The 55,807-nt window shown below is 71.2% G+C and carries 57 protein-coding genes and 1 tRNA gene (1 of these 58 running past the window's edge); 10 read left to right on the top strand and 48 right to left on the bottom strand.

All coding sequences use genetic code 11. The features are described 5' to 3' along the window. Positions 1-166 precede the first annotated feature (166 nt). Complete coding sequence (locus ACH4VO_RS02110; RefSeq protein WP_360983864.1) at positions 167-1,015, bottom strand: 3-hydroxyacyl-CoA dehydrogenase family protein; 849 nt, start codon at positions 1,013-1,015, stop codon at positions 167-169. Between the two features lie 391 nt (positions 1,016-1,406). On the opposite strand from ACH4VO_RS02110, the gene ACH4VO_RS02105 reads away from it, so the two are divergent. Further along, a complete protein-coding gene (locus tag ACH4VO_RS02105; RefSeq protein WP_360983861.1) occupies positions 1,407-1,979 on the top strand; it encodes a cob(I)yrinic acid a,c-diamide adenosyltransferase in 573 nt (190 codons plus the stop codon). Here the strand turns inward: ACH4VO_RS02105 and ACH4VO_RS02100 are convergent, their stop codons facing one another. Next, complete coding sequence (locus ACH4VO_RS02100; protein WP_360983858.1) at positions 1,980-2,609, bottom strand: hypothetical protein; 630 nt, start codon at positions 2,607-2,609, stop codon at positions 1,980-1,982. Between the two features lie 151 nt (positions 2,610-2,760). On the opposite strand from ACH4VO_RS02100, the gene ACH4VO_RS02095 reads away from it, so the two are divergent. The 4 genes from ACH4VO_RS02095 to ACH4VO_RS02080 all read left to right on the top strand — a co-directional run bounded on the left by ACH4VO_RS02095 (position 2,761) and on the right by ACH4VO_RS02080 (position 7,849). Further along, complete coding sequence (locus ACH4VO_RS02095) at positions 2,761-3,957, top strand: histidine kinase (protein ID WP_360984339.1); 1,197 nt, start codon at positions 2,761-2,763, stop codon at positions 3,955-3,957. Then, the gene (locus ACH4VO_RS02090; RefSeq protein WP_360983855.1) at positions 3,954-4,604 is read left to right on the top strand and encodes a response regulator transcription factor; all 651 of its coding nucleotides are present in this window, start codon (positions 3,954-3,956) and stop codon (positions 4,602-4,604) included. Before ACH4VO_RS02095 ends, ACH4VO_RS02090 begins: the two co-directional genes overlap by 4 nt. A 171-nt stretch (positions 4,605-4,775) precedes the next feature. Continuing rightward, a complete protein-coding gene (locus ACH4VO_RS02085; protein ID WP_360983852.1) occupies positions 4,776-6,653 on the top strand; it encodes a glycoside hydrolase family 18 chitinase in 1,878 nt (625 codons plus the stop codon). A gap of 362 nt (positions 6,654-7,015) precedes the next feature. Beyond that, entirely contained in the window at positions 7,016-7,849 is an 834-nt protein-coding gene (locus tag ACH4VO_RS02080) for a MarR family transcriptional regulator (protein ID WP_360983850.1), read from the top strand. A gap of 416 nt (positions 7,850-8,265) precedes the next feature. On the opposite strand, the gene ACH4VO_RS02075 is transcribed toward ACH4VO_RS02080, so the two are convergent. From ACH4VO_RS02075 to ACH4VO_RS01955, 25 genes are all read right to left on the bottom strand, one after another. Beyond that, entirely contained in the window at positions 8,266-8,712 is a 447-nt protein-coding gene (locus tag ACH4VO_RS02075; protein ID WP_069172010.1) for a DUF2550 domain-containing protein, read from the bottom strand. A gap of 141 nt (positions 8,713-8,853) precedes the next feature. Further along, the gene (locus ACH4VO_RS02070) at positions 8,854-9,228 is read right to left on the bottom strand and encodes a F0F1 ATP synthase subunit epsilon (RefSeq protein ID WP_069170672.1); all 375 of its coding nucleotides are present in this window, start codon (positions 9,226-9,228) and stop codon (positions 8,854-8,856) included. Between the two features lie 109 nt (positions 9,229-9,337). Further along, on the bottom strand, positions 9,338-10,780 hold the full coding sequence (gene atpD, locus ACH4VO_RS02065) for a F0F1 ATP synthase subunit beta (protein WP_360983846.1): 1,443 nt from the start codon (positions 10,778-10,780) through the stop codon (positions 9,338-9,340). Further along, a complete protein-coding gene (locus tag ACH4VO_RS02060; protein ID WP_360983843.1) occupies positions 10,780-11,697 on the bottom strand; it encodes a F0F1 ATP synthase subunit gamma in 918 nt (305 codons plus the stop codon). Before ACH4VO_RS02060 ends, atpD begins: the two co-directional genes overlap by 1 nt. 3 nt (positions 11,698-11,700) lie before the next feature. Next, the gene (atpA, locus tag ACH4VO_RS02055; protein ID WP_069170675.1) at positions 11,701-13,272 is read right to left on the bottom strand and encodes a F0F1 ATP synthase subunit alpha; all 1,572 of its coding nucleotides are present in this window, start codon (positions 13,270-13,272) and stop codon (positions 11,701-11,703) included. A gap of 145 nt (positions 13,273-13,417) precedes the next feature. Continuing rightward, positions 13,418-14,233: a F0F1 ATP synthase subunit delta gene (locus ACH4VO_RS02050; protein ID WP_360983840.1), complete on the bottom strand. Its 816-nt coding sequence runs from the start codon at positions 14,231-14,233 to the stop codon at positions 13,418-13,420. Continuing rightward, a complete protein-coding gene (locus ACH4VO_RS02045) occupies positions 14,230-14,775 on the bottom strand; it encodes a F0F1 ATP synthase subunit B (protein ID WP_069170677.1) in 546 nt (181 codons plus the stop codon). Before ACH4VO_RS02045 ends, ACH4VO_RS02050 begins: the two co-directional genes overlap by 4 nt. 42 nt (positions 14,776-14,817) lie before the next feature. Beyond that, the gene (gene atpE / locus ACH4VO_RS02040) at positions 14,818-15,063 is read right to left on the bottom strand and encodes an ATP synthase F0 subunit C (RefSeq protein ID WP_069170678.1); all 246 of its coding nucleotides are present in this window, start codon (positions 15,061-15,063) and stop codon (positions 14,818-14,820) included. A 75-nt stretch (positions 15,064-15,138) separates the two neighbouring features. Then, positions 15,139-15,954, bottom strand: coding sequence for a F0F1 ATP synthase subunit A (atpB, locus tag ACH4VO_RS02035; protein WP_360983836.1), 816 nt, complete (start codon positions 15,952-15,954; stop codon positions 15,139-15,141). Positions 15,955-16,181: 227 nt separating this feature from the next. Next, positions 16,182-16,619, bottom strand: coding sequence for a hypothetical protein (locus ACH4VO_RS02030; protein WP_360983833.1), 438 nt, complete (start codon positions 16,617-16,619; stop codon positions 16,182-16,184). A gap of 262 nt (positions 16,620-16,881) precedes the next feature. Beyond that, positions 16,882-18,267: an MraY family glycosyltransferase gene (locus tag ACH4VO_RS02025; RefSeq protein WP_360983830.1), complete on the bottom strand. Its 1,386-nt coding sequence runs from the start codon at positions 18,265-18,267 to the stop codon at positions 16,882-16,884. Positions 18,268-18,351: 84 nt separating this feature from the next. After that, positions 18,352-19,650 (bottom strand): serine hydroxymethyltransferase, encoded by a 1,299-nt coding sequence (gene glyA / locus ACH4VO_RS02020; RefSeq protein WP_360983827.1) that lies wholly within the window; start codon positions 19,648-19,650, stop codon positions 18,352-18,354. Positions 19,651-19,809: 159 nt separating this feature from the next. Continuing rightward, positions 19,810-20,451, bottom strand: a complete 642-nt coding sequence (locus tag ACH4VO_RS02015; protein ID WP_307124950.1) for a protein-tyrosine-phosphatase — start codon at positions 20,449-20,451, stop codon at positions 19,810-19,812. Continuing rightward, positions 20,448-21,095, bottom strand: a complete 648-nt coding sequence (locus ACH4VO_RS02010) for an L-threonylcarbamoyladenylate synthase (RefSeq protein ID WP_356088299.1) — start codon at positions 21,093-21,095, stop codon at positions 20,448-20,450. The genes ACH4VO_RS02015 and ACH4VO_RS02010 overlap by 4 nt, the downstream gene beginning before the upstream one ends. A gap of 70 nt (positions 21,096-21,165) precedes the next feature. Continuing rightward, positions 21,166-22,011 (bottom strand): peptide chain release factor N(5)-glutamine methyltransferase, encoded by an 846-nt coding sequence (prmC, locus tag ACH4VO_RS02005; protein WP_360983822.1) that lies wholly within the window; start codon positions 22,009-22,011, stop codon positions 21,166-21,168. 66 nt (positions 22,012-22,077) lie between these two features. Continuing rightward, complete coding sequence (gene prfA, locus ACH4VO_RS02000; protein ID WP_360983819.1) at positions 22,078-23,154, bottom strand: peptide chain release factor 1; 1,077 nt, start codon at positions 23,152-23,154, stop codon at positions 22,078-22,080. Positions 23,155-23,287: 133 nt separating this feature from the next. Beyond that, positions 23,288-23,512, bottom strand: a complete 225-nt coding sequence (rpmE, locus tag ACH4VO_RS01995; RefSeq protein ID WP_069170687.1) for a 50S ribosomal protein L31 — start codon at positions 23,510-23,512, stop codon at positions 23,288-23,290. Positions 23,513-23,691: 179 nt separating this feature from the next. Then, the gene (locus ACH4VO_RS01990) at positions 23,692-24,798 is read right to left on the bottom strand and encodes an LCP family protein (protein WP_360983816.1); all 1,107 of its coding nucleotides are present in this window, start codon (positions 24,796-24,798) and stop codon (positions 23,692-23,694) included. A 375-nt stretch (positions 24,799-25,173) separates the two neighbouring features. Continuing rightward, a complete protein-coding gene (rho, locus tag ACH4VO_RS01985; protein WP_360983813.1) occupies positions 25,174-27,237 on the bottom strand; it encodes a transcription termination factor Rho in 2,064 nt (687 codons plus the stop codon). 401 nt (positions 27,238-27,638) lie between these two features. Beyond that, positions 27,639-28,556, bottom strand: coding sequence for a homoserine kinase (thrB, locus tag ACH4VO_RS01980; RefSeq protein ID WP_360983810.1), 918 nt, complete (start codon positions 28,554-28,556; stop codon positions 27,639-27,641). A gap of 485 nt (positions 28,557-29,041) precedes the next feature. After that, entirely contained in the window at positions 29,042-30,112 is a 1,071-nt protein-coding gene (gene thrC / locus ACH4VO_RS01975) for a threonine synthase (RefSeq protein ID WP_360983807.1), read from the bottom strand. Positions 30,113-30,118: 6 nt separating this feature from the next. Beyond that, on the bottom strand, positions 30,119-31,420 hold the full coding sequence (locus ACH4VO_RS01970; protein ID WP_360983804.1) for a homoserine dehydrogenase: 1,302 nt from the start codon (positions 31,418-31,420) through the stop codon (positions 30,119-30,121). Positions 31,421-31,515: 95 nt separating this feature from the next. Then, the gene (gene lysA / locus ACH4VO_RS01965; protein WP_360983801.1) at positions 31,516-32,907 is read right to left on the bottom strand and encodes a diaminopimelate decarboxylase; all 1,392 of its coding nucleotides are present in this window, start codon (positions 32,905-32,907) and stop codon (positions 31,516-31,518) included. 24 nt (positions 32,908-32,931) lie between these two features. Further along, positions 32,932-34,188, bottom strand: coding sequence for an ArgS-related anticodon-binding protein NrtL (gene nrtL, locus ACH4VO_RS01960; RefSeq protein ID WP_360983798.1), 1,257 nt, complete (start codon positions 34,186-34,188; stop codon positions 32,932-32,934). Between the two features lie 376 nt (positions 34,189-34,564). Continuing rightward, positions 34,565-34,999, bottom strand: a complete 435-nt coding sequence (locus ACH4VO_RS01955; RefSeq protein WP_360983795.1) for a response regulator — start codon at positions 34,997-34,999, stop codon at positions 34,565-34,567. Between the two features lie 184 nt (positions 35,000-35,183). On the opposite strand from ACH4VO_RS01955, the gene ACH4VO_RS01950 reads away from it, so the two are divergent. Further along, positions 35,184-35,255, top strand: a tRNA-Arg gene (locus ACH4VO_RS01950). Between the two features lie 361 nt (positions 35,256-35,616). Here the strand turns inward: ACH4VO_RS01950 and ACH4VO_RS01945 are convergent. The 3 genes from ACH4VO_RS01945 to ACH4VO_RS01935 all read right to left on the bottom strand — a co-directional run bounded on the left by ACH4VO_RS01945 (position 35,617) and on the right by ACH4VO_RS01935 (position 36,913). Next, positions 35,617-35,991 (bottom strand): type II toxin-antitoxin system VapC family toxin, encoded by a 375-nt coding sequence (locus tag ACH4VO_RS01945; protein ID WP_360983792.1) that lies wholly within the window; start codon positions 35,989-35,991, stop codon positions 35,617-35,619. Then, positions 35,991-36,167: a hypothetical protein gene (locus ACH4VO_RS01940; RefSeq protein ID WP_360983789.1), complete on the bottom strand. Its 177-nt coding sequence runs from the start codon at positions 36,165-36,167 to the stop codon at positions 35,991-35,993. Before ACH4VO_RS01940 ends, ACH4VO_RS01945 begins: the two co-directional genes overlap by 1 nt. Positions 36,168-36,247: 80 nt before the next feature. Then, on the bottom strand, positions 36,248-36,913 hold the full coding sequence (locus ACH4VO_RS01935) for an ATP-binding protein (protein ID WP_360984336.1): 666 nt from the start codon (positions 36,911-36,913) through the stop codon (positions 36,248-36,250). A 218-nt stretch (positions 36,914-37,131) separates the two neighbouring features. Here ACH4VO_RS01935 and ACH4VO_RS01930 point away from each other — a divergent pair, with 218 nt between their 5' ends. The 3 genes from ACH4VO_RS01930 to ACH4VO_RS01920 all read left to right on the top strand — a co-directional run bounded on the left by ACH4VO_RS01930 (position 37,132) and on the right by ACH4VO_RS01920 (position 38,991). Continuing rightward, the gene (locus ACH4VO_RS01930) at positions 37,132-38,016 is read left to right on the top strand and encodes a helix-turn-helix transcriptional regulator (RefSeq protein ID WP_360983786.1); all 885 of its coding nucleotides are present in this window, start codon (positions 37,132-37,134) and stop codon (positions 38,014-38,016) included. Continuing rightward, the gene (locus tag ACH4VO_RS01925; protein ID WP_360983783.1) at positions 38,013-38,216 is read left to right on the top strand and encodes a DUF397 domain-containing protein; all 204 of its coding nucleotides are present in this window, start codon (positions 38,013-38,015) and stop codon (positions 38,214-38,216) included. The genes ACH4VO_RS01930 and ACH4VO_RS01925 overlap by 4 nt, the downstream gene beginning before the upstream one ends. 310 nt (positions 38,217-38,526) lie before the next feature. Beyond that, positions 38,527-38,991 carry a hypothetical protein gene (locus tag ACH4VO_RS01920; protein ID WP_360983780.1) on the top strand — a complete coding sequence of 155 codons (465 nt, stop codon included), beginning with the start codon at positions 38,527-38,529 and terminating at the stop codon, positions 38,989-38,991. A gap of 274 nt (positions 38,992-39,265) precedes the next feature. Here ACH4VO_RS01920 and ACH4VO_RS01915 read toward each other — a convergent pair whose 3' ends face one another. Next, a complete protein-coding gene (locus ACH4VO_RS01915) occupies positions 39,266-39,583 on the bottom strand; it encodes a helix-turn-helix transcriptional regulator (protein ID WP_360983777.1) in 318 nt (105 codons plus the stop codon). Beyond that, on the bottom strand, positions 39,580-39,942 hold the full coding sequence (locus ACH4VO_RS01910; protein ID WP_360983774.1) for a type II toxin-antitoxin system RelE/ParE family toxin: 363 nt from the start codon (positions 39,940-39,942) through the stop codon (positions 39,580-39,582). The genes ACH4VO_RS01915 and ACH4VO_RS01910 overlap by 4 nt, the downstream gene beginning before the upstream one ends. 326 nt (positions 39,943-40,268) lie before the next feature. Between ACH4VO_RS01910 and ACH4VO_RS01905 the strand changes: the two genes are divergently transcribed. Further along, positions 40,269-40,580 (top strand): hypothetical protein, encoded by a 312-nt coding sequence (locus ACH4VO_RS01905; RefSeq protein WP_360983771.1) that lies wholly within the window; start codon positions 40,269-40,271, stop codon positions 40,578-40,580. 89 nt (positions 40,581-40,669) lie between these two features. On the opposite strand, the gene ACH4VO_RS01900 is transcribed toward ACH4VO_RS01905, so the two are convergent. The 16 genes from ACH4VO_RS01900 to ACH4VO_RS01825 all read right to left on the bottom strand — a co-directional run. Next, entirely contained in the window at positions 40,670-41,740 is a 1,071-nt protein-coding gene (locus ACH4VO_RS01900) for a fatty acid desaturase (protein ID WP_360983768.1), read from the bottom strand. 81 nt (positions 41,741-41,821) lie between these two features. Then, positions 41,822-42,832 (bottom strand): diaminopimelate epimerase, encoded by a 1,011-nt coding sequence (gene dapF / locus ACH4VO_RS01895; RefSeq protein WP_360983765.1) that lies wholly within the window; start codon positions 42,830-42,832, stop codon positions 41,822-41,824. 115 nt (positions 42,833-42,947) lie between these two features. Beyond that, a complete protein-coding gene (locus ACH4VO_RS01890; protein ID WP_360983762.1) occupies positions 42,948-43,856 on the bottom strand; it encodes a hypothetical protein in 909 nt (302 codons plus the stop codon). Between the two features lie 650 nt (positions 43,857-44,506). Continuing rightward, positions 44,507-45,238, bottom strand: coding sequence for a hypothetical protein (locus ACH4VO_RS01885; protein WP_360983759.1), 732 nt, complete (start codon positions 45,236-45,238; stop codon positions 44,507-44,509). A 76-nt stretch (positions 45,239-45,314) separates the two neighbouring features. Continuing rightward, positions 45,315-45,851 (bottom strand): DUF488 domain-containing protein, encoded by a 537-nt coding sequence (locus ACH4VO_RS01880; RefSeq protein ID WP_360983756.1) that lies wholly within the window; start codon positions 45,849-45,851, stop codon positions 45,315-45,317. Positions 45,852-46,337: 486 nt separating this feature from the next. Then, on the bottom strand, positions 46,338-47,003 hold the full coding sequence (locus ACH4VO_RS01875; RefSeq protein ID WP_360983753.1) for a DUF1772 domain-containing protein: 666 nt from the start codon (positions 47,001-47,003) through the stop codon (positions 46,338-46,340). Between the two features lie 74 nt (positions 47,004-47,077). Further along, positions 47,078-47,980 (bottom strand): alpha/beta hydrolase, encoded by a 903-nt coding sequence (locus tag ACH4VO_RS01870; protein WP_360983750.1) that lies wholly within the window; start codon positions 47,978-47,980, stop codon positions 47,078-47,080. Continuing rightward, positions 47,977-48,825: an indole-3-glycerol-phosphate synthase gene (locus ACH4VO_RS01865; RefSeq protein ID WP_360983747.1), complete on the bottom strand. Its 849-nt coding sequence runs from the start codon at positions 48,823-48,825 to the stop codon at positions 47,977-47,979. The genes ACH4VO_RS01870 and ACH4VO_RS01865 overlap by 4 nt, the downstream gene beginning before the upstream one ends. Continuing rightward, entirely contained in the window at positions 48,822-49,655 is an 834-nt protein-coding gene (locus tag ACH4VO_RS01860) for an N-(5'-phosphoribosyl)anthranilate isomerase (RefSeq protein ID WP_360983744.1), read from the bottom strand. Before ACH4VO_RS01860 ends, ACH4VO_RS01865 begins: the two co-directional genes overlap by 4 nt. Continuing rightward, positions 49,652-50,797: an acyl-CoA dehydrogenase family protein gene (locus ACH4VO_RS01855; protein ID WP_360983741.1), complete on the bottom strand. Its 1,146-nt coding sequence runs from the start codon at positions 50,795-50,797 to the stop codon at positions 49,652-49,654. Before ACH4VO_RS01855 ends, ACH4VO_RS01860 begins: the two co-directional genes overlap by 4 nt. Positions 50,798-50,929: 132 nt before the next feature. Beyond that, on the bottom strand, positions 50,930-51,304 hold the full coding sequence (locus ACH4VO_RS01850; protein ID WP_069170706.1) for an ectoine synthase: 375 nt from the start codon (positions 51,302-51,304) through the stop codon (positions 50,930-50,932). Then, entirely contained in the window at positions 51,285-52,130 is an 846-nt protein-coding gene (trpA, locus tag ACH4VO_RS01845; protein ID WP_360983737.1) for a tryptophan synthase subunit alpha, read from the bottom strand. Before trpA ends, ACH4VO_RS01850 begins: the two co-directional genes overlap by 20 nt. Next, positions 52,120-53,151, bottom strand: coding sequence for a hypothetical protein (locus ACH4VO_RS01840; protein ID WP_360983734.1), 1,032 nt, complete (start codon positions 53,149-53,151; stop codon positions 52,120-52,122). Before ACH4VO_RS01840 ends, trpA begins: the two co-directional genes overlap by 11 nt. A 3-nt stretch (positions 53,152-53,154) precedes the next feature. After that, complete coding sequence (locus tag ACH4VO_RS01835; protein WP_360983731.1) at positions 53,155-53,418, bottom strand: phosphopantetheine-binding protein; 264 nt, start codon at positions 53,416-53,418, stop codon at positions 53,155-53,157. 131 nt (positions 53,419-53,549) lie between these two features. Further along, complete coding sequence (locus ACH4VO_RS01830) at positions 53,550-55,070, bottom strand: AMP-binding protein (protein WP_360983728.1); 1,521 nt, start codon at positions 55,068-55,070, stop codon at positions 53,550-53,552. Next, a protein-coding gene (locus ACH4VO_RS01825) for a MaoC/PaaZ C-terminal domain-containing protein (RefSeq protein WP_360983725.1) crosses the window boundary here: on the bottom strand, positions 55,067-55,807 show its 3' portion. Its footprint extends 114 nt past the window's final position; 741 of the gene's 855 nt are visible here — the last part of the coding sequence; its start codon lies beyond the right edge, outside the window; it ends in the stop codon at positions 55,067-55,069. Before ACH4VO_RS01825 ends, ACH4VO_RS01830 begins: the two co-directional genes overlap by 4 nt.

Raw genomic sequence — 55,807 nt, 5'->3', positions numbered from 1 at the left:
ACTGACTGCCGCAGCGACGGGGAAGTTGCCGTCTGTAGGCGAACCGATACCGAATTCACCCCGAGGGGTGAACGCGGGTTCACCGGAACAGTGGGATCCGGCACCGCATCCCACAGGATCCCCGGCTGCCTGACGGCACATCGGACAGCCGGGGACCCGGAAACGATCAGTAGGTGTAGAAGCCCTGCCCGCTCTTGCGGCCGATGTCACCTGCGTCGACCATCCGGCGCATCAGCTCCGGGGCGGCGAACTTCTCGTCCTGCGACTCGGTGTAGATGTTGCCCGTGGCGTGCAGCAGGATGTCGACGCCGGTCAGGTCCGCCGTCGCGAGCGGGCCCATGGCGTGGCCGAAGCCGAGCTTGCAGGCGGTGTCGATGTCCTCGGCGGAGGCGACGCCCGACTCGTACAGCTTGGCGGCCTCGACGACGAGCGCCGAGATCAGCCGGGTGGTGACGAAACCGGCGACGTCACGGTTGACGACGATGCAGGTCTTGCCGACGGACTCCGCGAACTCCCGTGCGGTGGCGAGGGCTTCGTCACTGGTCTTGTAGCCGCGCACCAGCTCGCAGAGCTGCATCATGGGGACGGGCGAGAAGAAGTGCACCCCCACGACGCGCTCGGGACGTTCCGTCACGGCCGCGATCTTGGTGATCGGGATGGCGGAGGTGTTGGAGGCGAGGACGGTGTCCTCCCGTACGACCTTGTCGAGCGCCCGGAAGATCTCGTGCTTGACCTCGAGCTTCTCGAAGACGGCCTCGACGACGACGTCGGCGTCGGCCACGGCGTCGAGGTCGGTGGTCGTCGTGATCCGGGCGAGCGCGGCCTCGGCGTCGGCCGCCTCCAGCTTGCCCTTGGAGACGAACCTGCCGTAGCTCGCCTCGATGCCGTCGCGTCCGCGGGTCAGGGCCTCGTCGGTGACGTCGCGCAGGACGACGTCCCAGCCCGCCTGGGCGGAGACCTGCGCGATGCCGGACCCCATGAGTCCGGCGCCGATGACGGCGAGCTTCCTGGCCACGTTCGCACCCCTATGCACTGTCGACGGTTCACATGTTCTCCGGCGGAGGTTAGTACCCGTGAGGGGCCGTGGGGCCGCTAAGAGATGCGCGTCACGTCTCACATGACGGACATCACACCGGCCCGCGTCACCCGGCGGCGCGCCGCGCGCAGTTGGGCCCCTGCGCCGGGCCGGCCCTCGATGCCGTCCGGCAGGGCCGGGGCCTGCCCGGACGCCTCCCCCCTGCCCTGGGTGCCCCCGGGACCGGGCCCGTGCGCCCCGGACCGCGTCCGTCCGTGCCGTCGCCGGTCGCGCCCACGCCCGGACGTCAGGGGAGAGGGAGAAGGCCCCCACCGGTCCCACTCCCCCGACCGGCCCGACCGGTCCGGACGGGAGACCCTAGGCTGATCCCATGGTCAATCTGACGCGCATCTACACCCGCACCGGCGACCAGGGCACCACCGCCCTCGGGGACATGAGCCGGACCGCGAAGACCGATCTGCGGATCTCCGCGTACGCCGACGCCAACGAGGCCAACGCCGTCATCGGTACGGCGATCGCGCTCGGGAACCTTTCCGAGGACGTGGTGAAGGTCCTCGTCCGCGTCCAGAACGACCTGTTCGACGTGGGCGCGGACCTGAGCACGCCGGTGGTGCAGGACCCGAAGTACCCGCCGCTCAGGGTCGAGCAGTCCTACATCGACAAGCTGGAGGCCGACTGCGACGCCTTCCTGGAGGAACTGGAGAAGCTCCGGAGCTTCATCCTGCCGGGCGGTACGCCGGGGGCTGCCCTGCTGCACCAGGCGTGCACGGTGGTCCGGCGGGCCGAGCGGTCGACCTGGGCGGCGCTGGAGGTGCACGGGGGCACGATGAACGCGCTGACGGCGACCTACCTCAACCGCCTCTCGGACCTGCTGTTCATCCTCGCCAGGTCGGCGAACAAGGAGCTCGGGGACGTCCTGTGGGTGCCGGGAGGGGAACGCTGATCAGCGGTCCATGCGCGACCGGCCGGTGTGCTGCCGGTCGGTGCCCGGCCGGTCAGTGTGCTGCCGGTCGGTACCCGGCCGATCGGTGTGCGGCCGGTCCGGCTCCCGCTTGGGGAACAGGGTGTAGGACAGGGCGATGACCAGGTTGACGCCGATCAGCCACAGCATCCTCTGCTGCCACACGCGCAGCGAACCGGTGTCCCCGTCCCCGCCGACGTACAGGATCGCCGCCTGGAGGAGGGCCGCCGCCGTCAGGGCGGCCAGCACCCAGCGGCCCGCCGTACGCCACTCGTGGGCGGCCCGGGCCATCCCGTACCTGGGGGGCTTCACCGGCGCCGGGCCGCCCGCGAAGCGGTGGGCGACCCTGGCGTCCACCCACCTGATCGTGGAGGGGCCCAGGCCCACGGTGAAGCCGATGTAGACGGCGGCCAGGCCGTGTTTCCAGTCCGGTGCGGCGCCGTTCTTCAGGTCGACCGCCGCCACCACCAGCAGCACGACCTCCAGCACGGGCTCGCACAGCAGGACGGCAGCGCCGAGCCCCGGCCTCCTCGCGGCGTACCGCAGCGTGAGCCCCGCCGCCAGCAGGACCCAGAAGCCCACCTCGCACAGGATGATGAGTGTGACGATCACGGTCCTTCTCCCTCCGGTCCCTTCCAGGCTCCCCTCGGCGACGGGGCGTTTCGTCGTCGGCGGTGACGAAACGGGACTGCATCCTTCGATGTAGCCCCGGCTCCTCCGCCGTACGGAGGCCCGGCGGAGCACCGGCGTGTTGGATGGGAGGGTGTTCACCGTCCCCCGCCCCCACCGTCACGACGTACTGCTCGCGGTGACCGGCCTGTCCGGTGGCCTTCTCCTGTGGCTGGTCGGTCTGCACCTCCAGAACGGCCGGCTGTTCTCCGCGCCCTGGACGGCGCTCCTGCCGCTCGCCGGGATGGCGTGCCTGGAGCTCCTACGCCGGAGCGCGCCGCAGACGGCGCTGGTCGCCGGCACCCTCGTCCTGGTCGCCGACCAGTTCACGCCCGGCAGCCTGGCGACCGTGCTGATGTACACCGACCTCGTGTACGCGGCGGTGGTGTACGGGACCCCGGCCGCCGCCCGCCGTATCCCGGTCACGACCTTCCTGGTGACCGTGGCCGTCACGATCGGCTTCTTCGCCTGGTTCCGCACCGGGCAGGCGCTGCTGATCGGCACCGCAACCGGCATGGTGTCGTTCGGCCCGGCCATCACCGGTGTCAGTGTGCGCAACCACCGCGACGCCGCCGAGGCGGCCCGGCTGCGTGCCGACCAGACGGCGCTGCTGGCCGAGATGGACCGGGTCCAGGCCGTGACGGCCGAGCGGTCCCGGATGGCCCGGGAACTGCACGACATGGTGGCGGGCCACCTCTCCGCGATCGCCATCCACTCCACCGCCGCCCTGTCCATCGACGACCCGGGCACCTCCCGCGACGCGCTGGGTGTGATCCGGGAGAACAGCGTCGAGGGGCTGGCCGAGATGCGACGGCTGATCGGGCTGCTGCGAGACGGCAGCGGTGACGACAGGCCGAGCGCGGCGCCGGCCCTCGCCTCCCTGGACGCGCTCGTCGCACAGGCGGGGTCCACGTCCGCGTCGAGCGGGCTGGCCGTCACCCTGCACGACGGCCGCCGGGGGACCGGCCCGCTGCCCGCCCCGGTGGAACTGGCCGCGTACCGCATCGTCCAGGAGTCCCTGACGAACGCGCTGAAGCACGCCGCACCGGGACCGGTCGAGGTGCGGCTGGGACGGTCGGGTAACCGGCTGACGGTGGAGGTCAGCAACCTGACAGGTGACCGGCCTTCCCCGCGCGCCCCCGGGGCGGGCGCCGGCCTGGTGGGGATGCGGGAGCGGGTGGCGCTGCTCGGCGGGACGTTCGAGGCGGGGCCGGTGTCCGGGGCGGACGGCACCGCACGCTGGCGGGTACGGGCCGGACTGCCCCTCGGCGAAGGGAAGGTGGGGCGATGACGATCCGGGTACTGGTCGCCGAGGACCAGTCGGCCGTGCGCGCCGGTCTGGTACTGATCCTGGGCAGCGCACCGGGCATCGAGGTGGCGGGCGAGGCGGGCGACGGGGAGGCCGCGGTCCGCCTGGCCCGCGAACTGCGCCCCGACGTGGTGCTGATGGACGTGCGGATGCCCCGGCTCGACGGGGTCTCCGCGACGCGGCAGGTCGTGTCGGAGGGGCTCGCGGACGTGCTGGTGCTGACCACCTTCGATCTGGACGAGTACGTCTTCGGCGCGCTGCGCGCGGGTGCCGCCGGATTCCTGCTGAAGCACGCCGACGCGCGTGATCTGATCGAGGGCGTGCGCACGGTGGCGCGCGGCGAGGGTCTGATCGCCCCGGCCGTGACGCGCCGGCTGATCGCGGAGTTCGCCGGCACGGCTCCGGCGCGCAGGTCCGGAGCGTCGGACAACGCGCCGCTCGACGCGCTGACCCGGCGGGAACGCGAGGTGCTCGGCTGCCTCGGCCAGGGCCTGTCGAACGCCGAGATCGCGGCGCGGCTCTCGATGGCGGAGGCGACGGTGAAGACGCACGTCAGCAGGCTGCTCGGGAAGCTGGAACTGCGCAGCCGGGTGCAAGCCGCAGTGCTCGCGCAGGAGTTGGGGCTCTGATCTCGGACAGGAACTTTGGTCTGGACCTCTTGACGATTGGTCCAGACCTTCCTAATCTCACCGAACACGCACGCTGCGGTGAGTACGCCATGACAAGCGCGCTCAGGGCGACGCAGGGTTTGCAGTCCACGGACCACCCCCCGTTTGTCGGACCTCACCCGAGGAGCACCGTTGAGCACCGAATCCCCCCAACGCCGGCCGAGACTTCGATGGAGACTGGGAACCGGCGCAGCCACCCGGTCCAAGGCGGTCGCGGGCTTCACCGCGCTGCTACTGCCGCTCGCCGCCATGGTCGGGCTGGCTTCCCCCGCCGAGGCCGCGACCTCGGCGACGGCCACCTACCTCAAGAAGTCCGACTGGGGCACCGGCTTCGAAGGGCAGTGGACGGTCAAGAACACCGGCACCACCGCCCTGTCCTCCTGGACGATCGAGTGGGACTTCCCCTCCGGCACCGCGGTCGGCTCCGCCTGGGACGCCTCCGTGACCAGTTCCGGAACCCACTGGACCGCCAAGAACCTCAGCTGGAACGGCTCCGTCGCCCCGGGCGCCAGCATCAGCTTCGGCTTCAACGGCACCGGCTCCGGCTCCCCCACCGGCTGCAAGCTGAACGGCGCCTCCTGTGACGGCGGCAGCGTCCCCGGCGACAACGCCCCCTCCGCGCCCGGCACCCCCGCCGCGAGCGGCATCACCGACACCTCGGTGAAGCTCACCTGGAGCGCCGCGACGGACGACAAGGGCATCAAGAACTACGACGTCCTGCGCGACGGCGCGAAGGTCGCCACGGTCACCGGCACGACGTACACGGACACCGGGCTCACCGCCGGGTCCGACTACTCGTACACCGTGCAGGCCCGTGACACCGCCGACCAGACCGGCCCGGTCAGCGGTTCGGTCAAGGTCCACACCACCGGGGGCGGCACCGACCCCGGCACCGGCAGCAAGGTCAACCTCGGCTACTTCACCAACTGGGGCGTCTACGGGCGCAACTACCACGTCAAGAACCTCGTGACCTCGGGCTCCGCCGCGAAGATCACGCACATCAACTACGCGTTCGGCAACGTCCAGGGCGGCAAGTGCACCATCGGTGACGCCTACGCCGACTACGACAAGGCCTACACCGCCGACCAGTCGGTCGACGGCGTCGCCGACACCTGGGACCAGCCTCTGCGCGGCAACTTCAACCAGCTGCGCAAGCTCAAGGCGAAGTACCCCGGCATCAAGGTCATCTGGTCGTTCGGCGGCTGGACCTGGTCCGGTGGCTTCGGTGCCGCGGCCCAGAACCCGGCCGCGTTCGCCCAGTCCTGCTACGACCTGGTGGAGGACCCCCGCTGGGCCGATGTCTTCGACGGCATCGACATCGACTGGGAGTACCCCAACGCCTGCGGTCTCACCTGTGACACCAGCGGCCCCGCCGCGCTGAAGAACGTCGCCTCGGCGCTGCGTGCCAAGTTCGGATCGAACAACCTGGTCACCGCCGCGATCACCGCGGACGGCTCCGCCGGGGGCAAGATCGACGCGGCCGACTACGCGGGCGCCGCCCAGTCCTTCGACTGGTACAACGTCATGACGTACGACTTCTTCGGCGCCTGGGAGGCCAAGGGCCCGACCGCCCCGCACTCCCCGCTGACCTCGTACACCGGCATCCCGCAGGAGGGCTTCAACTCCGCCGCCGCCATCGCCAAGCTGAAGGCCAAGGGCGTCCCGGCCAAGAAGCTGCTGCTCGGCATCGGCTTCTACGGCCGCGGCTGGACCGGCGTCACCCAGGCCGCCCCCGGCGGCACGGCGACCGGCGCGGCTGCGGGCACGTACGAGGCGGGCATCGAGGACTACAAGGTCCTCAAGAACACCTGCCCGGCCACCGGCACCATCGCCGGAACCGCCTACGCCCACTGCGGCACCAACTGGTGGAGCTACGACACCCCGGCCACGATCGCGTCCAAGATGGCCTGGGCGAACGGCCAGGGTCTGGGAGGCGCGTTCTTCTGGGAGTTCAGCGGTGACACCGCGAACGGCGAGCTCGTGAGCGCGATGGCCGGCGGCCTCAACTAGCGCGTTCCGAAAGGAGCGCCGTCCGCCCGAAGGGCGGCACCGGTGGGACTGCCGAAACAGGCCCTGACCACCCGCTCCACCCCGCACAAGCGCCGGGGAGACAGGTCCGCCCCCTGTCTCCCCGGCTTTCGCGTGCTCCCACGAGCCCAGGACTCCTCGCGCGGGGCGCGCGTGTTCCCGCAGGGCCAAGACGACCGCGCCGCACGTGCGCAGCCTGCCGCCCGTACCGCAAGGCCCACACCGGTTACGGCAAGCAGTCCGTCCCCGCCCAAGGGCCCTCCAGCGGGGGCGTCTTCGCCCTCCTGCCCGAGCGGGAGCGCTATGTCGCCGGGTATGTCGACCACCTGCCCGACGGTGCCGCCATGGACATCAAGTCGCTGGCCAAGGACCTCCCGCTGTACGGCCAGATGGCCATCGGTAGCGCCCTGCGCGCCCTCGCCGTGACCGGGCACTTGCGCCGCGTGCGCCGCCGGACCGAAGGGGACGGGCCGTGCCGGTGGGTGACACTCACCTACTGGTCACGCACCGCCCACGACAACGAGTGGTGGACGGCCAGGCTCGCTGAGGGAACCGCAACCCCGGAGCAGGTGCCCGTATCCTCCGCCCAGCCGGTCGTGCCCCAACAGCGCACCCCGCAGGCGGACATCATGGTGCTCCCCTCCCCGAACCTGCCGCAGCAGTCCCCGGCACCCAAGGGTGCCCCGGGCCCAGACGCCTCCCACCCCGCCGAGGCCCCTTCCCCCGCCTACCTCGCCCTCGCCGAACTCGGCCGGCGAGAACCCCGCCTGGCGCTCTCCGCCGCCGACTGCGCCACGTTGGAGCCACTCGCCGCCGCCTGGTTCGCTCGCGGTGTCAGCGCCGACTACCTGACCTCGGCGCTCACCGCCGGACTTCCCGAGCCTGTCGCATCCCCCATCGGCCTCGTACGCCGCCGCCTCACCGACAAGATGCCGCCCCGACTCACCTCCGCACCCGCACCGGGCCTGCCCAGCACCCACGCACGCGGGCTTCTCGTCGAGTGCACCGCATGCGGCCGGCCGGGCCCCGCCGAAGCCCTCCCGGACGGCCTCTGCAAGCCCTGCCGTACCGCGCACCAGGCTCCGGAGGGGCCGGGCACGGCGGCGGCCCCCGAGCGAGGCGAACGCGACGTGGCAGCCCTGGTCGGCAGTCTCCGCAACCTGATGCGCAGCCCCTGAACGGCCCACGCGCGCCGAGACAGGGGCCTGCTCCTGGAGGAGGCGCTCGCCGACCGGCCGGGAGGTGCTGGACCACGCCCCCATGGGCCAGACCGTCGTCGCCGAGCTGGACCTGCCGCACTGACGGCGCGGAGGCGGCCGGACCCCCGCACCGTCCAGGGGCTGAGCCGGACACGGCATCGGGCGACGGCGGACGGCGGGCTGCGTGCCAGAGACCGAGGACCACGGGGGCGGCCGGAGTACCACGAGAAGACGGCCGTGTGCCGTGACGGAGGACGTCGACCAGACGGAATCGCTGATTTCACCGCTGGGGTCCCGCCTCGAGACCGAAGCCGAACGGGAAGTCGCCCAGGAGGAGGACGGGGACCACCCGTCCGGGGGCCGTCCCGCCTACCGCCGCCCCAGGGCTTTCGGCCCTACGCCACGTTGACCCGCTGGCCGGGCGGTGCCGCCTCCAGCCAGGCGAGGAAACCCGTCAGCGCGTCCTCGCTCATCGCCAGCTCCAGGCGGGTCCCCCGGTGGAGACAGCCGAGCACGACGGAATCGGACAGGAGCGCCAGCTCCTCCTCGCCCTCGGGCAGCCGGCGGGCGACCACCTCGATGGCGGAACGCTCCAGGGCTCGGCGGGGGCGGGGCGCGTAGGAGAAGACCCGGAACCAGTCGACGCGGTCACCGCTGTAGCGGGCCACGCCGTACACCCAGCCCTTCCCGGACGGATCGGGCTCCTCGGACACGTCCCAGCGCAGGCTGCAGTCGAAGGTCCCGCCGGAACGCTGGATCAGCCGCCGGCGCAGGCCGAAGACGAACAGACCCACCGCGACCAGCACGACGACCAGGCCGCCCAGCCACAGAGCGAGGACCATCTCCACCGACCTCCTCGCATCGTCGAGAAACGGATACCGAACCGAGCCGAACCGAACCGCACCTGCATCGCCTCAGCCGCGACACGGTCTGGATCACTCCAGAACGGGCCGCGGCTGAGTAAAAACTCCTCGTGGGGACGCTCAGTGCGCCGCCACCGCACGCAGTCGTACGTCGGCACGCCGCTCGGCGGCGGCGTCCGTGTCCGACTTCGCACGCTCCAGCGCGCGCTCGGCACGCTGGACGTCGATCTCGTCGGCAAGCTCCGCGATCTCCGCGAGCAGCGAGAGCTTGTTGTCCGCGAACGAGATGAAACCGCCGTGCACAGCGGCGACAACCGTCCCGCCGTCGCTCGTACGGATCGTCACCGGGCCCGATTCCAGCACACCCAGAAGCGGCTGGTGACCGGGCATGACGCCGATGTCGCCGGACGTGGTACGTGCGACAACGAGGGTGGCCTCGCCGGACCAGACACTGCGGTCCGCGGCGACCAGCTCGACATGCAGCTCAGCAGCCAAGGGTGGCTCCTCGGGTCACCACCCGGCGGTCGTGCCGGGTGTTGGGTCAATTCTACGGGGCGTGGTGAGGGGGGCGGGACACACCCACCCCCCTCGGTGAGCCGGAGGCTCAGGAGACGCCGAGCTCCTTGGCCTTGGCCTTGAGGTCGTCAATGCCACCGCACATGAAGAACGCCTGCTCGGGGAAGTGGTCGTACTCCCCGTCACAGATCGCGTTGAACGCGGCGATCGACTCGTCGAGCGGAACGTCCGAACCGTCCAGGCCGGTGAACTGCTTGGCCGCGTGGGTGTTCTGCGACAGGAAGCGCTCGACGCGACGGGCACGGTGGACAACGAGCTTGTCCTCCTCGCCCAGCTCGTCGATACCGAGGATCGCGATGATGTCCTGGAGGTCCTTGTACTTCTGCAGGATCCCCTTCACGCGGCTGGCGGCCTCGTAGTGGTCCTGCGCGATGTAACGCGGGTCCAGGATGCGGGACGTCGAGTCCAGCGGGTCGACGGCCGGGTAGATGCCCTTCTCGGAGATCGGACGGGAGAGAACCGTCGTCGCGTCGAGGTGGGCGAACGTGGTGGCCGGGGCCGGGTCGGTCAGGTCGTCCGCGGGGACGTAGATCGCCTGCATCGAGGTGATCGAGTGACCACGCGTCGAGGTGATGCGCTCCTGGAGCACACCCATCTCGTCGGCCAGGGTCGGCTGGTAACCCACTGCGGACGGCATGCGGCCGAGCAGCGTGGAGACCTCGGAACCGGCCTGCGTGAAGCGGAAGATGTTGTCGATGAAGAGCAGCACGTCCTGCTTCTGCACATCGCGGAAGTACTCCGCCATGGTCAGGGCGGACAGCGCGACCCGCAGACGGGTGCCCGGCGGCTCGTCCATCTGGCCGAAGACCAGCGCGGTCTTGTCCAGGACGCCCGACTCGGTCATCTCGTCGATGAGGTCGTTGCCCTCACGGGTGCGCTCACCGACACCGGCGAACACCGACACACCGTCGTGCAGCTTCGCCACACGCATGATCATTTCCTGGATGAGGACCGTCTTGCCGACGCCCGCACCACCGAACAGACCGATCTTGCCGCCCTTGACGTACGGGGTCAGCAGGTCGACGACCTTCAGGCCGGTCTCGAACATCTCGGTCTTCGACTCGAGCTGGTCGAAGGCCGGGGCCTTGCGGTGGATCGGCCAGCGCTCGGTGATCTGCGCCTCGGCCTCCGGCTCGTTCAGGATCTGGCCGAGGGTGTTGAAGACCTTGCCCTTGGTCACGTCACCGACGGGGACGGTGATGCCCGCACCCGTGTCGGTCACCGCGGCCTGGCGGACCAGACCGTCGGTGGGCTGCATCGAGATCGCGCGGACCACGCCGTCGCCCAGGTGCTGGGCGACCTCGAGGGTCAGCGTCTTACGAGCGCCGGCCTCGGCCGGGTCGTCGACCTCGACGTGCAGGGCGTTGTAGATCTCCGGCATCGCGTCGACGGGGAACTCCACGTCGACGACCGGGCCGATGACCCGGGCGACGCGGCCCGTGGCAGCGGCCGTCTCAACTGTCGTCGTCATTACTTGTCACTCCCCGCGGACGCGTCGGCCAGAGCACCTGCACCGCCGACGATCTCGCTGATTTCCTGGGTGATTTCGGCCTGGCGGGCCGCGTTGGCAAGCCGGGAGAGGCTCTTGATGAGGTCCCCGGCGTTGTCGGTCGCCGACTTCATCGCGCGGCGGCGGGCAGCGTGCTCGGAAGCGGCGGCCTGCAGCAGTGCGTTGTAGATGCGGCTCTCGACGTAGCGCGGCAGAAGGGCGTCGAGGACGTCCTCGGCCGACGGCTCGAAGTCGAACAGCGGAAGGATCTCGTCCTTGCCGGTGCTCTCCTCCGCGACCTCGTCGAGCGACAGCGGCAGCATCCGGCCGTCGACCGCGTTCTGCGTCATCATCGAGACGAACTCGGTGAAGACGATGTGCAGCTCGTCGACCCCGCCCTCGGCCGTGTCCTTCTGGATGGACTCGATCAGGGGCGCGGCGATCTTCTTGGCGTCCGCGTACTCGGGGCTGTCGGTGAAGCCCGTCCACGACTCCGTGACCTTGCGCTCACGGAAGCCGTAGTACGCGACACCCTTGCGGCCGACGATGTACGTGTCGACCTCCTTGCCCTCGGCCGCCAGCCGCTCCCGGAGCCGCTCCGCCGCCTTGATGGCGTTGGAGGAGTAGCCGCCGGCCAGACCGCGGTCGCTCGTGAGGAGCAGGACCGCGGCCCGGGCCGGAGCCTCGGCCTCGGTGGTGAGGGGATGCTTGGTGTTCGAGCCGGTCGCCACCGCGGTCACCGCACGGGTGAGCTCGGTCGCGTACGGCATCGACGCCGCCACCTTGCGCTGCGCCTTGACGATGCGCGAGGCGGCGATCATCTCCATCGCCTTGGTGATCTTCTTGGTCGCGGTGACGGCTTGGATGCGGCGCTTGTACACGCGAAGCTGAGCGCCCATCGATCAGCCCTCGCCCAGAAGCTTGCCGTCCGAGGTCTCGAACTGCTGCTTGAAGGCGGCGATCGCGTCGGCGATCGACTGCAGCGTGTCGTCGGACATCTTCGCGCCCTCGGCGATGCTGGTCAGGAGGTCCTTGCGCTCGCGGCGCAGGTACTCCAGCAGCTCGCTCTCGAAGCGGCGGATGTCCTCGACCGGGACGTCGTCCATCTTGCCGGTGGTGCCGGCCCAGACGGAGACGACCTGCTCCTCGACGGGGAACGGAGCGTACTGCGGCTGCTTCAGCAGCTCGACCATGCGCTTACCGCGCTCCAGCGACGCCTTGGAGGCCGCGTCCAGGTCGGAACCGAAGGCGGCGAACGCCTCCAGCTCGCGGTACTGGGCGAGGTCCACACGGAGGCGGCCGGACACCTGGCGCATGGCCTTGTGCTGGGCGGAGCCACCGACGCGGGAGACCGAGATACCGACGTTGAGCGCCGGACGCTGACCCGCGTTGAACAGGTCGGACTCCAGGAAGCACTGGCCGTCGGTGATGGAGATGACGTTGGTCGGAATGAACGCCGACACGTCGTTCGCCTTGGTCTCGACGATCGGGAGGCCCGTCATCGAACCGGCGCCCATCTCGTCGGAGAGCTTGGCGCAGCGCTCCAGCAGACGCGAGTGCAGGTAGAAGACGTCGCCCGGGTAGGCCTCACGGCCCGGCGGACGGCGCAGCAGAAGCGACACGGCGCGGTAGGCGTCGGCCTGCTTCGAGAGGTCGTCGAAGATGATGAGGACGTGCTTGCCGTCGTACATCCAGTGCTGGCCGATGGCCGAACCGGTGTACGGCGCCAGGTACTTGAAGCCGGCCGGGTCGGACGCCGGGGCGGCGACGATGGTCGTGTACTCGAGCGCGCCGGCCTCTTCCAGGGCACCGCGCACGGAGGCGATGGTGGAACCCTTCTGACCGATGGCGACGTAGATGCAGCGCACCTGCTTGTTCACGTCGCCCGAGCGCCAGTTGTCGCGCTGGTTGATGATCGTGTCGACGGCCAGGGCGGTCTTGCCCGTCTGGCGGTCGCCGATGATCAGCTGACGCTGGCCGCGGCCGATCGGCACCATGGCGTCGACGGCCTTGTAGCCGGTCTGCATCGGCTCGTGCACCGACTTGCGGACCATGACGCCAGGGGCCTGCAGCTCGAGGGCGCGGCGGCCTTCGGTCGCGATCTCGCCGAGACCGTCGATCGGGTTGCCGAGCGGGTCGACGACGCGACCGAGGTAACCCTCGCCGACGCCGACGGAGAGCACCTCACCGGTGCGCTGCACCGGCTGGCCCTCCTCGATACCGCTGAACTCGCCGAGAACGATCGCACCGATCTCGCGCTCCTCGAGGTTGAGGGCGAGACCGAGGGTTCCGTCCTCGAACTTCAGCAGCTCGTTCGCCATGGCGGAGGGCAGGCCCTCCACCTTCGCGATGCCGTCACCGGCAACGCTGACCGTACCGACCTCCTCGCGCGAGGCCGCGTCCGGCTGGTACGACTGGACAAAAGTATCCAGTGCGTCCCGGATCTCCTCCGGCCGGATCGTGAGCTCCGCCATCTGGGTTCCCTGCTCTCCTTGTTGGGCCCGAAGTTTCTCAATGGGGTCTGGGGGCGACCCCCAGGAATCTTCTGCAATTTCTGCACGGCCCAACCGGGCCGCTGTTCTTGCTCGTTCAGTTGGTGCGGTGTGGGGCTGCGCGCTGTCAGCCGGCCATCCTGCGGGTGACCTCTTCGAGGCGCTCCGCGATCGTGCCGTTGATGACCTCGTCACCGACGCGCACCGAGATCCCGCCGAGGACCTCGGGGTCCACGTCCAGGTTCAGGTGCATCTGCCGGCCGTAGATCTTCGCCAGAGCCGCGCCGAGGCGCTGCTTCTGCCGGTCGGACAGCGGCACCGCCGAGGTCACGACGGCCACCGTGCGGTCGCGGCGCTCCGCGGCGAGCCTGGACAGGGACTCGAGTCCCGCTTCCAGGCTACGTCCCCGGGGCTGCGTCACGAGACGCGTGACCACACGCTCGGTGACCGGCTGCGCCTTCCCGCCGAGCAGGCTGCGCAGCAGCGCGCTCTTGGCGGCGGGCGTGGCCGACTTGCTGGTCAGTGCGGAGCGCAGTGCCACGTCGGAGCCGACGATCCGGCCGAACCGGAACAGCTCGTCCTCGACGTCGTCGAGCACCCCCGCGCGCTGGGCCGCGGTGAGGTCGGCCGTGGCCGCCAGCTCCTCGACCGAGTCCACCAGGTCACGCGACTGCGACCAGCGGGACCGGACCATGCCGGAGACCAGGTCCACGGCTTCGCCGCCCACCTGTCCGCGCAGCAGCCGTCCGGCCAGCTCGGCCTTGGCCTCGCCGCCCTGCGACGGGTCGGTGAGGACCCGGCGCAGCGATACCTCGCGGTGGAGCAGCGCGGTGACGCCGGCCAGCTCCTCGGCGAGCTTCGCCGCGTCGACCGACGTGGAGTCGGTCAGCGCGTCGAGACGCTCGCGTGCGGCAGCCAGTGCCTCGCGGCTCGCTCCGTTCATCGGACAGCCTCGGCCTTCGCCTCGAGCTCGTCGAGGAACCGGTCGACGGTGCCGCTCTGCCGGGCGTGGTCCTCGAGGGACTCGCCGACGAGCTTGCCGGCCAGGGCGGTGGCGAGAGCGCCCACGTCCTGGCGCAGCGCGGACGCCGCAGCCTTGCGGTCGGCCTCGATCTGGGCGTGGCCGGCGGCGATGATCTCCTCGCGCTGCCGCTGACCCTCCGCCCTCATCTCCTGGATGATGACGGCGCCCTGCTCCTGCGCCTCCTGGCGCAGGCGTGCGGCCTCGTGACGGGCCTCGGCGAGCTGAGCCTTGTACTGCTCAAGAACGCTCTGGGCCTCGGTCTGGGCCGCGTCGGCCTTCTCGATACCGCCTTCGATTGCCTCGCGGCGCTCTTCCAGAACCTTGTTGATGTTCGGGAGGAGCTTCTTGGCGAGGACGCCGAAGACGATGGCGAAAGCGATCAGGCCGATGACGATCTCGGGGATCGCCGGGAGGAGCGGGTTCTGGATCTCCCCCTCGGACGCCAGTTGTAGGGCGTTCACATCAATGCCTTTCGTCGCATCGGGCAGTTGGAATGCCGCGACTTACTTGACCGGGTAGACGAAGGGCATGACGAGACCGATCAGGGCCAGCGCCTCACAGAGCACGAAGCCGAGGATCTGGTTCGAGCGGATCAGGCCGGCAGCCTCGGGCTGACGGGCGAGAGCCTGCGTGCCGTTACCGAAGATGATGCCGACGCCGACGCCGGGGCCGATGGCGGCGAGGCCGTAACCGATGGAACCGAGGTTGCCCGTGATGTTGACGGCGGCGAGGGTCTCAAGAGCGGACATGCCGTTTCTTCCTTCTCTTTCAGAACCGGTGGGGGTTGGCCACCGGACGACTTTCGGGTGTGGAGCCGGGCCGGATCAGTGGTGCTCGGCGAGAGCGCCCTGAATGTAGTTGCAGGCCAGGAGGACGAACACGTAGGCCTGCAGCGCCTGGATGAACAGTTCGAAGGCGGTCATCAGGATGACCATCACGAAGGAGACACCGGCGTAGGCGATGCCGATGCCGTTCAGCAGGTACCAGCTGGCGATGGTGAAGATCAGCAGCAGCACGTGGCCGGCGAACATGTTGGCGAAGAGTCGCACAGCGTGCGTGAACGGCCGGATCAGCAGGTTCGACATGATCTCGATGAGCATGACGAACGGGAGGGCCGGGCCGATCGACTTGTCGTAGCCCGAGATGTTCTTCCAGCCGCCGACGAAGCCGTGGCGCTTGAAGGTCAGGCTGACCCAGACGATGTACACGATCGCGGCCAGCGCCACCGGGAATCCGATGACCGAGACCACCGGGAACTGGGCGAGCGGGATGATCGCCCAGAGGTTCATGATCCAGATGAAGAAGAACAGCGAGACCATGAGGGGCACGTACTTCTTGCCCTCACGCTTGCCGAGCGTCTCGAAGACCACGCCGGTGCGGATGAAGTCGTAACCCGCCTCCGCCACCATCTGGAGTTTTCCGGGCACCAGCTTCGGCTTGTTGAACGCCGCCCAGAAGAAGCCGACGACGACGACGGTGCTCAGGACCGCCAGCAGCATCGGCTTGTTGATCTCGATGCCGCCGACCGTGAACATCGGCTCGAAAACAAAGGAGTGCAGGCCAGGAGCCGGGAAGCCGCATCCGTCGAAGATGTGGCAGTCGGTCTCGAAGGCGAGCACCGTCGTCGGGTCAGCACTCACCGCGGGCTCCTTCAGCGTGGCGCATAGGTACGGCAACCTCGTTGTGTCGGCGCGGCAGGCAGCCGCTGGTCGGCACTGGACTGGTGTTACGGATGGGGGGCGGCTCAGGCATTACGCCTCGCGTAGAAGCGGGCGTCGATTCGGATCGGATGCCCGCGTCCGCAGTGCCGCAGTTGGCACCGGACGATAGCAGGGTCTCGAACGCGCGCTTATCCCGGGCCTACCCCTCACGTCGAAGACCCCGTGTTCTCGGGCTTCTTGGCCGCTGACGAGTCCGGCTCGACGTAAAGGATCTTGGTCTTCATGTGGACGCGGATCTGAGCGGCGACCCAGGCGAGGGTCGCCACGATGATCGCGGCGGCGAACGCCCTCGGGTTGAACAGCGTCGTGTTCTTGAAAGCGGCGACGAAGATGAAGAGAAGCAGCAACTCGGCCGTGTAGAGCGTGAGCCCCATGGCCTGGAACAGGTGCGGCATGGACTTCGCGGTGCGCTGCAGAACGCCGAGTCCGATCCCCATGAAGAGAATCACCACCAGCGTCCCGACCGCCGCCCCGATCGCTCCCTTGCCGCCCGCGAGCACGCCGCTGACGGCGACGGTCACGAGACCGGCGGCAGCAGTGGGCACAGCGGTGTGGAGGAGAGTCCGGACGTCGTTGGACGGCATGGCGGTAACTCCGCTTTACAGGGGGTGGGCAGTGGTCGTCAGGGACGAGCGTAGGCCCGGTCCGAGTCGATGCCTCGGGCCGGAGAACCGTCTCACCGGGGTTCTTCGGCTCCGTCACCGGGCTTAGTGAACGGTATCACAAACTATTTGATGAGGTCTTTACCCGAATGGTGTGCCCGCTGTCACACATGAGAGTGGCTCCGCGCGTGTGTGCAGGGCATTACGGCACATTGTGTGGTAAAGCACTTCTGCTTCCGAACCGTCAACGTGAGGAATCGGCGCGATCGCCGACAGCGAAGCGCGAACGGGGGCCGATCGCGGTCGCTCCGTTGACGCCGGACACCCCGACGGCCACGGGAGCACGATCAGGGACCCCGGACGCCACGGAGTGGCCGCCGGGGACCTGTTGGCCCTCCGCCTCCCCGTCCGGGGTCGGCCCGTCCGCCGCCTCGCCCTGTGCGGCGGCGCCGCGGCGCCGGTAGCGCGGGGGCACGAACGTCTCGGCCCAGCGCGGGGCCCGCGGGGTGAAGCGCGGCATGAGCAGCAGCACCAGACCGACCGCGCTCAAGCCCACGATCACCAGCACGATCCACAGCGAGGCCGAGTGCACGGAGTACCCGACGGCGCCGAACGCGATGAGGGCCGACCAGAAGTACATGATCAGGACCGACCTGCTGTGCGAGTGCCCGATCTCCAGGAGCCGGTGGTGCAGGTGGCCGCGGTCGGCCGCGAACGGCGACTGCCCGTTCCAGGTGCGCCGCACGATCGCGAGGATCAGGTCGGCGGCCGGGATGGCGATGATCGTCAGCGGCAGCAGCAGCGGGATGAAGACCGGCAGCATCGCGTGGGTCGCCTGGCGCTCGCTGCCCTCGAAGAGCTTCATCGCGTCCGGGTCGACCTGCCCGGTGACGGAGATCGCCCCGGCGGCCAGCACCAGGCCGATCAGCATCGAGCCGGAGTCACCCATGAAGATGCGGGCAGGGTGCATGTTGTGCGGGAGGAAGCCCAGGCACATGCCCATCAGTACGGCGGCGAAGAGCGTGGCCGGGGCCGCGGCCTCGATCCCGTACCCGTACCAGAGCCGGTAGGTGTACAGGAAGAACGCGGCGGAGGCGATGCACACCATGCCGGCCGCGAGGCCGTCCAGGCCGTCGACGAAGTTCACCGCGTTGATGGTGATCACGACCAGGGCGACGGTGAGCAGCGTCCCCTGCCACTGGGTCAGGGCCACCGTGCCGACCCCGGGGATCGGCAGCCACAGGATCGTCAGACCCTGGATGACCATCACCGCGGCCGCGATCATCTGCCCGCCGAGTTTGATCAGGGCGTCGATCTCGAACTTGTCGTCCAGGACGCCGATCAGCCAGATCAGCGCGGCGCCGGAGAGCAGGGCCCTCGGCTCGTTGGAGAGCTCGAACACGGCGTTCAGGTTGAACAGGTGGTCCGCGACGATCAGTCCCGCGCACAGTCCGCCGAACATGGCGATGCCACCGAGCCGCGGTGTCGGTTCTCGGTGGACGTCACGCGCACGGATCGCGGGCATCGCCCCGACCGCGATGGCGAACTTCCGCACCGGCCCGGTCAGCAGATAGGTAACGGCTGCCGTGACACAGAGCGTCAGCAGGTAATCACGCACGGGCTGCCCCACAGATTTCGCCGGCCATCTCAGCCCCACACCCTAGTCCCAAGAACGAGGACACCGGTGTACGGGTGATGGTTGCACACGCTTCGACTACCCCGGATACGGCGGATTGCGCTCGGCCAGTACCCGCACCTCGGCCCGCAGCCGGCCGGCGTCGCCCTCCTCGCGCACCACCGCTCCGAACAGGGCGGCGATCCGTGCCATGTCGGCCTCGTCCATGCCCTGGGTGGTGACGGCGGCGGTGCCGAGCCGGATGCCGCGGGCGTCGCCGTGGGGCAGGGCGCAGGTGTCGAGGACCACACCGGCCGCCGCGAGCCGTTCGCGGGCGGTGCGGCCGTCGACGCCCAGCGGTGCGGGGTCCGCGACGACGATGTGGGTGTCCGTGCCCCCCGTGGTGACCTCGAAGCCCTCGGCCTGCAGGCCGGCCGCGAGAGCGCGGGCGTGCGCGACCACCCGGTGGGCGTAGAGCGCGAAGGCCGGGGTGGCCGCCTCACCGAACGCGACGGCCTTCGCCGCGACGGTGTGCATCTGGGCGCCGCCCTGGGTGAACGGGAACACCGCGCGGTCGATCCGCTGTGCCAGCTCCGCGCCGCACAGGATCATCCCGCCGCGCGGCCCGCGCAGCACCTTGTGCGTCGTTGCGCACACCACGTCCGCGTACGGGACCGGGCTGGGCGCCGCTCCCCCGGCGATCAGGCCCATGGGATGGGCGGCGTCCGCGATGAGGTACGCGCCCGCCTCGTCGGCGATGTCGCGGAACTCCTCGTAGTCGGGGTGGCGCGGGTAGGAGATCGAGCCGCAGACGATCGCCTTCGGGCGACGGGCCCGCGCCAGGGCGCGCACCTGCGCGTAGTCGATCAGCCCGCTCTCGGGGTCGACGCCGTAGCCGGCGAAGTCGAACCAGCGGCCGGAGAAGTTCCCGGGGGAGCCGTGCGTGAGGTGTCCGCCGTACGGGAGCCCCATCGCCAGCACCGTGTCCCCGGGGCGCAGCAGCGCGGCGTAGGCGGCGAGGACGGCGGAGGAGCCGGAGTGCGGCTGGACGTTGGCGTGCTCGGCTCCGAACAGCGACATCGCCCGGCGCACCGCGAGGCGTTCGGCGGCGTCGGCCTGCTCGCAGCCGCCGTGGTGGCGGGCACCGGGGTAGCCCTCGGCGTACTTGTTGGCGAGCGGCGAGCCGAGGGCGGCGAGGACGGCGGGCGAGGTGAAGTTCTCGGCGGCGATGAACTGCAGCGTGCTCGACTGGCGGCCCGTCTCCGCCAGCAGGATGCCGGCGACCTCCGGGTCCTGGCGGAGCAGTGCCCCGAAGTCCTGGGGCATGGCGGCGGGGGACGGGGACGCCGGTGGCGGCGGGGACACGGCGGCGGGTGCGGCTGGAGTGGTGACCGGCATCTGACGGCTCCGGGCCTGAGGGAGGGGTGCGCGGGTGTCGGGAGCCGCCGCCCGGCCGGACCGCGGCTTCCCAGCTCCAATGTAGGCCGGGGCCGGGCGGTGTGCCCGCTGCCGTGCGGCCCCGTACGCCGGTCGGCGCACCCGTCTGCGGCGTGGTCCTCAGTGCGGGGCGCGTACGCCCGTCAGCGCGGTCACCACGGGGTCGAGGGCCTGGTTGATCTCGTCGCCGATGGAGCGGAAGAACGTGATCGGGGCGCCGTACGGGTCGAAGACCTCGTCGGCCTCCGCGGTGGGGGCCAGCAGCCAGCCGCGCAGTGCCGCCGCGGCGCGCACCAGGGCGCGGGCGCGTTCGACCACGCCCTCCTCGTGGGCGTCGGGCAGCGTCGCGGGGTCTATGGCCCGCACCAGCCGGGTGAACTCCTTGAGCGTGAAGGTGCGCAGGCCGGCCGAGTGCCCCATGGAGATCACCTGGGCGCGGTGGTCACGGGTGGCGGTGAGGACCAGGTCGGCGCGGATCACGTGCTCGTCGAGCAGTTCGCGCCCGACGAAGCCGCTGGCGTCGGCGCCGAAGTCCGCGAGGACCACCTCGGCGTTGGCCTCCATGGGCGCGCCCTCGTGCCCCCAGGTGCCCGCGCTCTCCACGATCAGGCCGCCGCTGAGCGGATCGCCGAGGCGGTCCACCAGGGCGTGGCGGGTCAGCCGCTCGGTGATGGGCGAGCGGCAGACGTTGCCGGTGCTGACGTGGAGGATGCGGAAAGTGTCGTGTCGTCCCGCTATGCCACGCCCCTCGGGCGCGGTCAATTGGCCACCTCGAGATCGGGTACCACCTTGCGGAGTTCTTCTACGGAGAGGGCTCCGGCCCGCAGGAGGACGGGGATCTTCCCGGTGACGTCGACGATGGAGGACGGGACGATGCCGGGGGTCGGCCCGCCGTCGAGGTAGACGGAGACGGAGTCCCCGAGCATCTCCTGGGCGGCGTCGCAGTCCTCCGGCGACGGGTGTCCGGTGAGGTTGGCGCTGGAGACCGCCATCGGGCCGACCTCCGTGAGGAGTTCGATGGCGACCGGGTGCAGCGGCATCCGGATCGCGACGGTGCCCCGGGTGTCGCCGAGGTCCCACTGGAGGGAGGGCTGGTGCTTGGCGACGAGCGTCAGCGCGCCGGGCCAGAAGGCGTCGACGAGCTCCCAGGCCTGCTCGGAGAAGTCGGTGACCAGGCCGTGCAGCGTGTTCGGGGAGCCGATCAGGACGGGGGTGGGCATGTTGCGGCCGCGGCCCTTGGCGTCGAGCAGGTCGGCGACGCCCTCGGAACTGAAGGCGTCCGCGCCGATCCCGTACACGGTGTCGGTGGGCAGCACGACCAGTTCACCGCGGCGGACGGCGGACGCGGCCTCACGCAGGCCGGTCGTACGGTCGGTCGCGTCGTTGCAGTCGTATCGCCGTGCCATCAGCCGGCCTCCTCGGACGTGTGCGGGTCTTGCGGGTAGGGGTGGTCGTGCGGTCGCTGCGCGGCGGCGGTCACGGCATGGCCTTGCGGGCCGTGGCGAACCGGGGCCGGTTGTTCAGGTCGGGGTGGTCGGCCGCGTCGGCCCAGCCCCGTTCCTCGGTGAAGATCCACGGCACCTGGCCGCCCTGGGTGTCGGCGTGCTCGATGACGACGAGCCCGCCGGGACGCAGCAGGCGGTGCGCGGTGCGCTCGATGCCGCGGATGGTGTCGAGGCCGTCCTCGCCGGAGAAGAGCGCCATCTGCGGGTCGTGGTCGCGGGCCTCGGGCGCCACGTACTCCCACTCGGTGAGCGGGATGTACGGCGGGTTGGAGATGACCAGGTCGACCTGGCCGTCGAGCTCCGGGAGGGCGCTGAGGGCGTCCCCGCGGTGGACGGTGACCCTGGAGCCCTCGGCGTTCCTCCGAGTCCATCTCAGGGCGTCCTCGGACAGCTCCACCCCGTGCACGCGGGAGCGCGGCACCTCCTGGGCCATCGCCAGGGCGATCGCGCCGGACCCGGTGCAGAGGTCGACGATCAGCGGTTCGACGACGTCCATCGCGCGGACGGCGTCTATCGCCCAGCCGACGACCGACTCGGTCTCCGGCCGGGGCACGAAGACGCCGGGACCGACCTGGAGTTCCAGGTAGCGGAAGAACGCCCGGCCGGTGATGTGCTGGAGCGGCTCGCGGGCCTCGCGGCGGGCGATCGTCTCCCAGTAGCGGGCGTCGAAGTCGGCGTCCGGCACACGGTGCAGCTCGCCCCGCTTGACGCCGTGCACGAAGGCGGCGAGTTCCTCGGCGTCGAATCGCGGCGAGGGGACACCGGCGTCGGCCAGCCGCTGGGTGGCCTGGGCCACCTCGGCGAGCAGCAGGTTCATCGCGGATCTCCGTACGGGTTCACGGGGTGGGCGCGGTTCGGCCCGGCCGGCGGTCGCCGGCCGGTCCTACGCGGCGGCGAGCTTGGCGGCCGAGTCGGCGTCGACACAGGCCTGGATGACGGCGTCGAGGTCGCCGTCGAGGACCTGGTCCAAGTTGTACGCCTTGAAGCCGACCCGGTGGTCCGAAATCCGGTTCTCCGGGTAGTTGTACGTCCGGATCTTCTCGGAGCGGTCCACCGTGCGGACCTGGCTGCGGCGTACGTCGGAGGCTTCCTGCTCGGCCGCCTCCTGCGCGGCGGCCAGCAGCCGGGAGCGCAGGATGCGCATGGCCTGCTCCTTGTTCTGGAGCTGGCTCTTCTCGTTCTGGCAGGAGGCGACGACGCCGGTCGGCAGGTGCGTGATGCGTACCGCGGAGTCGGTCGTGTTGACGGACTGGCCGCCGGGTCCCGAGGAGCGGTAGACGTCGATGCGCAGGTCGTTGGCGTGGATCTCGACGTCGACCTCCTCCGCCTCCGGCGTGACGAGCACACCGGCGGCCGAGGTGTGGATGCGGCCCTGGGACTCGGTGGACGGCACGCGCTGCACCCGGTGCACCCCGCCCTCGTACTTCATCCGGGCCCAGACGCCCTGGCCGGGCTCGGTGGCACCGTTGCCGCCCTTGGTCTTCACGGCGACCTGGACGTCCTTGTAGCCGCCGAGCTCGGACTCGGTGGAGTCGATGATCTCGGTCTTCCAGCCGACGCGCTCGGCGTAGCGCAGGTACATGCGCAGCAGATCGCCGGCGAACAGGGCGGACTCGTCGCCGCCCGCGCCCGCCTTGATCTCCAGGAGCACGTCCTTGTCGTCGCTGGGGTCCCGCGGGACCAGGAGCAGCCGGAGCTTCTCCGTGATCTCCTCGCGCTGCTTCTCCAGGACCTTGACCTCGGCGGCGAAGTCCGGGTCGTCCGCGGCGAATTCGCGGGCGGTCCCGATGTCGTCACCGAGCCCCTTCCAGGTCCGGTACGTGGAGACGATCGGGGTCAGCTCCGCGTAGCGCTTGTTGAGCTTGCGCGCGTTGGCCTGGTCGGCGTGGACCGACGGGTCGGCGAGCTTCTTCTCGAGATCGGCGTGTTCGCCGATCAGTTCCTCGACCGCCTCGAACATCGGGGGCTCCTGGTTCCGTGCGTCTGCGTCTGCGGGCCTGCTGGACGGCCTGCCGCCCGGGGGCGGTACAGCCGGAAAAACGCCGGCCCCGGCGCCCCCGCAAGAGGGCGCCGGGAACCGGCGCAGTGGCTCGCTACTTGGCGGCGGAGCCGGCGGCCTTGCCGAAGCGGGCCTCGAAGCGGGCCACACGGCCACCGGTGTCGAGGATCTTCTGCTTGCCCGTGTAGAACGGGTGGCACTCGGAGCAGACGTCGGCGCGGATCGCGCCGCCCTCGAGGGTGCTCCGGGTGGTGAACGACGCACCGCAGGTGCAGCTGACCTGCGTCTCGACGTACTGGGGGTGAATCTCGCGCTTCAAGGTGTCTCCTAGTTTCGGGAGGGCTCCGGGTCGTACGCGCGGATTGCGCGTCCGTGAACCGGGGCCGACGTACCAGTCTGCCAGCGACCGGCCGTATCTCCCAAAACGAGAGGCGGGGCCCCGCTATTCCCCCGCCGCGCGGGAACGTCGAGCGCCCGTGCGGCGGGGGAACGCGCCCGTCACCGTACGAGGTCCGCCGCCTCGCCCTTGTCGCCGGCGGACTTCGCGGTGGCGGAGGCCGGGATCGGCTCGTCGTGCCGGAGGGCCGCCCACACCTGCCGGCCGGCCTTCTTCTCGGGCAGCACGCGGTTCGGGTCGGCGGGGTCGTACTCCACGGGCAGCGTGACCATGTCCACGTGGGCCGGGTCGAGGCCCTTGAGGCCGTTCGCGAAACCGGTGAGCTTCTTGACGGAGGCCAGTGACGAGTCGGTGGTGACGGCCTTGGTGGCGGTGTCGGCGAGACCGAAGAGCTTGGTGGGGTCCGAGAACGCGCCGATGCTCTTCGTCCGGTGCATCAGCGCCTTCACGAAGGCCTGCTGGAGCTGTATGCGGCCCAGGTCGCTGCCGTCGCCGACGCTCTTGCGGGTACGCACGAGAGCGAGCGACTGCTCCCCGTCGAGGGTGTGGGTGCCGGGCCCGAGGCGGAGGTGGCTCTTGGGGTCATCGATCGCCCGGGAGGTGGTCATCTGCACGCCGCCGAGCTGGTCGACGACCTTCTTGAAGCCGGTGAAGTCGACCTCGACGTAGTGGTCCATGCGGATGCCCGACATGGCTTCCACCGTCTTGACCGCGCAGGCCGGACCGCCGACCTCGTACGCGGTGTTGAACATGGCCCGGCGTTCGGCACCGACCTGTTCGCCGGTTGTGTCGCTCGTGCAGGCGGGGCGGTCGACGAGTGTGTCCCGGGGGACGGAGACCACGCTCGCGGAGGTGTGGCCCTTGTTGACGTGCACGACCATCGCGGTGTCCGACCGTGCGGCGCCCTCGTCCGCGCCGTACGCGGAGTTGGCGCCCGAGCGGGAGTCGGAGCCCAGCACCAGGATGTCCTGCGAACCGTCGTCCACGTCGTCGGGGCGGTCGGCGCCCAGGGCGGCGTCGATGTCGACCGCCTTGAGATTGCCGTCGAGCGCGACGTAGGCGTAGCCGAGCCCCGCTCCGCCGGCCACCACCACGGCTGCGGCGCCCCACAGGGCCACGGTCCTCACCCGGCGTGCCCGGGAGGGCTTCCTGCGGCGGCTGCCGGTGCCGCGTATCCGGCCCGTGGTCCCGCTCTGCTCGCTGGTCATGCGACTCCTCGTTCCTCTGCTGCTCCCCGCTCCCCACCGGGGTTCGGACACGGCTGCCGGCGCCCGGTCGGGCGCCGGAGCAGGGCAAAGAGTCGCACAGGCGGCTGTGGGGCCGACGGGCGCGAAAGGACTTTCCCGGCGCTCCCCCGGCCTCCCCGCAGGTCCGGGGAACACGCCTTCCACCTGCGCGTTCGTACGACGGCGCGGTGGCGGTACAGGCGGGCGCGCCGGGCCGGCCGCTGTGGGGAAGGTCTCTCCCGGGCCACGGGGACCCGCGGACGGGAACGCCGGCACACGAGGGGCCCGCGGGTGGACGCACGACTGCCCCCGTCACGGGTGTGACGGGGGCAGTGGCGCGGTGATACCAGGGGGACGTCAGTCGTTGCCGTTACCCGGTGCCGGCGTCGTCTTCTGGATCTGGAGCAGGAACTCCGCGTTGGACTGCGTCTTCTTCATCCGGTCGAGCAGCAACTCGATGGCCTGCTGCTGGTCGAGCGCGTGGAGCACCCGGCGCAGCTTCCAGACGATGGCCAACTCGTCGCTGCCGAGCAGGATTTCTTCCTTACGGGTGGAGGACGCGTCGACGTCCACCGCCGGGAAGATGCGCTTGTCCGAGAGCTTCCGGTCGAGCTTGAGCTCCATGTTGCCGGTGCCCTTGAACTCCTCGAAGATCACCTCGTCCATGCGCGAGCCGGTCTCGACGAGCGCGGTGGCCAGGATGGTCAGCGAGCCGCCGTCCTCGATGTTGCGCGCGGCTCCGAAGAAGCGCTTCGGCGGGTACAGCGCGGTCGAGTCGACACCACCGGACAGGATGCGGCCGGAAGCCGGTGCCGCCAGGTTGTAGGCGCGGCCCAGACGGGTGATCGAGTCCAGCAGGACGACCACGTCGTGGCCCAGCTCCACGAGGCGCTTCGCGCGCTCGATGGCCAGCTCGGCAACGGTGGTGTGGTCCTCGGCGGGGCGGTCGAAGGTCGAGGAGATGACCTCGCCCTTCACCGACCGCTGCATGTCGGTGACCTCTTCCGGGCGCTCGTCGACCAGGACGACCATCAGGTGGCACTCGGGGCTGTTGACCGTGATCGCGTTGGCGATCGCCTGCAGGATCATGGTCTTACCGGTCTTCGGCGGGGCCACGATCAGGCCGCGCTGGCCCTTGCCGATCGGGGCGACCAGGTCGATGATCCGGGTGGTCAGGATGTTGGAGTCGGTCTCCAGACGGAGCCGGTCCTGCGGATACAGCGGGGTCAGCTTCTGGAACTCGGGGCGGCCGCGGCCGCTCTCCGGGGCCATGCCGTTGACCGAGTCGAGGCGGACCAGCGCGTTGAACTTCTCGCGGCGCTCGCCGTCCTTGGGCTGGCGCACCGCGCCGGTGACGTGGTCACCCTTGCGCAGGCCGTTCTTGCGGACCTGGGCGAGCGAGACGTACACGTCGTTCGGTCCCGGCAGGTAGCCGGAGGTCCGGATGAACGCGTAGTTGTCGAGGATGTCGAGGATGCCCGCGACGGGGATCAGGACGTCGTCGTCGGCGACCTGGACGTCGGTCGCGAACTCGTCGCGGCCACGACGGCCCCGGCGGTCGCGGTAGCGGCCGCGGCGTCCGCGCCGGCCGCCCTCGTCGTCGTACCCGTCGTCCTGCTGGCCGCCGCCGCCCTGCTGGCCCTGGCTCTGACTCTGGCCCTGGCCCTGGCCGCCGCCCTGCTGGCCCTGACGGCGCCCGCCGCCCTGGCCCTGGTCGTCGCCCTTGCCGCGCCGGTCGCGCTGGCGGTCACGGCGGCCGTCGCGGTCGCCGCGGTCCTGGCGGTCACCGCGGTCGCGCCGGCCGTCCTGGCGGTCACCGCGACGGCCCTCGGCCGTGTCGACGGCGGCTTCGGCCTTGGCCTCGCCCTTCGCCTCGGAGCGCTCGTCACCGCGGTCCTGACGGGTTTCGGCGGCCTTGGGCTCGGCCTGCGCCTCCGCCTTGGTCTCCGTCTTGGTGTCGGGGCTGCCCGCCTGGGCGGTCGCCCGGCGGCGGCGGCGCTCACCGGTGGGCTGCTCGTCGCTGGCCGGCTGGCCGGGGATGTCGATCTGCTGCTGGGCGGCGGCCTTCTCGGCCGGTGCCGCGGCGCTCTCGTCGCCGGTGCGCGTCTTGGACGTGGCGCGCCTCTTCGGCTTGGTCTCGGCTTCCGCGGCGGCGGGGGCCTTGGAGGCGGTCCTGGAGGCGGTGCCTCCGGCCTGCGCCTCCTTGATGACCTCGATCAGCTGGCTCTTGCGCATCCGCGCAGTACCCCTGATGCCGAGGCCGGACGCGACCTGCTGCAGCTCGGCCAGGACCATGCCCTCGAGGCCGGTGCCGGAGCGGCGGCGCCGTGCGGTGGTGCCAGTGGCAGCACCTTCGGCGGGCGCGGAACTGTCGACGCTCTTGTCGGCAGTCACGCCCATCAGATCGGTGGTGTCGCTCACGAAGGGTCCTTCCCTGGAGCGGACGTCGGCCTTCTGGCTCGGCGACCGGTTGTGCTGTCCGACTGCGGTCTGTTGATCGTGTCGATCGCGGACCGTGCCGGGGCGGTGGTCCGCCGGGTACGGCGGAAAAATGAATGATGTGCGGGGTTCCGGCGCGAGATCCCCCTGCTCGGCCCACTCCTGGACGAGCAAGAGGGTGTCGTGCCGGTTCCGGAGCGTGCTCGAAAGCTCAGGCAGGCTGCTCAGGCAGTCGGGGAGGCTCCCGGAAGAGTGGTGGTCCCGAAGGGGGACACGAAGCAACGCGCCACAAAGACGTCGATTGCCGACTTGAGGTTAACACTACCGGCTCCAACAAACATTCCCCCTCTCATGCACCGGCAATCACGTGCGTTCGTGTGCGGCTACGCGGCGAGCGGCAGCACACTCGCGCCCGCGGCGTCGAGGGCGAGCCGGTTCGCGGCCCATCCCTCGCCGGCCAGTCGGGCCACCTTGTCGGCCGCGCCCTCCTCCGTCAGCGCGAGCACCGTGGGCCCGGCGCCGGAGATGACGGCGGGGACGCCGTCCGCGCGCAGCCGGTTGACCAGTTCCACGCTCTGCGGCATCGCGGGCCCCCGGTACTCCTGGTGGATCCGGTCCTCGGTGGCGGCGAGCAGCAGTTCGGGCCGCCTGGTCAGCGCCTCCACGAGGAGGGCCGCGCGACCGGCGTTGGCCGCGGCGTCCACGTGGGGGACGGTGCGCGGCAGCAGGCCGCGGGCGGTCTCGGTGAGGACGGGTGTCGCCGGTACGAAGACCACCGGAACGACGGAGCCGGCGGGGTCCATCCTGATGGCCCTGGCGGCTCCGCCGTCCATCCAGGCCAGGGTGAAACCGCCGAGCAGGCAGGCCGCGACGTTGTCGGGGTGACCCTCGATCTCGGTCGCCAGCTCCAGCAGCGCGGCGTCGTCGAGGCGCGCGTCCCCGCCGGTCGTCACGGCGCGGGCGGCGACGATCCCGGCGCAGATGGCCGCGGAGGAGGAGCCGAGCCCCCGGCCGTGCGGAATGCGGTTGGCGCAGACGATCTCCAGCCCGCGAGGCTGCCCGCCGAGCAGGTCGAAGGCCGTGCGCAGGGAGCGTACGAGCAGGTGGTTCTCGTCGCGGGGCAGCGTCGAGGCGCCCTCACCCGCGATGTCGATGTGCAGTCCGGAGTCGGCGACCCGGACGACGACGTCGTCGTAGAGCCCGAGCGAGAGGCCGAGGGCGTCGAAACCCGGACCCAGGTTGGCGCTGGTTGCGGGGACGCGCACCCGGACGGCGGCGGCTCGGAACGCGGGACCGGCCATCGGTTGGACGACTCTTCCTGTACGGCGGCGGGGATGGTGGTGCGGGGTGGTGTCGTGCGGATATGTGGACGTGCGTGGGGGTGCTGCGGTGCGGGGCGGGGTTGTCCGGCAGTCACTACGGCGACTGCTCCGCGGCGCGGGCGGCGGGGCGGGTTGGGTACAGCTTATCGAAGGAAGGTTCTGTGGCGACATAGGGCGCACAGGAGGCGCACGAGGCGTGTCGCACGCCTCCTCTGCGCTCTCCGCCCCTCGGGGCGGCCCGACGGCCGCAGCGCCGGTCAGGGGCGTGTTCCGGACGTCCCTGACCGGTGACGCCCGGGACGTACGACATCCGCCGCGGTGCCGGGGGCACCCCGGTACCCGCAGTACCGGGGTGCCCCTCCGTCTCGCGATCGCACGCACCCTTCTCGCGATCGAGCACGCACCGGACGCCCGGTGCTGATGATCCGGGCACATGCGGGCCGGCCCTGGGACAGGGACAGCCCTCAGACGAGGCCCAGTTTCTGGGCGGCGGTGGTCGCGTCGACCGGCACCGTGACCGGCTGCGGGGCGCCGGCGACGGCCCAGTCGGGGTCCTTGAGGCCGTTGCCGGTGACGGTGCAGACGATCCTCTGGCCGGGGTCGACCTTGCCCTCCGCGGCGGCCTTGAGCAGACCGGCCACCGAGGCGGCCGAGGCGGGCTCGACGAAGACACCCTCCTGGGAGGCCAACAGGCGGTAGGCGGACAGGATCTGCCGGTCCGTCACCTCGTCGATGAAGCCGCCCGACTCGTCCCGGGCGTCCAGCGCGAACTGCCAGGAGGCCGGGTTGCCGATGCGGATCGCGGTGGCGATGGTCGCCGGGTCCTTGACGATCTCACCGCGGACGATGGGCGCGGAGCCGGAGGCCTGGAAGCCCCACATGCGCGGGGTGTGCGTGGAGATCGCGTCACCCGCGTACTCCTTGTAACCCTTCCAGTAGGCCGTGATGTTGCCCGCGTTGCCGACCGGCAGGACGTGGATGTCGGGGGCGTCGCCGAGCGCGTCGACGATCTCGAACGCGGCGGTCTTCTGGCCCTCGATGCGGACCGGGTTGACCGAATTGACCAGTGCCACCGGGTAGTTGTCGGAGAGGCTGCGCGCCAGGGTCAGGCAGTCGTCGAAATTCCCGTCGACCTGGAGGATCTTCGCGCCGTGGACGAGGGCCTGCCCCATCTTGCCGAGCGCGATCTTTCCCTGCGGCACGAGGACGGCGCAGACCATGCCGGCCCGCACCGCGTACGCGGCGGCGGAGGCGGAGGTGTTGCCGGTGGAAGCGCAGATGACGGCCTGCGCACCCTCCTCCTTGGCCCGGGTGATCGCCATCGTCATACCGCGGTCCTTGAACGAACCGGTGGGGTTGGCGCCCTCGACCTTGAGGTGCACCTCGCATCCCGTGCGCTCGGAGAGGACCTGCGCCGGGACGAGCGGCGTGCCACCCTCACGGAGGGTGACGACGGGCGTCGTGCTCGTGACCGGAAGGCGGTCCCGGTACTCCTCGATGATGCCGCGCCACTGGTGGGTGCCGTTGCTGGTCATGGGTCCTTACTCCCCTTCAACACGCATGATGCTGGCGACACCGCGCACGGTGTCCAGCTTGCGCAGCGCCTCGACGGTCCCGGAGAGGGCCGCGTCGGGCGCGCGGTGGGTGACGACGACGAGGGATGCCTCGCCGCTGCCGTCCTGTCGGACTTGCTGGCGGACCGTATCGATGGACACGTCCTGTTCGGCGAAGACCGTCGCGACCTGGGCGAGTACGCCAGGCTTGTCGGCCACGTCGAGACTGATGTGGTACCGCGTGACGACCTCGCCCATGGGGCTGACCGGCAGACGCGTGTACGCGGACTCACCCGGGCCGGTGGTCCCGGCGAGGATGTTGCGGCAGACGGCGACCAGGTCGCCGAGGACCGCGGACGCGGTCGGGGAGCCGCCCGCGCCGGGGCCGTAGAACATGAGCTGGCCGGCGGCCTCGGACTCGACGAAGACCGCGTTGTACGCCTCACGGACGGAGGCCAGCGGGTGGCTGAGCGGGATCATCGCCGGGTGCACGCGGGCGGTGACGGACCTGCCGTCGGCGGCCCGCTCGCAGATGGCGAGGAGTTTGACGGTGCAGCCCATCCGGCGGGCCGAGGCGATGTCCGCGGCGGTGACCTCGGTGATGCCCTCGCGGTGCACCTCACCGATCCTGACCCGGGTGTGGAAGGCGATACCGGCGAGGATGGCGGCCTTCGCGGCGGCGTCGAAACCCTCGACGTCGGCGGTGGGATCGGCCTCGGCGTACCCGAGGGCGGTGGCCTCGTCGAGCGCCTCGGAGTATCCGGCCCCGCTCGTGTCCATCCTGTCGAGGATGAAGTTGGTGGTGCCGTTGACGATGCCGAGGACCCGGTTGACCTTGTCCCCGGCGAGGGACTCGCGCAGCGGCCGGACGAGCGGGATCGCGCCGGCCACGGCCGCCTCGTAGTACAGGTCCCGGCCGTGCTGCTCGGCGACGGCGTGCAGCGCGGAGCCGTCCTCGGCGAGCAGTGCCTTGTTGGCGGAGACGACGCCCGCGCCGTGCTCGAAGGCGGTCGTGATGAGGGCACGGGCGGGTTCGATGCCGCCGATGACCTCGATGACGACGTCGATGTCACCCCGTTTGACCAGGGCGGTCGCGTCGGTCGTGATCAGCGCGGGGTCGATGCCCTCGCGCACCTTGGAGGGCCGGCGGACGGCCACGCCCGCGAGCTCGACCGGCGCTCCGATGCGCGCGGCGAGGTCGTCGGCGTGCGTCGTCATGATGCGCGCCACCTCTGAGCCGACCACTCCGCAGCCCAGCAGCGCCACCTTCAGCGGACGCGTACGCATCATCCGACCTCGTTTCTCATACTTCCGGTGTGTGGACCAGTCTCACTCACCGGACGGGGGTTTCTGCCACCCGTCCGGATTTTGAGATGTGAATTTCATCAGCCGACATCGAGACGCAGGAGATCTTCCTCCGTCTCACGCCGGACGATCACGCGCGCCTCGCCGTCACGCACAGCGACGACGGGCGGGCGCAGCGCGTGGTTGTAGTTGCTCGCCATGGACCGGCAGTACGCGCCGGTGGCGGGGACCGCGATCAGGTCGCCGGGTGCCAGGTCGGCGGGCAGGAACGCGTCCTTGACGACGATGTCCCCGCTCTCGCAGTGCTTGCCGACGACGCGGACGAGCATGGGCTCGGCGTCGGAGCTGCGCGAGACGAGGGCCACGCTGTACTCGGCGTCGTACAGCGCGGTGCGGATGTTGTCCGACATCCCGCCGTCGACGCTCACGTACGTGCGCAGTCCCTCCAGGGGCTTGATGGTGCCGACCTCGTAGAGCGTGAACGCGGTGGGGCCGACGATCGCGCGGCCCGGCTCGACGGAGATGCGCGGGGTGGCGAGCCCGGCCTGCTCGCACTCGCGGGTCACGATGTCGCTGAGGGCCTTGGCGATCTCGTGCGGCTCGCGGGGGTCGTCCTCGGAGGTGTACGCGATCCCGAGGCCGCCGCCGAGGTCGATCTCGGGGAGTTCGACGCCGTGTTCGTCGCGGACCGCGGCGAGCAGCTGCACCACGCGCCGGGCGGAGACCTCGAAGCCGGCCATGTCGAAGATCTGCGAGCCGATGTGCGAGTGGATGCCGATGAGTTCGAGCCCGTCCAGGGTCAGTGCCCTGCGGACGGCCTCGGCGGCCTGGCCGTCGGCCAGCGCGATGCCGAACTTCTGGTCCTCGTGCGCGGTGGCGATGAACTCGTGGGTGTGGGCCTCGACCCCGACGGTGACCCGGATCTGTACGCGCTGCCGCTTGCCGAGCCGCTGCGCGGTGTGGGAGACACGGACGATCTCCTGGAAGGAGTCGAGCACGATCCGCCCGACGCCCGCTTCGACGGCCCGCTCGATCTCGGCGACGGTCTTGTTGTTGCCGTGGAAGGCGATGCGCTCGGCGGGCATCCCGGCGTCCAGCGCGGTGGTGAGTTCCCCGCCGGAGCACACGTCGAGGTTCAGCCCCTCCTCCGTGAGCCAGCGCACGACGGCGCGCGAGAGGAAGGCCTTGCCGGCGTAGAACACGTCGGCGTCGGGGCCGAAGGCGTCGGCCCAGGCGCGGCAGCGCGCCCGGAAGTCGCTCTCATCGAGGATGTACGCCGGGGTGCCGAACTCCTCGGCCAGCCGGGCCACTTCGATCCCCCCGACGGTGAGCGCACCGTCCTGGTCGCGGGTGACCGTACGGGACCACACCTTCTCGTCCAGCACGTTGAGGTCGGTCGCCGGGGCGGTGTAGTGGCCCTCGGGGAGGACGTCGGCGTGGCGGGGTCCGGCGGGGTGTGCGGATCGGCTCATCGTTCTGCTCTGCTCTCTCAGGTCTCAGAGGTGTTCGGGCGCGCTGATGCCGAGCAGGGACAGGCCGCCTGCGAGCACCGTTCCGGCGGCTTCGGCAAGAGCCAGCCGGGATCGGTGGGCGGCCGAGGGTTTCTCGTCGCCGGCGGGGAGCGGCGGGCAGGCGTCGTGGAAGTCGAAGAAGGCGTGCGCCACCGTTTCGAGGTGCCGGGCGAGGCGGTCGGGCGCGTGGTGGCGGGCGGCGGCGGCGAGCACTCCAGGGTGGTCGGCGAGCGCGGCGTGCAGCGCGGGGGCGTCGACGTCCTCCTCGTACGCGGCGGTGAGACCGAGGCGCTCCCCCTCGCGCAGGAGCGCGCGGGCGCGGGCGTGTGCGTAGCGGACCAGGAAGAGCGGATTGGCCTCCGTCTGGACGAGGAGGTCACCGCCGAGCGGGGCGTGGTCGTGACCGGCGGGCCGCAGCAGACCCCAGCGGGTGGCGTCGGCGCCGAGCCGCTCCACCAGCGCGTCCGCCGTGGCCCCGGCGGGGACGGGACGGATCTCGGTGCTCTCCCCGGAGCCGACCGGGAGGGGAGGGAGCTCGGTGCTCTCCCCGGTCCCCGCCGGGGCAGGACGGACCTCGGTGCTCTCCCCGGTCCCGACCGGGACGGGACGAACCTCGGTGCTCTCCCCGGAGCCGACCGGGAGGGGACGGATCTCGGTGCTCTTCTCAGCCTCGACGGGGACGGGTAGCGCTTCGGTGCTCTCCCCGGTCCGGGCACGCGGGGCGCCGTGGGCGCCGAGCCGGTCCCAGCCGGGTCCGGGTTCCTGCGTGCAGCCGATGAGCACCTGGTCGCCCTGGGTGCGGAGCAGGCGCCCGACGCTCTGGGCGACGACCGCCGACCGGATCTCGCGTGGGTGGTGGAGCCGCCGGAGCGGCCCGGCGCCGGTGGTGACCCATCCGTAGCGAAGGCCGCGCTCGACTGCCTCGCGGACGCGGGCGGCGCGGGCGTCGGCGTCGGCGGAGGCGTCGAGCGTGAAGTTCAGGAAGCCGGGCCCGGTGATCTCGACCCGCCCGATCCCGGGCGCACCGGCGACCCGTTCCCGCAGGAGCTCGGCCACACCCCGCGGGGGGAGCCCCGCGGGCCCCGCCAACTGGAGGGCGACGGCACAGGCGTAGTCCCCGCTGCCGCCGGGCCGTGTCCTCTCCACCCGCACGCGCGCGGGCACGGGCGCGCGCAGGACGTCCTCGTCGACCGCGCGGCGCACAGCGTGCAGCACGGTCCGGGAGAGGTCGGCGGGGGTCACGGGACAAGCGTAGGGGAGGAAGGGGGGCACTTCGCCAACCGGTTTCGCCATGCGGGCAACGGCCCGCGTCCGGGCGCGGCGTGGGGGTCGCGGTCCGGGTCGCTGCGCGGGCAGCCGCGTGCGGGCGGGCACGGGCCGGGGTCAAGGCGCGGGCCGCAGCCCAGGTCGCGGCGCGGGCGCCGGTCGGTGGCGCGGCGCGAAACCCGCCCTGGGACCGGGCACGGGCACCGGTCGGGTTCGCGATACGGAGACCCCTGCCTCCGGGGCGCGCGCACCCCACGTGCGTCCGGGCGCGGCCGGGGTCATGGTGCGGGCTCGACTCGGTCTCGCGGCGCGGGCAACCGCGTGCGTGTGGCGGGAGTGGGCGGCCGTCCGGTCACCCGGCGGCGCTTCCCGCCCTCCCGGCCCCGCGCCTGCCGTCGAACGGCGGCGAATCCCCCCGGTGTGCGAGCCGGCGCACCATCTGTACGAGCTCGCTCGGCTCGAACGGCTTCGCCAGGAAGGCGTCCACCCCGGCGGTCACGCCGGAGTCCACCTCGCACGGCGTGCAGGCACTGACGACGGCGACGGGGAGATGGCTGGTACGCGGATCGGAGCGCAGCCGGACAGCGGTCTGTATTCCGTCGAGCCGGGGCATGACGACATCGAGCGTGATCACGTCCGGGCAGACGCGGTGCACGAGGTCCAGGCACTCGACGCCGTCGGCCGCGGTCACGACCTCGAAACCCTCCAGTTCGAGGTTGACCCTGATCAGCTGCCGGATGACCTTGTTGTCGTCGACAACAAGCACGCGGCCGTACACCCCTGGCACGCTTCGAGGGTAGGTCGACCGGAGGAGCTGCGTCCGGGTTTTGCCCACTTCCGCCCTCCGGAGGCGACCGTGGCCGGCTCCAGCGGCGCCCTCGCACCGGAGCCGGCGACGCGCAAAACCTGTTCCCGGACACCCTGTCGGAGCTGGTAGGGTTTCACTCGTCGCCGCCAAGCGCAGCGACATCGCCCCCGTAGCTCAGGGGATAGAGCATCGGCCTCCGGAGCCGGGTGCGCAGGTTCGAATCCTGCCGGGGGCACTTCGCAGGAAGTGCCGAAAAGACCTTCTGATCAGTGGAAACGCTGAGCAGGGGGTCTTTTTCATGTGCCGGAACGTACTCTCCTGCCGCCTGTCCGGGGTGTCCAAGGAAGAAATGACGCCACTCCTCCCGGGCGGGCTGGAACTCCCGCCCTGGCTCGACCAGTGGCACAACGACCTCGACCCGCTGCACGGCAGTGCTCCCCCCCGCCTTCCGCACCGGTTACCGCGCCACCCAGCAGGACAAGCACGATCCGGCCGTCGAAGATCTGCGCGCCCGGCGGCCCGCCCCTATGCCACGCGTCGCGGAAGGCGCCCGGTACGCGGCTGACGCCCCGGCTCCCGTAGGCACGACGTACGGGTCAGACGCGCATGGCCTGCACGTCGTACTGCGGGATCCAGGCGTTCCGGGTGACCAGGACCATCTCTTCGGCCTGCGCCTGCGCGACGAGTATCCGGTCGAAGGGATCGGTGTGCAGTATCGGCAACCGGCCCGCCCGCACCCCGTGGGCAGCTGTGATGGGCAGACTGGTCAGGGGCAGGTCGCGGACCTGCTCGGCCAGTTCGCCCGGCCCCTCGAACTCGCCGAGATACTGCTTGATCGTGATCTCCCACGGGGACACCGCGCTGACATGAACGGCGGCCTCGGTGTCGATGAGGTCCTTGACCCGATCGGGCAGTTCGGGGACATCGGCCATCCACCACAGGACGACGCGCGTATCCAGTAGAAGTTTCATCAGCGCATCCCGAACGCTTCCGCGATGCCGGCGCGCGGCTCGTCGAAGGCGGCAGAGATACGGATGCGTCCCCGAAGCGAGCCACGGCCCTGGCGGATCACCGGGGCCTGTGGGGATAGCGCCCTGGGCACTGGTTCACCAGCCCTGCTGATCACGACCAGTTGGCGGTCGATCATCTGCATCAATGTGCCGGAGAATCGTGGCCCGGCCCATGCCACATGGCGCCGCCGCTGACGAAGCCTCTCCCTCAGCCACCTCACGATGTGCACACCGGGCCCGCCGTGGGCCGGGCCTGACTCTCGACTGCCCGGGTACCTGCGGGGTGCACTCCCCCGGTCCGCACCGTCACCGCTTCTCCGGCTTGCAGCCGCAGGGCGGGGCCTTCATCCAGGCCGACGATGACGGAAAGCCCACCCGAGGCGTACCGCTCACTGCGCACACTGCGGACCGTTCGCCAGGCTCCCCCGACTCGTACGCTCTGACCAGCGCGGATGGTCACGGCCGCGATGTCCACCCTTCCGAGCAGCGGAACGATGCCCGGGGCCAGCAGCTCAGCCCATACGGTCTTGCCGATGCCGGCCTCCCGTTCGTCCACGCCCCAGCGGTGGGCCAGGGCCTCCACGAGCAGTAGCCCACGCCCCCTCGTATCCCACTCGCCGGGCCGTCGCACCACCGGCCGCCCCTCTCCCGCGTCACTCACCTCCAGCCGCAGCAGCCCGCCCCGCTCCCGGCATTCGATGCGGACGCCGATCAACCGGTCGGCGGGGGCCTGGACTTGCAGAGCGTTGGTCACCAGCTCCGAGATCACCAACTCCCCTGACTCACAGACTGTTTGTTCTGCTCGCCACTCCCCGAGCTTGGCGCGCAGGACCGCTCGCGCCCTCGAGACGCTGCTACGGCTGCGCGCCAACCTGAACTTCACTTCGCACGGTTCACTCACGAGTGCTCCCAGAGGGTTGCGGTCTGGTCGGAGCCCCTTGCGAACGCGCACCATCTGCGCCGCAGGGCATCGTTGCCGACGCAAGCAGAATGGGCGAGCACCAAGTGAAACTGCAACGTTTCCAATAGCTACAGCGTCCTTTTTCACTCTTTCGAGCAATCTCGGCCTATCCGAGCAGCCACTTTGATAGAGGTGGTTCCATGCATGCGAAGAGCGCCACAGCAAACCCATCAACCGTTCTTGGTCGCCAACTCGGTGATGAGCTGCGTCGATTGCGGGAGGCCGCAGGACTGACCACCACTCAGGCAGCCGATGCTCTCGACTGCACCAAGGGCAAGATCAGCCGGATTGAGAACGGGCGCGTGGCTGTCCGTCTACCCGACCTCACCGCGATGCTCCACGCATACGACGTCTCGGACGGCGAGGTCCGCGAGCGCCTCACCTCGCTTGCTCGCAAGGCCAATCGCAGGCGCCGGGAGGGCTGGTGGAACCAGTACGGTGACGTGCTTGCCGACACGTATCGCGACTACATCGCCCTGGAGGCGATGGCTGGGTCGATCCGAACGTTCCAGGCCCAGCTCGTGCCCGGCCTGCTCCAGACTCCGGAGTACATTCGGGCAGTGACGGTTGCTTCTCGGCAATGGCAATCAGCAGACGAAATCGAGAAGTTCGTGCAGGTGCGCCTGGCTCGACAGGAGCGCTTGCACTCCGACAACCCACTACATCTGTGGGCCGTGGTGTCGGAGGCCGTACTTCTTCAGCAGGTTGGCGGCTCACACGTCATGAACGCTCAGTTGACACACCTGTTGGCCAGTTCCGAGCGCCCCAACGTGACCATCCAGGTCCTGCCGTTCTCCCGTGGAGCCCATGCGAGTATGTTCGGCCCGTACGTAGTGTTGGGATTTCCCGAAGAGGGCGCGCTCGACGTGGTACTGGCGGACAATCCGTCCGGTTCCATGTGGTTGGAGCGGGAAACGGATGTGTCCCGCTACCAGGAGCTGTTCGACGCCGCGCGCACGTCAGCGCTCTCGCCGATCGAGTCCCGGGCTGCCATCCATCGCCGGGCCAAGGAGCATCAAGCATGAACAGCGCACACCACAGCACGCCGGACCTGTCGGGCGCGAGGTGGCGCACCAGCACGTACAGCGGTGGCAATAACGAGTGCGTCGAGGTCGCCCCCAACCTCCCCCACCTCGTCCCCGTCCGCGACAGCAAGCGTCCCGCCGGCCCCGTCGTCACCTTCGGCCACGACGCTTGGCGTGCGTTCGTCGGCGAGCTGGTCTGACCCCGGAGAGCCGCGCGGGTGGCACAGGAAGGGCGGCAACCGACGCTGCCCGGCACATGGCGCACCGTCCGGGCAACAGCAGGACGGACGTGGGGCGGCGGCGGGAGCATTCCGGACGCCCGGAGGGCCCGCCTCCACACCTCGGCCATCTCCCAAAACCTCGACATGGCGGGCAGTCGCTCCGGCAAGCACTACGATCCGGGCGGCTCCTCCCCGAACCGGAATCCCCTGCCCGCGCCGGACAAGCCCGGGCGCGAGGGCGACCGCACGGACCCCGGCCGTGAACAGCAGGAAGCGCGACAGAGGACCGATGAAGAGCTCCAGCACGATCGTTTCCGGCGAGCCGCCCGTACGCCGCCGTCGCATGCCTGTCGCCGTCGTCGTCCTGTCGGTGCTTCTCGCCTGCGGCGCCGCCACGATCGGTGTGGTCTCCTGCGTCACGGAAAGGGTCTCCTCGGACCTGCTGGACAAGGAGATGAGCTGCTGCTGGGAAGACGGAGCCACGCCTGCCTGGATGAGCGACCGGATGGGCATTCGCATTCCGGGCACGGCATCGGACCTTCGCGCGGGCTACAAGGTCGGGGAGCGTTACGACACCGGTCTGCTGTCCTTCGTCCTCCCGACCGCCGAGGCGGAGACGTACACCGCCCGGCTCATCCCGGACGGCACCGAGATGATCAAGAATTTCCATCCCGAGGAGAAGGACTACCGCCCTGCGGCAGCGTTCGCCCACCTCGGACTGACTGAGCCGGAAACGCTGGTCCAGGACCTGTGAAGAATCAGCCTGTGCCCGGACGACCTCGCGACCCCGGAGGGCACGTACCTCCAACGCTGCGTCGACCTCTTCGGCCACGAGTACACACCCGGCACCACGCGGATCTACGTCCGGTCGACCATAGAACCGTCCGTGACTCCCCCACCCGCGCACGCGCCCGCGAGCAAGGCCCCGTAATAGCGCTGAGGGGCATGTCACGCCCGTCGGGCCCGCGGCCTGTCCCGGCTCCCCACCCGGGGAAGCGTGAGGGTGGGCGGGTGGAGGTGCGCCGCTGTCAGGCGATGGCGGAGATGTCTCCGTCGTCGAAGTAGATCGCCTGATGCAGACGCCCGCCCAGAGCGGCCGCGAACCGGGCAAGGACATCCTGCCCTGAGACATTGCCGCGTTCGATCTGCGACACCCGGCCCTTGGTGATGCCCATCCGGTCGGCCACCTGCTGCTGTGTGAGACCTCGCGCCCGCCGCAGTTCAGCCAGTCGCCGCCCGGTGACTTCGGCAAGAAGTTCCTCCTTGCCCGCGCGCACGGCCTCCTCGCCGCCGGCGCGCGCAACATGCTCGGCGCGGATGTCCTGCCAGCGCGTGTACCCGCTCACGGTTGCCCTCCTTCTTCCTGAACTCGTTCCTTCACGTACGTCTCGTAACGCTGCTCGGCCAGGGGAACCGCTTCCCGGTACCACTCATTCCATCGGCCCGCCTTGTCTCCCGCAACCAGCAGAATGCTGCATCGCCACGGGTCGAAGGCGAACAGGATCCGCACGGTGCCAGGACGTAACTCCTTCAGGTTCGCCATCGAAGAGCCATGGATGGTGTCCACCAGCGGGCGTCCCAGCCCTGGGCCTCCCTCTGCCAACGCATCCAGCGCCTGCACCACCCGGGCATGAGTCTGACCGTCGAGACCGCTGATCCACTCACGCACCTCGTCCGCGAGGAAGATCTCCCAATCTTTGTCCACAGAGCGAGTATAGCTATTCCTATACCTTCGAGGGTAAGAGCAAAGGTAGTCGGTGCGGAGACGGATCCCTGGGCCGTGGCTCCGGGTGACGGAATGCGGGCTGTGGGCGATCACTGGCCATGGCGCCTCTGCCTCTTTCCCCGTACCACCTGCCCCGTCGTATGGCCCTGCGCAGCCGATACCATCGGAGGCCGAGCCCGGGGGCGTGCGAGGAGCGGGGCACGGCTCTTCCCGCAGCGGTGGGACGCGATTCCCGGCCCCGGGCGGACTGCGGTGCCGTACTGCTCGCAGCCACACACGCAGAAACCCGGAGAAGCGAGACAGAGATGGCTCCGACAGCTGCCACGGCCCCCCTCCCGGCCGGCGAGGCGGAGACGTACACCGGCCGGCTCCTCCATGACGGCACCGAGATGATCGGCAACTCGCGTCCCAAGGCGAAGGACTACCGCCCCGCGGCAGCCTTCGGTCCCCTCTGCCTGCCCGAACCGGAGACGCTCGTCAAGGGCCTGCAGAGGACCAGCCTGTGCCCGGACGACCTCGCGACCCCGGAGGGCAGGTACCTCCAGCACTGCGTCGACCTCTTCGCCCATGAGTTCACACCGGGCACCACGCGGATCTACGTCCGGTCGACCATCTAACCGTCCGTCACGCCTGCGAGCAAGGCTCCGTAGAGCACTGCACGCATATCTCGACTGGTCGACCAGTGGCTCGCGGCTGTGACCTGGGGTCACCGCCCTCCGCGCGCCGTCGCAGGGACAGCAGCGCTCAACGCCTCGTCACGCGGCGTCAGCGCGCGGAAGTGACGTCGTACGACCGCCTCGTCGCCGAGCACCAGCCCACCCGGGGTGTACGCCGGAGTGCCGAGGATGTTCCGTTCCAGGGCCGGCAGGTAGTTCCAGCGCACGGCAGGGTGCGCAGAGTGCGCGTAGTGATAGAGGTCGCCGTACGGCAGCCATGTGCCCCGTGCCAGCAGCGCCCAGACCGCGTTGTCCGGGTACAGGCGCAGGCATCGGGCGGCCTCGACCACCGTGGGCGGCCCCGGCACGGGTTCGGCGTCCCACCAGCGGTGTTCGACGAGCAGGGACATCCAGGCGAGTTGCGGATACAACAGCAGACGGGGGACTGCGTACCCGAACAGCACCGCCTGCCAGCCTCCGAACGCCATGATCGCCGCCGGTACGGCGCCGAAGCCGGCCAGGCGCCACCAACAGCCCTTCCCTCTGGCGATGTTGTCCGCGATACCCCGCACTGTGGCAGCGAAGCCTGTGGGGGTGAGCGGAAAAAACAGGGCACGGAGGAAGCGCGATCCCGAGACCCCGGTCCGCAGGCCGGCGTCGTGCAGCTCCCGCAGGTTGGGGTCGGCGCCTGCGACGGTCGCGTTCGGGTGGTGTTCCCGTACGTGCCGACGGCGCCGGACCGGGACCGGAACGAAGCCCAACGGAACGTGGACGGCTGCTTCACACAGCACGTTGCCCGCTTGCCCGCTGCGCGTCAGCACGCCGTGTACAGCGAAGTGGCTGACTTCCTGGAGATGGCGGAGCTTGACCGCCCCGGCCACCGCCGCCGTGGTCCATCCGAGGGGCCCACCGTGTGCCGCCACGAGGCACCAGCCGGCCATCTCCGTCCAGTGCCCGGCCAGCAGCAGGGCCGGAGTGAGGTCGTTGGCCCGCTCGCGTTGCAGGGTGCGGAGGTCCCGCAGCGTCGTCGGCGTACGTCCACCCCGACGAGGGCTGAACCACCAGCGGTCCGCCTGCCGTAACGCCATGCCCACCGCGATGATGCTCAGCCATGTGACCACCCGCTGCCCCCACAGTCTCCCGCACGGCGGACCGCGGCCATGGCGGGAGGCGGCCGCGTGCGCCGAGACCTTGAAGATCTCTCAGGTGGCGGCGGGGCTCTGCATGGTCATCGCGATGCCGAATTCATCCAGTACCTTGAGATTGTCGCTGTTCAGAGCCGCGAAGGCGTTGACTTCGTCGAGAAAGACCTCGCCGTCGTACTCCACGGGCCCCGAGCCCAGCAGCACGGGAGGGTCGAGTTCGGCGGCGTACACCTTGGTGCCGTTGCCTTCCAGGACCGGCTGCCACTGTGCGCCGCCGGTCTGCATCCAGCTGCGGGCGACTCCGCCCGGGTTGCGGACCACCACGGGCCGGTCGGGCTCCACCCGCCCCATGCGCGAGAGCACCGCGCGGGAGGCCGCGACACCCGAACCACAGGAGGGGGTCAGTCCGGCGCCGCGTTCGAAGGTGCGGATGAAAACCTCGGCCTCGGCGAGCGGGCGGACGAAGGAGACGTTGGCGCCGATCGGAAAGACGTCGGGAGTGTTGGCCACGCGCGTGCCCGTGGCCACGAGCTCGGCTTCGTTGTAGGCGTCGTCGAGCACGGTGATCAGATGCGAGTTCGGTACGGCGAGCGCGGACACGTGCCGGGTGGCGTGGTAGGCGGGCAGCGCCTGGTCGACCACAGGCCCCCGTGCGCCGGAGACGATCGGGGCGGTCGGATCGAAGTCGACGGGAGGAAGCTCGACGGAGACCTGCCGGACCCCGTGCGGGGTGGTGTCGGCCGCCCGGACCGTGAAGGAGTACGGCCCGGTGCGCAGCACGACCTGTTCCGCCTGGTAGCGGTCCAGGAGCAGCCGTCCCGCGCCGCGCATGCCGTTGCCGCACAGCAGGGACGGGGAGCCGTCGGGGTTGAAGAAGTAGGCCTGTGCCGTTCCGTCGCCGTTGTCGGCGATGAAGTACACGCCGTCACCGCCGAGCCCCCGACGGCGGTCGCACAGCAGCTCCACGGCCCGGGGGACGTCCGCCTCCGCGAAATGGTCCCCCGGCGCCCCGTCGATGACGAAGATGTCATTGAGGCTGCCGTGCGTCTTGATGATCGAGAGCGCCATCGCGTTCCGTCCGTCGTCCTGCCGGCCCTCCCGGCCGGAACCACCTTGCTCGTGCCAGTCTAAGCGGTGTGCCCTGGAGGCGTTCGGACCCCGCACCCCGGCCCGGACCCCGTGGTCACAGCTGCGCGACGACGGCCCGGACGGCTTCCTCGTCCCAGTCCAGACCGGTGATCATCGGACGTACCCGGGCTTCGTAGGCGGCCAGGGCGAAAGGGGCGGAGGTGGACCCGTGGCCCCAGATCGACTCGAATCGGCCCGCCCATCGCTCGACACTCTTGAAGTAGACAGACGAGCGACCGCGCACGTACTCCGCGTCACCCTGCTCCTCCTCGACCAGCACTGCGGCCTTGGATACGACGACGAAGTCGATCGCCTGATCGGCTCGGAGGCGGTCCCGGACCGCGAGCGCGCACTGCACGCCCAGGGAGCGGTGGTGATCGACGAGCTGCAGGAGAGAGCGGCCGAACTCGGCCCGGGCCAGATCGTCCGCCCAGCAGATGAACAGACGCTGCACACTGCCGCCGGACTCGATGAGCTGGCGGTTGGCAGCCAGGTACTCCCTGCGCACGGTGAGGAGGTTCGGGTTCGTGGTCAGATCCGCGGCCAGGACCCGCTGCGGCTGGGCGCCGGATTCGATGAGGACCCTGAAGAGCATGACGGACAGGCGCGGGACCTCGGAGGCGTACACCTGCAGATGCCCGTCGGCGATCTCGCCGAAATCCGCGATCAGATCACGCTCGAGGTGGGAACGGATCATGGCGAAGTAGCGGGCGTCGGCCATGTCTCGGTCATTCGCACGGCGTAACTGGATGTAGATGCGCCGCAGCCACATGTGGTTGGCGATCATGAGCAGGAGGAGAACCGTCTCGACCGCCAGCACGACGTTGGTCAGGTTCTTCTGCTGCATGGCCCAGGCGATGACGGGGACGACAAGGCCGATGATGCCGATCAAGGCGTTGAGGACCTGTGAGGAGAGCGCTTCGGCCACTCTGGTCCCCATGTCCCGGCGCGGCGGAGTCGTCATCCTGGGTAAGCCTCTCTAGTAGGACCGTCGGCACAGTCGAAGGGCATGATCCCGGAGCTGCGGCGTGCCGAACAAGGGGGCCTGCGGCGAAGAAGTCGTGGTGCGCCTCGACGACCGGACAGCGGACGTGGGCGGCCGCATTCTTAGGTGAGCGAGCGATTGACGCGGCGTGGACGAAGGAACCGAGCCGCCCGGGCCCGGACGTGGCGGGGCCCGGGAGTCGTATCCAGCTCCCGGGCCCCTGGGGTTGCCACCCAATTGCGCGTGCCAGCGCCGTTTAAGAGTGCGGATCAGTCGTCATACCGTCGCGTTCTTCCATTGAACTACCGCGCCGTGGAAGAGGCGCAGGCCGGATTCGAACCAGCACTCGACGGTGTTCGTCCGTACTCGGTCGGTCTGGCAGTCGGCGGCGATGCTGAAGCTGGAGCGAGAGTCTGAGATTGAACGCGGCTGCCTCTGCCATGTTGGGCCACCCCGGCGTGTGGTGCCGGGGGGAGGACTCGAACCTCCACCGTTACCGCGTCTTCAGGCTGAACGTCAGTTTCAGCTTGCGCTCATCACCCGGGGCGGACCTCATTCCGCCTCGCGCATGGTGCGCACCCCCACGACATGCGCGGGGGCGTTCTGTGGGTGCCGCCTCGCGTCCGGCCTCAGCCGAACAGGTAGCCGAACACCGCGTCGCCGACCCGCCGGTCGGTGACCTCGGCGCTGTTGGCCTCCTCACGGGCGAACTTCACGGCGTGCTGGAGCTTCTCGACCCGGTCCAGCAGTTCGTTCACCCGCCGCGCCGGCAGCGCTCCGGAGTACTTCACCGTGGTCCAGTACCCGATCGGCACGTCCTCGTAGTACACGTCGACCTGCGCCGGGTGCTTGTCGGTCGCCTCGGCCTTGACGTGGTTGCGCGGGACCTTCTTCGTACGGATCGTGCGGACCGGGTCGGTCCTCCACCAGTCCGTCGACGGGTCGGGCGACCACGACTCGGAGGCGTCGAGCGTCGGGAGCTTCTTCACGAAGGTGTGCAGGTCGGTGAGCTGCTTCTCCAGGAAGAGGAGGTAGCTGACCGGGACTTCGGCTATGACCGTGCGACCGTCGACGGTGACGTCCGCGCGGGCCGAGCAGTTGGCCCAGTCCTTCGTCGCGGTCACGTCGAACAGCCGGGTCAGCGACGCCGACATCTCCCGCAGCACGTCCTCGGCCTGGACCTGCACCCGCGTCGACTCGGGCGGCAGCTGCTCGCCCTCCTCGTCCTTGGGCTGGTACGTACGCGAGATGCCGGCCAGGTGTACGGGCTTCTGCACCTTGTGGTGGGCCGCGGTGATGTCCTGGAGCGACTTGCTCTTGACACCCTTCTCCACGGCGATGATCTGGTTGAGCTTCGCCACTTCGCCCCCTTCGAATGGCAGGAACCTACCGCACGGACGTCGCGCACCCGTACGGTTTTTCGCTCCGCGGGGAGCGCTACGGCGCCGGGTACGTCACCCGGCCGTCCTCGCCGACCTGCGGCTCCGCACCCCAGGCGCCCAGTTCGTGGAGGCGCGTCGCGCCCCCGTCCATGATGTGCAGGACCCTCCAGCCTCGGGCGGTCAGCGTGTTCGCGATCAGGAGGCGGTGACAGCGCCACGGCATCGGCTCGCCGCACATGACGGCGACGCGACCGCGCTCCGCGAGGGAGGTGAGGCGGGCGATGCCGTGCTCGTACGCGGGGAGCAGCGTGTAGTCGGCGTAGTTCCGGAAACTGGGGTTGCGCCAGGCCGCGTTGACGGCGGGGTCCACCTCCTGCTTGCGCCGCCGGCCACCGAGTTCCTCCAGGTACACGTAGTCGATCCCGGCCCGCTCCAGCCATCCGCGCATCGTCCCGCCGGAGAACTGCGGGCTGCGGCGGGAGCCGGGGTGCGCCCGGACGTCGGCCAGTACGTCGATGCGCTGGGCGTCCAGAAGGCCGATGAACGTCTCTTCCGGGCACGTCCAGTGCCCGATCGTCCAGATCTCACGCATCGCACCCTCCCGCCCGAGGCCCCCGCGCACGGCCCCGCACCGGGGCTGCCGGGCCATGATGCACGGGCCGCGCCCGGAGGACGGGGAGACATGCGGTCCGAGCCGCGGCTCGCCTGTCAGGTCAGCGCGAACCCCGGCAGGCACAGGGGCACACCGCGGGCCGGGCGGAAGTCCAGGTCGTCGATCGCGAACGCGGGGTGGATGCGGCGGCGCACCGTGGCCGCGGTCACTGAAAAGGCTGGGCCCTTTTCACCGACGGAGCATTCGCGCACGCAAAGCAACACCTCGCAAAGGAAAACGACTTCACGTTCTTTCGGACCCGGGGGTAAACCGGTCACGTCGTTTCTCCGAGGGGTCTCGCCACCGGTCCGGAACCCGCCCCGTTCACCGCGCAGCCACGACAGGCTTTCCTTTCCGGGCCGTGCCCGGGCCGTGCCCGTGCCCGTGCCCGTGCCCGTGCCGTTCCCGCAGGGCGGGGCCCGGGCATCATCCCCGAGGGAACGACGCGGACGCCCGGCCGTACCGGAGCACGGCGGAGCACAGGGCGCCGAGGCTGACGACGCACAGGAGGGTGCGGACGACGTTGGCCGGCACCCACACCGACTTGAAGTCCTCGATCACCGCCGGGAGGTCCTCGGCGTTCGCCGGGTTGCCGAGGTCCGCCAGTTCCGCGTTGAGCGGGAGGTTGACCGCGACCGTGATCACCAGCACCGCCAGGTAGCAGACGGCGGCGACGACCAGGGGAACCGCCACCGCGAGCCGCTTCCTGCGGAAGGCCATGACCGCGGAGGCGACCGTCAGGCCCAGCGCGGCGATGAAGACGAGGCCGAACAGCGCACTGCCGTCGATCACCGCGTTGAAGCGCTGCATGGCCGCCGCGTACGTGCGGTCGTCGAGTTCCGCGAGACCGGGCATGACGGAGACGTCGTAGGCGAAGAACAGCCCGGCCATCAACCCGGTGCACAGCACGGAGGCCACCAGGAGCGGGCCGGAGACCCGTTCACGTGACGGTGGAGGCGGGGGCCGGTAGCCGGGGGGCATGGAAGGTGAGGGGCTGTGGGGTGGGTAGTGGCTCACGTTGCCGTCCTGTCGATCGGGTGGGCTTTCCCGGCTACCTGTGGACGGTGCGCGCAGAGAACACACCGTCCGCATCGCTCAATTGATCATCCCAGCAGGTGCATGTCCCCGAGGTCCATGCTTCACACGCTCGATCACATACGAGCTCGTCACCGCGCGGGCGCCGCGACGGCCGCCAGGCACTCCTCCAGGAACGCCAGGGCGCGGGAGTGGTAGAGGGGCGCGGCCAGTCCGAGGCTGAGGTTGTGGCCGGCCTCCGGGACACGCTCGACGACGGGCGGGCGGGTACGGGTGAAGCAGGCCGCCACGGCGGCCAGTTCGTCCTCGTGAAGGTCCCACCAGCCCTCGTACTCCCCGAAGGTGAGCCGTACGGGGCAGCGCACGCGCGCCGCCGCCGCCGGGAAACGGGCGGGCCACAGGGCCGTCTCGTCGTCCTCGGCGGCCGGGACGTCACGGAGCAGGGAGCGGCTGGCGCGGAAGGTGCCGCCCGGGTAGAGCCGGAGCGGGCCCCAGTTGAGCTCGCCCGCGCCGCCGGCCAGGGTGTCGGGGAAGTGCGCCGCCGCCGAGGAGTAGTGCCAGCCGCACCCGTTGAGGTCGAGGCCGAGGAGCCGGTCGGCGGGGGTCTCGCCCCAGGGCTCTCCCGCCAGGTGCAGGGCGGTCTTGCCTCCGTCGGAGTGGCCGAGCAGGAAGAAGCCGGCCCCGACGGGATCGGTCTCGGCGTAGTCGGCGAGTACCCGGCGCAGCAGCCGGGCCTGCGCGGCCAGCGGCAGCCCGAGGGGGTACGCCGGGCGGGACAGGCCGTAGCCGGGCCGTTCGACCGCCAGGACGGTGTGGCCGAGGGAGGCCGCCAGGGCGATCAGGGAGGTGTGCGGGGCGACCGGTCCGGCGAAGTAGCCGGGGGACATCCCCCTGCCGTGGACGGCGACGAGCACCGCACGGGGGCTGCCGTCGGCCGGTGCGGCCCGCCAGGCGCCGATCCGGTGGCGGCCGCGGCCGAGCACGATCCGTTCCACGCCGTCGGTGACGGAGGTCTCCGTCGGGCCGGTCCTCACGCGGGCACTCCTTCCGCCTCGGCGGCGGGACCGGCCGGAAGCAGCGGCCCGGCGGTGGCCGGGGGCGGACCGAAGGCGTGCGGGCCGGACGGGGAGGGCGCGGGCGGCGGCACGGCGGACCCGGGGACGGCGGCGTCCAACGCGCGGTGGGCGTCCCCGGCGCGGTGGGCGTCGAACTCCCGCAGCCAGGACTCCACGCCGTCGGCGCGCAGGAGCGAGGTGCCGACGAGCAGGGCGGCGTACCCCTCCGCGAGCAGCCCGGCAGCCGCCTTCGGACCGTCCACCGCGCTGGCGCTGACCGGGCAGAGCGTGCCCGCGGCCCGTACGGCGGGCAGCAGGGCCCTGCTGCGTTCCAGGTCCCCGGCGTCGCGCTCCCTGGCGGCGATGTCCTTGTTGTTGACCGCGATGACGCAGTGGTGCGGGTCGGGGAGCCCGGCCGCCTCCTCGGCGCGGGTGATCTCCACGAAGGGGGTGAGACCGAGTCCGTGGCACTCCCCGGCGAGGCTGTGCAGGGCCTCGCGGGGCAGCAGCGCGGCCGTCAGCAGTACCGCCGAGGCACCGGCGCCGGCCGCCGCGGCGATCTGGTCGCGGCGGGTGACGAAGTCCTTGAGCAGGACGGGAACGCGGACCCGGGCGGTGACCTCGTCCAGCATGGCGGGCGATCCGCCGAACCACCGGCCGGTCACGACGGACACACAGGGGGCGCCGGCCCGCTCGTAGACGGCGGCCATGTCTCCGGGGGCACGGCCGCGCAGCAGGTCGGCGCCGTGGGCGTCCCGGGCCTTCACTTCCATGATCAAGGGGCGCTGTGCGCCGAGGAGCGCGGAGAGGAAGGGCAGGGTCATGTCGGCTTCCCTGGGGAGGTGACGGATGCGGGAGGGGGGCCCGTGGGCGGCCGGGGGCCGGACGGGGCGGCCACGGCACGGGGGTGGACGGCGTACGGACCGTCCGCCCCGGCCGGGAGCGCCGGTGAGCCCCGCCCGCCGGTCCAGGCCCGGTCCAGGGCGGCGACCTGGGCGGGGCCGAGCAGGCCGTCGCCGCCGCGGGCGGCGCCGTCGACGTCCACGCCCCGGAAGCCCGGGTGGGCCGCGAGCGCCGGGGCGCGCGCCGCGTCGGCCGCGGTGAGGCCCCCCGCCAGCAGGAAGGGCAGCCCCAGGCCGGGCAGCAGTCGTTCCAGCGCCTCCGGCGGGACGCGGTGGCCGGTGCTGCCGACGGACCCTCCACGAGTGGCGGCGTCGACGAGGAACAGGTCGGTGCCCGCCCGCGCGTAGGCCCCGAGGAAGGGGCGTTCGGCGCACTGCCCGTCGAGGACGTGCACGGCCTTCACGACGACGGCCTCGGGCAGCGCGGCGCGCAGGGCGGCGACGGCTCCGGGCGGCTGGTAGGCGTGGAGCTGGATCCAGCGGATCCCGGCGGCCCGGGCCGCCCGGCCGATGCGGCCGGCGTCGTGCAGGAAGGTGACGAGGACGGGTTCGGCGCGGCCCCCGGAGCGCACGGCGTCGGCCATCGTGGCCAGGGCGGGGCCGGTCAGCTCGTGGGCGCCGCCCTCGACGCCGTACCAGAGGCCGACCAGGTCGGCGTGCGCCGCGACGGCGGCCGCCTCCCCGGGCCGGGTGGCGCCGCACACCTTCAGCAGCGGCCGGGGCGCCGGCGGTACCCCGTCCGGGGTGCTCATCCCCCCAGCCCCAGGGTCGAGGCCACCCGGTTGTACTGGATGTCGTTGGTCCCGGAGTAGAGGGTGCCCGCGACGGCCGCGCGCAGGTCCTTCTCCAGCCCGACCTCGGAGAGGTAGCCCGCACCGCCGAAGACGCGGATCGCCGACAGGCTGGTGGAGAGGGCGGCCTCGCTGGCGAGGATCTTGGTGATGGCGAGGTCGGCCGTGACGTCCTCGCCGGCCTCGAGCCGCTCGGCGGTGTCGTACAGCCACTTGGCCGCGGTCTCGGTACGGATCTTCATGTCGACCACCCGGTGCGAAACCGCCTGGTAGTCGCCGATGGGGTGGCCGAAGGCGCGGCGTTCGCGGGCGTAGGAGACGGCGCGCTCCAGCCGGTGGCGCATCTCGCCGAGGCCGACGGTGAACCCGAAGAGGATCTCGCGCTTCATCACGTGGTCGAGGACGAACAGCCCTCCACCGACCCGGCCGAGGACGCGGTCGGCGGGTACCCGGCAGCCGTCGAGGTGGAGGGTGGACAACGGGGCCGTGCGCAGGCCCATCTTGGCGGTCGGGCCCCCCACCGAGAGGCCGGGCGTGCCGCGTTCGACGAGGAAGGCGGTCGTGCCGAGCGGGCCGCCGTCGGGGTGGGTGCGGGCGTAGACGACGAAGACGTCGGCGATCGGCCCGTTGCTCACGAACGCCTTGCCGCCGGTGAGTACATGGTCCGTGCCGTCGCGCTCGGCACGGGTGGTCATCGCCATCGCGTCCGACCCGCTGTCGGGTTCGGTGATGGCGTGGGCGCCGATCAGCTCACCGGCGCAGATGCCCGGCAGGAAGCGCGCCCGCTGGGCGTCGGTCCCGAAAGCGGCGAGCGGCACACCGGTGCTGGCCATCGAAGTCGTCGCACAGAAGCTGAGTCCGGTCTCGCGGCAGGTCTCGCCGAGGGTCTCCAGGACGTGCAGCGTCGTGACGAGGGACTGGCCGGCGCCGCCCCACCGTTCGGGGAAGGGCAGCCCCAGGACGCCGCTCCCGCTCAGCGACCGCCAGCGGGCCGGGTCGAACGCGGAGCGGGCGTCCGCCTCGACGTGTCCTTCGCTCAGGGCCTTGCCCCATTGGGCCATGCCTGCGCACAGCGCCTGCTGATCTGCGTTGCGGTGCCTCACTGCGGAGCCTTCCGTACGGGCCGTGCGGGTGGCCTCGGTCGGTTGCGGACGTGGTACGTGACGCGGGGTCATCTGACCGGTGGGCAGGACGCCGTCGGACAGGCGGGCGCCCGGGGAGAGGCGCCCGGCGCCCTAATAGGCCGAGGAGACGTTCTCGTCGAGGCGGTGGACCTCGTCCCCCCGGAGCGCGGGGGCGAAGACACAGACCAGACGCAGGTCCTCGTGGGGCGAGGCGATCAGGAAGTGCGGGTCGTTGTTGTCCAGCGAGTAGAGGACGCCCGGCGTCAGCGGGTGGCTGGTGCCGTCGAGCTCCACCACCTCCCCCGATCCCTCGATGCAGTAGCAGGTCTCCAGGTGGTTGCGGTACTCCAGCCGTGACTTGGTCCCGGCCCGCACGGTGGTGTCGGTGACGCTGTACCCCAGCCCGTCGGCGTCCAGGACGAAGCGGCGGCTGAGTCCGTTGCCCCAGTCGACGGTCTTCACGCTCTCAAGTCTGCGGATGATCATGGGTGTCCTCCTCTGGACGTGGGGTGATGGGACGGCCGAGGGCGGCGATGAAGGAGCGGTAGGCGTCGGCCGGGTCCGTCCCGGCCTCGCGGGCCCGCTCCAGTACCGCTACTCCGGCGGAACCGACGATCGCCGCGTCCGCACCGCTCAGCGCGACGGAGGCGAGATCCTCGGCGGCAGACACCCCGAAGCCGACGGCTATCGGGGAGGCGGTGAGGTCGCGCAGGGTGCCGACGAACGGGGCCAGTGCGGCGTGGCCGCCGGCGGGCGTTCCGGCGCCGCTGCGTCCGTAGCGCGCGACCAGGTAGAGGTAGCCGGTGGCGTGGGCCGCCGCCTCGGCCACGGTGGCCGGGGAGCTCGCCGGATAGCAGGTGGTGACCTCGGGCAGCCCGGCCTCGCGCAGCGCCTCGCGGTGGGCGGTGCGCAGCCGCGGGGGCAGCCCGTGGGCGAGCAGGGCGTCGGCGCCGCTGTCCGCCACGGTCCGCGCGTAGCCGGCGGGCGGCGCGTGGCGCAGGCTGTGGCTCCAGTCGGCGAGTACGGCGATGCGCAGGCGCTTGAGGGCGGGGCGTACGGCCGCGACGAAGGCGAGGGTCCCGTCGAGGCCGACGCCTTCGGTGAGCGCCCGGTCGGCGGAGCGCCGGACGACCGGTCCGTCGGTGGGTGAGCCGGGGAAGGGGACGGCCAGTTCGAGGCAGTCGACGCCCGACTCGTCCAGCATGGCGACGAGGTCGGTCAGGACGGGCAGGGGCGGGTCTCCGGCGTTCAGGAAGACGGCCAGGCCCAGTTCGCCGCGGGCCCGGGACTCGGTGAAGAACTCAGCCGGCACGGCTTCCTCCTCGTGCGTGGGCCGTGGTGAGACGTTCCAGCAGTCCGAGCGCGGCCCCGTCGTCGAGTGCGGCACCCGCTTCGGCGACCGCCGTGCCCCAGTCGTCGCGGTGCCCGGAGGCCACGGCGAGCGCGGCCGCGTTGAGCTGCAGGGTGGCGCGCAGGGGAGCGCCCGCCCGGCCGGTCAGAACGGCCCGGAAGTGTACGGCCGCCTCCTCCGCGGCCACGGGTGCGAGGTCACCGAGCGTGCCGTCCGCGGGGACCAGCGCGCCCGCGGGGAGCGCCCGCGTGCCGCCGCCCGGGAAGTGGACCGTGTTGTCGGTGACGCTGAGCAGTTCGTCGGCACCGGCCGGGTTGGTGGTCAGCCAGGTCACCGGGGAGCCCGGCCGGGCGGCGAGGGCGCGGATCGCGGGCGGGGGTTCGGTCGCGGACACCCCGGTGACCTGGGCGGCCACCGGGAGGGCCGCCAGGAAGGGGCCGAGGGTGTTGAGGAAGCGGCCGAAGACCCGCATGGGGGTCGGCACCGCGAGCAGAGCGAGCCGGGCGAGCTGGACCGGGTAGACGAACGGGCCGGTGAAGGCGACGCCGTAGGCGTCCAGTTGGTCGGATGTCTGGTCGAGGGACGTGGTGAGGGGGACGCCGAGGCGGTCCAGGAGGTCGACCGAGCCGGTCCGGGAGGTGTGGGCCCGCGAGCCGGACTTCACGACGCGGACGCCGGTGGCGGCGGCCAGCAGGGCGGACGCCGTGGACAGGTTGACGGTCGGGGGGCCGCCGCCCGTGCCCACCACGTTCACGGTGCCGGGCCAGGGCGCGGACGGCCGTACCGGGCGGCGCCGGTCCAGGGCGTCCAGGAGCGCGAGCAGGCTCGGGCCGTCGGGGAGCGCCGCCGTGAGCGAGGCCAGCAGGGCCAGGGCGTCGGCACGTTCCAGCGCTCCGCCGGCCAGCGCCTCCCACAGGGCGTCCCACTGGTCCGCGTCGGCCGGGGCCCTCCGGTCGACGAGTGGGACGAGGGCGGAGTGCACGGGTCAGCCGCCCGTGACGGGGGCGCTCTGGGAGCGCGCGACGTAGGCGTCGATGGCCTCGACGCTGCGGAAGTTCTCCGGGTCGAGGTCGGTGTCGCCGACGGCGAGCTCGAAGTGGTGCTCGACCCAGGCGATCAGCTTGAGGACGCCGAGGCTGTCGATCGCGCCGTCGCCCAGGAGGTCCTGGTCGTGCGGCAGCTGGGAGGGGGTGAGATCGGGCAGGAACTCCCGGACGATGTACTCGCTGATCCGGTCGGCGTTGCTCACGAGGTGCTCCTTGGCGGGTCGTTCGTACGCGAGGGCGTACGGGGAGAGGTGTGCGGGCGTGCTGGTACGGGCGGGGCCCCGGGTGTGCGGGCCCCGCGGAGGTGGGTGAGGACTGCGGGTACGCGGCCCCCTCAGGGCCCGGTGCCGACCGCCGCGGGCTGCCTGGGCGCCGCGGGGAGCATCGCCGCCAGGGCCCGCCGGTCCACCTTCCCGGTACCGGTGCGGGGCAGGGGCTCGCGTACGGGGACGAGGACGGCGGGTACCCAGCCGCGCGGCAGCCGGGCGGAGCAGTGCCGCTTGAGGTCGAGGCTGGTGGCGGTGGAGGCGTGGTCCAGCCGGACCACGGCGATCAGGCGGCGGCCCTCGACCTGGTCGGGCACGGTCGTCACCCCGCACTCCAGGACGTCCGGGTGGCCGAGCATCACCCGCTCCACCTCGGCGGTGTTGACGGCGACGCCGCGGATCTTGACCTGGTGGTCGAGGCGTCCGACGAGCCTGAGGACCCCGTCGGCGTCCGTCTCGGCGAGGTCGCCGGTACGGAACCAGCGCGTCCCCGCACCGGAGGGCCCGTCGGCCGGGTCGGTGGTGAACTTCTCGGCGGTACGCCGCGGGTCGGGGTAGCCGGTGCTCTGGAAGGGTGTGGAGACCTCGAGTTCGCCCCGGCCGGGGCCGCGGAGCAGACGGCCCTCGGCGTCCCGCAGCCGGACGCGTACGCCCGGCAGCGGGCGGCCCAGCGGTGGCGGGGAGGGCAGCGGCCGGTCCCGGTCGATCTCGTGGATCAGGCTGTCGTTGGTCTCCGTGCAGCCGTAGATGTTGTGCAGGTGCGCGGTGGGGGCGAGGGCCGCGAGGTCGGCGAGGGTCTGCTCGGGCATCACGTCCCCGGTGAAGACCGCGTGGCGGACGGACTCCAGCGGACCGCCGCCCTCCGCCCGGGCGGCGGCGGACACCAGCGCGTAGAAGAGCGGTACCGCCTGCACCACCTCGATCCGGTGGGTGCGCAGCAGGTTCAGCAGACGGGGGGCGCCGGCCGCGACCGCCGGGTCCACCAGGACGGTCTGGCCGCCGTGGGCGAGGGTCGTCCACACGTCCAGCAGGCACAGGTCGAAGTTGAGCGGGGCGTAGTTCAGGACGGGGGTGCCCTCGGTGATGCCGAAGGCGTCGGCGGCCCAGCGGGTGAAGGCGTCCACCCCGGTGTGCGGCAGCGGGACCGCCTTGGGGATCCCCGTGGAGCCGGAGGTGGTGAGCACGAAACCGGTGCCGGGCGGGACGGCCCGGCCCCGGTCGTCGACCGGCCCCGGGGGCAGGGCCGTGACCGTCCGCCCCGTGTACGCGTACCGGCAGCCCGCCTCGGCGGTCACCGCGGCGAGGTGACCGGGCGGCAGCGTGGGCGAGGGGAGGAGGGCGGGGCGGCCCGAGGCGAGGCAGGCGAGGACGGTGGCGACGGTCCGGGGCGACTTGGCGTCCAGGACCGCCACCGTGGCACCCGGCGGGACGCGCTCCGCAAGCCGGTCGCGGACGGCGGCGGTCTCCTCGGCCAGTTCCCGGTAGGTGGTGGCGGCGCCGTTCCACCACAGGGCGGGTGCGTCGGGGATCTTCGCGGCCCAGCGGAGAACGGCGTTCGCCGTCTCGCCGTGCGGGTCGGCCTCGGTCATCGGTTCCCTCCCTCTGCGGGTCCCAGGCGGAGCCAGCCCCCCTTGACGGCGGCGGCGCCCTGGGAGCGGACGGTGAACAGGACGGTGTCGCCGGGGCCGGGCAGCCCCGGTGGCGGGGTGATCTCCAGGGTCGTCTCCGTGCCGGGCAGCACCGGGCGGGCGAAGCGGGCGCCGAGTGCCCGGATCCGGTCGGCGTGTCCGTCGGCGTACCGGTCGGCGACCTCTTCGACGGCCAGGGAGACCAGTGCCATGCCGTGGGCGATGACGTCGGGGAAGCCCGCTTCCCGGCCGGCGGCCGGGTCGAGGTGGACGGGGTTGAGGTCGCCGGCGGCCTCGCCGTAGCGGGCGATCCACCCGCGGTCGACGGTGACGGCGCGGCGCACCGGGGTGCCGGGCGCCTCCTGGCGGGGCGCGGCCGACGGTGCGAGGGTGCCGCGCGGCTCGACGCTGCGGAGGCCGGCCAGCAGGATGTGGGCCGTCAGACCGGCCAGTTCGGAGCCGGTCTCCCGGTCGGTGAGGCTGGTGCGCAGGGCGAGCCGGGTGCCCTTGGGTTCGACGCGTGCCCCGAGCACCTGCGCCCGGGCGTCGGTGGCGGTACCCGGCCGTAGCGGCGCGTGCAGTTCGATCTCCTGCGCGAGGTGGACCAGGGTGTACGGGCCGTGGCCGGCGGCGAGTGCGGTGACGGTGCGTTCGGCGAGCGGGTGGGTGAGGACGAACGCGGCCAGGGGGCCCGCGTC

Origin of the sequence: Streptomyces sp. NPDC020780 (assembly GCF_044334475.1) — a bacterium.
Classification (GTDB): Bacteria; Actinomycetota; Actinomycetes; order Streptomycetales; family Streptomycetaceae; genus Streptomyces.
The sequence above is the reverse complement of the archived record's forward strand: the minus strand, read 5'-3'. Positions and strand labels throughout refer to the sequence as shown.

Bases quoted from the DNA above. Each gene is read 5' to 3' on its own strand.
- ACH4VO_RS02105 (WP_360983861.1), top strand. From the start codon at position 1,407: ATGGTCAATCTGACGCGCATCTACACCCGCACCGGCGACCAGGGCACC.
- ACH4VO_RS02090 (WP_360983855.1), top strand. From the start codon at position 3,954: ATGACGATCCGGGTACTGGTCGCCGAGGACCAGTCGGCCGTGCGCGCC.
- ACH4VO_RS02080 (WP_360983850.1), top strand. From the start codon at position 7,016: ATGGACATCAAGTCGCTGGCCAAGGACCTCCCGCTGTACGGCCAGATG.
- ACH4VO_RS02075 (WP_069172010.1), bottom strand. From the start codon at position 8,712: ATGGTCCTCGCTCTGTGGCTGGGCGGCCTGGTCGTCGTGCTGGTCGCG.
- atpD (WP_360983846.1), bottom strand. From the start codon at position 10,780: ATGACGACGACAGTTGAGACGGCCGCTGCCACGGGCCGCGTCGCCCGG.
- ACH4VO_RS02060 (WP_360983843.1), bottom strand. From the start codon at position 11,697: ATGGGCGCTCAGCTTCGCGTGTACAAGCGCCGCATCCAAGCCGTCACC.
- atpA (WP_069170675.1), bottom strand. From the start codon at position 13,272: ATGGCGGAGCTCACGATCCGGCCGGAGGAGATCCGGGACGCACTGGAT.
- ACH4VO_RS02050 (WP_360983840.1), bottom strand. From the start codon at position 14,233: ATGAACGGAGCGAGCCGCGAGGCACTGGCTGCCGCACGCGAGCGTCTC.
- atpE (WP_069170678.1), bottom strand. From the start codon at position 15,063: ATGTCCGCTCTTGAGACCCTCGCCGCCGTCAACATCACGGGCAACCTC.
- ACH4VO_RS02030 (WP_360983833.1), bottom strand. From the start codon at position 16,619: ATGCCGTCCAACGACGTCCGGACTCTCCTCCACACCGCTGTGCCCACT.
- glyA (WP_360983827.1), bottom strand. From the start codon at position 19,650: ATGCCGGTCACCACTCCAGCCGCACCCGCCGCCGTGTCCCCGCCGCCA.
- ACH4VO_RS02010 (WP_356088299.1), bottom strand. From the start codon at position 21,095: ATGGCACGGCGATACGACTGCAACGACGCGACCGACCGTACGACCGGC.
- prmC (WP_360983822.1), bottom strand. From the start codon at position 22,011: ATGAACCTGCTGCTCGCCGAGGTGGCCCAGGCCACCCAGCGGCTGGCC.
- prfA (WP_360983819.1), bottom strand. From the start codon at position 23,154: ATGTTCGAGGCGGTCGAGGAACTGATCGGCGAACACGCCGATCTCGAG.
- ACH4VO_RS01990 (WP_360983816.1), bottom strand. From the start codon at position 24,798: ATGACCAGCGAGCAGAGCGGGACCACGGGCCGGATACGCGGCACCGGC.
- thrB (WP_360983810.1), bottom strand. From the start codon at position 28,556: ATGGCCGGTCCCGCGTTCCGAGCCGCCGCCGTCCGGGTGCGCGTCCCC.
- thrC (WP_360983807.1), bottom strand. From the start codon at position 30,112: ATGACCAGCAACGGCACCCACCAGTGGCGCGGCATCATCGAGGAGTAC.
- ACH4VO_RS01970 (WP_360983804.1), bottom strand. From the start codon at position 31,420: ATGATGCGTACGCGTCCGCTGAAGGTGGCGCTGCTGGGCTGCGGAGTG.
- lysA (WP_360983801.1), bottom strand. From the start codon at position 32,907: ATGAGCCGATCCGCACACCCCGCCGGACCCCGCCACGCCGACGTCCTC.
- ACH4VO_RS01945 (WP_360983792.1), bottom strand. From the start codon at position 35,991: ATGAAACTTCTACTGGATACGCGCGTCGTCCTGTGGTGGATGGCCGAT.
- ACH4VO_RS01940 (WP_360983789.1), bottom strand. From the start codon at position 36,167: ATGATCGACCGCCAACTGGTCGTGATCAGCAGGGCTGGTGAACCAGTG.
- ACH4VO_RS01930 (WP_360983786.1), top strand. From the start codon at position 37,132: ATGCATGCGAAGAGCGCCACAGCAAACCCATCAACCGTTCTTGGTCGC.
- ACH4VO_RS01925 (WP_360983783.1), top strand. From the start codon at position 38,013: ATGAACAGCGCACACCACAGCACGCCGGACCTGTCGGGCGCGAGGTGG.
- ACH4VO_RS01920 (WP_360983780.1), top strand. From the start codon at position 38,527: ATGAAGAGCTCCAGCACGATCGTTTCCGGCGAGCCGCCCGTACGCCGC.
- ACH4VO_RS01905 (WP_360983771.1), top strand. From the start codon at position 40,269: ATGGCTCCGACAGCTGCCACGGCCCCCCTCCCGGCCGGCGAGGCGGAG.
- dapF (WP_360983765.1), bottom strand. From the start codon at position 42,832: ATGGCGCTCTCGATCATCAAGACGCACGGCAGCCTCAATGACATCTTC.
- ACH4VO_RS01890 (WP_360983762.1), bottom strand. From the start codon at position 43,856: ATGACGACTCCGCCGCGCCGGGACATGGGGACCAGAGTGGCCGAAGCG.
- ACH4VO_RS01880 (WP_360983756.1), bottom strand. From the start codon at position 45,851: ATGCGTGAGATCTGGACGATCGGGCACTGGACGTGCCCGGAAGAGACG.
- ACH4VO_RS01875 (WP_360983753.1), bottom strand. From the start codon at position 47,003: ATGCGGACGGTGTGTTCTCTGCGCGCACCGTCCACAGGTAGCCGGGAA.
- ACH4VO_RS01865 (WP_360983747.1), bottom strand. From the start codon at position 48,825: ATGACCCTGCCCTTCCTCTCCGCGCTCCTCGGCGCACAGCGCCCCTTG.
- ACH4VO_RS01860 (WP_360983744.1), bottom strand. From the start codon at position 49,655: ATGAGCACCCCGGACGGGGTACCGCCGGCGCCCCGGCCGCTGCTGAAG.
- ACH4VO_RS01850 (WP_069170706.1), bottom strand. From the start codon at position 51,304: ATGATCATCCGCAGACTTGAGAGCGTGAAGACCGTCGACTGGGGCAAC.
- ACH4VO_RS01830 (WP_360983728.1), bottom strand. From the start codon at position 55,070: ATGACCGAGGCCGACCCGCACGGCGAGACGGCGAACGCCGTTCTCCGC.